This window comes from Glaciecola sp. KUL10, from assembly GCF_003203515.1.
Lineage (GTDB): Bacteria > Pseudomonadota > Gammaproteobacteria > Enterobacterales > Alteromonadaceae > Glaciecola.
Genome location: NZ_BGNG01000004.1, coordinates 288,357 through 346,027, shown reverse-complemented (window position 1 = coordinate 346,027; position 57,671 = coordinate 288,357). Strand labels below are relative to the sequence as shown.

General features: G+C 41.3%; 49 protein-coding genes (1 of these 49 only partly in view). 28 read left to right on the top strand and 21 right to left on the bottom strand.

From position 1 onward, the window contains the following. Nucleotides 1–88: 88 nt before the first annotated feature. From KUL10_RS09560 to KUL10_RS09550, 3 genes are all read left to right on the top strand, one after another. Nucleotides 89–460 (top strand): transcriptional repressor, encoded by a 372-nt coding sequence (locus KUL10_RS09560; RefSeq protein ID WP_110428729.1) that lies wholly within the window; start codon nt 89–91, stop codon nt 458–460. A gap of 15 nt (nt 461–475) precedes the next feature. After that, nucleotides 476–940, top strand: a complete 465-nt coding sequence (locus KUL10_RS09555; protein WP_110428688.1) for a chemotaxis protein CheX — start codon at nt 476–478, stop codon at nt 938–940. A 70-nt stretch (nt 941–1,010) separates the two neighbouring features. Further along, nucleotides 1,011–2,306, top strand: coding sequence for an OmpA family protein (locus KUL10_RS09550; RefSeq protein WP_110428687.1), 1,296 nt, complete (start codon nt 1,011–1,013; stop codon nt 2,304–2,306). Nucleotides 2,307–2,422: 116 nt separating this feature from the next. Here KUL10_RS09550 and KUL10_RS09545 read toward each other — a convergent pair whose 3' ends face one another. Genes KUL10_RS09545 through KUL10_RS09520 form a run of 6 tightly spaced genes read right to left on the bottom strand, consistent with a single transcriptional unit; the run spans nt 2,423 to nt 7,936 of the window. Beyond that, nucleotides 2,423–3,685: an acyl-CoA reductase gene (locus KUL10_RS09545; protein WP_110428686.1), complete on the bottom strand. Its 1,263-nt coding sequence runs from the start codon at nt 3,683–3,685 to the stop codon at nt 2,423–2,425. Then, nucleotides 3,678–4,814 carry an acyl-protein synthetase gene (locus KUL10_RS09540; RefSeq protein ID WP_233499771.1) on the bottom strand — a complete coding sequence of 379 codons (1,137 nt, stop codon included), beginning with the start codon at nt 4,812–4,814 and terminating at the stop codon, nt 3,678–3,680. The genes KUL10_RS09545 and KUL10_RS09540 overlap by 8 nt, the downstream gene beginning before the upstream one ends. Beyond that, a complete protein-coding gene (locus KUL10_RS09535; protein ID WP_110428685.1) occupies nt 4,815–6,248 on the bottom strand; it encodes an AMP-binding protein in 1,434 nt (477 codons plus the stop codon). Nucleotide 6,249: 1 nt separating this feature from the next. Next, nucleotides 6,250–7,014: an SDR family NAD(P)-dependent oxidoreductase gene (locus KUL10_RS09530; RefSeq protein WP_110428684.1), complete on the bottom strand. Its 765-nt coding sequence runs from the start codon at nt 7,012–7,014 to the stop codon at nt 6,250–6,252. Continuing rightward, nucleotides 7,001–7,240 carry an acyl carrier protein gene (locus KUL10_RS09525; protein WP_110428683.1) on the bottom strand — a complete coding sequence of 80 codons (240 nt, stop codon included), beginning with the start codon at nt 7,238–7,240 and terminating at the stop codon, nt 7,001–7,003. The genes KUL10_RS09530 and KUL10_RS09525 overlap by 14 nt, the downstream gene beginning before the upstream one ends. A 27-nt stretch (nt 7,241–7,267) precedes the next feature. Then, nucleotides 7,268–7,936, bottom strand: a complete 669-nt coding sequence (locus tag KUL10_RS09520) for a GNAT family N-acetyltransferase (protein WP_110428682.1) — start codon at nt 7,934–7,936, stop codon at nt 7,268–7,270. Nucleotides 7,937–8,054: 118 nt separating this feature from the next. On the opposite strand from KUL10_RS09520, the gene KUL10_RS09515 reads away from it, so the two are divergent. Genes KUL10_RS09515 through KUL10_RS09500 form a run of 4 tightly spaced genes read left to right on the top strand, consistent with a single transcriptional unit; the run spans nt 8,055 to nt 10,875 of the window. Next, nucleotides 8,055–8,381, top strand: a complete 327-nt coding sequence (locus tag KUL10_RS09515; RefSeq protein WP_110428681.1) for a nucleoside-diphosphate sugar epimerase/dehydratase — start codon at nt 8,055–8,057, stop codon at nt 8,379–8,381. 17 nt (nt 8,382–8,398) lie between these two features. Then, complete coding sequence (locus tag KUL10_RS09510; protein WP_110428680.1) at nt 8,399–8,986, top strand: LicD family protein; 588 nt, start codon at nt 8,399–8,401, stop codon at nt 8,984–8,986. Continuing rightward, nucleotides 8,979–10,235, top strand: a complete 1,257-nt coding sequence (locus KUL10_RS09505; RefSeq protein ID WP_110428679.1) for an HAD-IB family phosphatase — start codon at nt 8,979–8,981, stop codon at nt 10,233–10,235. The genes KUL10_RS09510 and KUL10_RS09505 overlap by 8 nt, the downstream gene beginning before the upstream one ends. 1 nt (nt 10,236) lies before the next feature. After that, nucleotides 10,237–10,875, top strand: coding sequence for a class I SAM-dependent methyltransferase (locus KUL10_RS09500; protein WP_110428678.1), 639 nt, complete (start codon nt 10,237–10,239; stop codon nt 10,873–10,875). Nucleotides 10,876–10,878: 3 nt separating this feature from the next. Here KUL10_RS09500 and KUL10_RS09495 read toward each other — a convergent pair whose 3' ends face one another. The 6 genes from KUL10_RS09495 to KUL10_RS18935 form a co-directional block, all read right to left on the bottom strand. Beyond that, a complete protein-coding gene (locus tag KUL10_RS09495; RefSeq protein ID WP_110428727.1) occupies nt 10,879–11,541 on the bottom strand; it encodes a YceH family protein in 663 nt (220 codons plus the stop codon). A 61-nt stretch (nt 11,542–11,602) separates the two neighbouring features. Beyond that, entirely contained in the window at nt 11,603–11,986 is a 384-nt protein-coding gene (locus tag KUL10_RS09490; RefSeq protein ID WP_255417689.1) for a response regulator, read from the bottom strand. 49 nt (nt 11,987–12,035) lie between these two features. Further along, nucleotides 12,036–13,649: a histidine kinase dimerization/phospho-acceptor domain-containing protein gene (locus KUL10_RS09485; protein WP_158525358.1), complete on the bottom strand. Its 1,614-nt coding sequence runs from the start codon at nt 13,647–13,649 to the stop codon at nt 12,036–12,038. A 20-nt stretch (nt 13,650–13,669) separates the two neighbouring features. Continuing rightward, nucleotides 13,670–14,374 (bottom strand): TonB-dependent receptor domain-containing protein, encoded by a 705-nt coding sequence (locus KUL10_RS09480; RefSeq protein ID WP_158525357.1) that lies wholly within the window; start codon nt 14,372–14,374, stop codon nt 13,670–13,672. Further along, nucleotides 14,358–15,983: a TonB-dependent receptor plug domain-containing protein gene (locus KUL10_RS09475; protein WP_110428674.1), complete on the bottom strand. Its 1,626-nt coding sequence runs from the start codon at nt 15,981–15,983 to the stop codon at nt 14,358–14,360. The genes KUL10_RS09480 and KUL10_RS09475 overlap by 17 nt, the downstream gene beginning before the upstream one ends. Before the next feature lie 187 nt (nt 15,984–16,170). Continuing rightward, nucleotides 16,171–16,293 (bottom strand): hypothetical protein, encoded by a 123-nt coding sequence (locus tag KUL10_RS18935; RefSeq protein WP_255417688.1) that lies wholly within the window; start codon nt 16,291–16,293, stop codon nt 16,171–16,173. Between KUL10_RS18935 and KUL10_RS09470 the strand changes: the two genes are divergently transcribed. The 7 genes from KUL10_RS09470 to prpF all read left to right on the top strand — a co-directional run bounded on the left by KUL10_RS09470 (nt 16,292) and on the right by prpF (nt 26,927). Then, on the top strand, nt 16,292–17,239 hold the full coding sequence (locus KUL10_RS09470) for a choice-of-anchor A family protein (RefSeq protein ID WP_110428673.1): 948 nt from the start codon (nt 16,292–16,294) through the stop codon (nt 17,237–17,239). The genes KUL10_RS18935 and KUL10_RS09470 overlap by 2 nt on opposite strands. A 37-nt stretch (nt 17,240–17,276) precedes the next feature. After that, the gene (locus KUL10_RS09465) at nt 17,277–20,015 is read left to right on the top strand and encodes a tetratricopeptide repeat protein (protein WP_146216772.1); all 2,739 of its coding nucleotides are present in this window, start codon (nt 17,277–17,279) and stop codon (nt 20,013–20,015) included. A 205-nt stretch (nt 20,016–20,220) separates the two neighbouring features. Then, nucleotides 20,221–20,880 carry a GntR family transcriptional regulator gene (locus KUL10_RS09460; RefSeq protein ID WP_110428671.1) on the top strand — a complete coding sequence of 220 codons (660 nt, stop codon included), beginning with the start codon at nt 20,221–20,223 and terminating at the stop codon, nt 20,878–20,880. An 80-nt stretch (nt 20,881–20,960) separates the two neighbouring features. Further along, nucleotides 20,961–21,839 carry a methylisocitrate lyase gene (gene prpB / locus KUL10_RS09455; protein WP_110428670.1) on the top strand — a complete coding sequence of 293 codons (879 nt, stop codon included), beginning with the start codon at nt 20,961–20,963 and terminating at the stop codon, nt 21,837–21,839. A gap of 91 nt (nt 21,840–21,930) precedes the next feature. Beyond that, nucleotides 21,931–23,052: a 2-methylcitrate synthase gene (gene prpC / locus KUL10_RS09450; RefSeq protein WP_110428669.1), complete on the top strand. Its 1,122-nt coding sequence runs from the start codon at nt 21,931–21,933 to the stop codon at nt 23,050–23,052. Nucleotides 23,053–23,131: 79 nt separating this feature from the next. Further along, entirely contained in the window at nt 23,132–25,741 is a 2,610-nt protein-coding gene (acnD, locus tag KUL10_RS09445) for a Fe/S-dependent 2-methylisocitrate dehydratase AcnD (RefSeq protein ID WP_110428668.1), read from the top strand. A gap of 13 nt (nt 25,742–25,754) precedes the next feature. Next, nucleotides 25,755–26,927, top strand: a complete 1,173-nt coding sequence (prpF, locus tag KUL10_RS09440; protein ID WP_110428667.1) for a 2-methylaconitate cis-trans isomerase PrpF — start codon at nt 25,755–25,757, stop codon at nt 26,925–26,927. Between the two features lie 6 nt (nt 26,928–26,933). Here prpF and KUL10_RS09435 read toward each other — a convergent pair whose 3' ends face one another. Continuing rightward, nucleotides 26,934–27,557 carry an MOSC domain-containing protein gene (locus tag KUL10_RS09435; RefSeq protein ID WP_110428666.1) on the bottom strand — a complete coding sequence of 208 codons (624 nt, stop codon included), beginning with the start codon at nt 27,555–27,557 and terminating at the stop codon, nt 26,934–26,936. Between the two features lie 219 nt (nt 27,558–27,776). On the opposite strand from KUL10_RS09435, the gene KUL10_RS09430 reads away from it, so the two are divergent. From KUL10_RS09430 to KUL10_RS09420, 3 genes are read left to right on the top strand one after another with little or no spacing between them, the layout of a single operon-like run. After that, complete coding sequence (locus KUL10_RS09430; RefSeq protein ID WP_110428665.1) at nt 27,777–28,337, top strand: RNA polymerase sigma factor; 561 nt, start codon at nt 27,777–27,779, stop codon at nt 28,335–28,337. Continuing rightward, nucleotides 28,330–28,812: a hypothetical protein gene (locus KUL10_RS09425; protein WP_110428664.1), complete on the top strand. Its 483-nt coding sequence runs from the start codon at nt 28,330–28,332 to the stop codon at nt 28,810–28,812. Before KUL10_RS09430 ends, KUL10_RS09425 begins: the two co-directional genes overlap by 8 nt. A gap of 12 nt (nt 28,813–28,824) precedes the next feature. After that, nucleotides 28,825–29,820, top strand: a complete 996-nt coding sequence (locus tag KUL10_RS09420; protein ID WP_110428663.1) for a DUF4097 family beta strand repeat-containing protein — start codon at nt 28,825–28,827, stop codon at nt 29,818–29,820. On the opposite strand, the gene KUL10_RS09415 is transcribed toward KUL10_RS09420, so the two are convergent. Then, a complete protein-coding gene (locus tag KUL10_RS09415; protein WP_158525356.1) occupies nt 29,817–32,708 on the bottom strand; it encodes a ligand-binding sensor domain-containing diguanylate cyclase in 2,892 nt (963 codons plus the stop codon). The two genes, KUL10_RS09420 and KUL10_RS09415, sit on opposite strands and share 4 nt — an antisense overlap. A gap of 304 nt (nt 32,709–33,012) precedes the next feature. Here KUL10_RS09415 and dnaB point away from each other — a divergent pair, with 304 nt between their 5' ends. Beyond that, nucleotides 33,013–34,422, top strand: a complete 1,410-nt coding sequence (gene dnaB, locus KUL10_RS09410) for a replicative DNA helicase (RefSeq protein WP_233499768.1) — start codon at nt 33,013–33,015, stop codon at nt 34,420–34,422. A gap of 56 nt (nt 34,423–34,478) precedes the next feature. On the opposite strand, the gene KUL10_RS09405 is transcribed toward dnaB, so the two are convergent. The 5 genes from KUL10_RS09405 to KUL10_RS09385 form a co-directional block, all read right to left on the bottom strand. Beyond that, nucleotides 34,479–36,935: a TonB-dependent receptor gene (locus KUL10_RS09405; protein WP_110428661.1), complete on the bottom strand. Its 2,457-nt coding sequence runs from the start codon at nt 36,933–36,935 to the stop codon at nt 34,479–34,481. A 356-nt stretch (nt 36,936–37,291) separates the two neighbouring features. Beyond that, entirely contained in the window at nt 37,292–38,377 is a 1,086-nt protein-coding gene (locus tag KUL10_RS09400; protein WP_110428660.1) for a DUF2855 family protein, read from the bottom strand. Between the two features lie 27 nt (nt 38,378–38,404). After that, on the bottom strand, nt 38,405–39,805 hold the full coding sequence (locus KUL10_RS09395) for an NAD(P)/FAD-dependent oxidoreductase (RefSeq protein WP_110428659.1): 1,401 nt from the start codon (nt 39,803–39,805) through the stop codon (nt 38,405–38,407). 121 nt (nt 39,806–39,926) lie between these two features. Further along, the gene (gene yghU, locus KUL10_RS09390) at nt 39,927–40,796 is read right to left on the bottom strand and encodes a glutathione-dependent disulfide-bond oxidoreductase (RefSeq protein ID WP_110428658.1); all 870 of its coding nucleotides are present in this window, start codon (nt 40,794–40,796) and stop codon (nt 39,927–39,929) included. Between the two features lie 33 nt (nt 40,797–40,829). Then, nucleotides 40,830–41,477: a DsbA family oxidoreductase gene (locus tag KUL10_RS09385; RefSeq protein WP_110428657.1), complete on the bottom strand. Its 648-nt coding sequence runs from the start codon at nt 41,475–41,477 to the stop codon at nt 40,830–40,832. Between the two features lie 238 nt (nt 41,478–41,715). On the opposite strand from KUL10_RS09385, the gene KUL10_RS09380 reads away from it, so the two are divergent. Then, nucleotides 41,716–42,093 carry a rhodanese-like domain-containing protein gene (locus KUL10_RS09380; protein WP_110428656.1) on the top strand — a complete coding sequence of 126 codons (378 nt, stop codon included), beginning with the start codon at nt 41,716–41,718 and terminating at the stop codon, nt 42,091–42,093. 43 nt (nt 42,094–42,136) lie between these two features. Here KUL10_RS09380 and KUL10_RS09375 read toward each other — a convergent pair whose 3' ends face one another. Continuing rightward, nucleotides 42,137–43,321, bottom strand: a complete 1,185-nt coding sequence (locus tag KUL10_RS09375; RefSeq protein ID WP_110428655.1) for an acetyl-CoA C-acyltransferase — start codon at nt 43,319–43,321, stop codon at nt 42,137–42,139. A 393-nt stretch (nt 43,322–43,714) separates the two neighbouring features. Between KUL10_RS09375 and KUL10_RS09370 the strand changes: the two genes are divergently transcribed. Genes KUL10_RS09370 through KUL10_RS09335 form a run of 8 tightly spaced genes read left to right on the top strand, consistent with a single transcriptional unit; the run spans nt 43,715 to nt 55,750 of the window. After that, nucleotides 43,715–44,755: a hypothetical protein gene (locus KUL10_RS09370; protein WP_110428654.1), complete on the top strand. Its 1,041-nt coding sequence runs from the start codon at nt 43,715–43,717 to the stop codon at nt 44,753–44,755. Between the two features lie 13 nt (nt 44,756–44,768). Continuing rightward, nucleotides 44,769–46,757, top strand: a complete 1,989-nt coding sequence (locus KUL10_RS09365) for a CsgG/HfaB family protein (protein WP_110428653.1) — start codon at nt 44,769–44,771, stop codon at nt 46,755–46,757. A gap of 3 nt (nt 46,758–46,760) precedes the next feature. Beyond that, on the top strand, nt 46,761–50,546 hold the full coding sequence (locus KUL10_RS09360; protein WP_110428652.1) for a hypothetical protein: 3,786 nt from the start codon (nt 46,761–46,763) through the stop codon (nt 50,544–50,546). A gap of 3 nt (nt 50,547–50,549) precedes the next feature. Further along, nucleotides 50,550–50,906 carry a hypothetical protein gene (locus KUL10_RS09355; RefSeq protein WP_110428651.1) on the top strand — a complete coding sequence of 119 codons (357 nt, stop codon included), beginning with the start codon at nt 50,550–50,552 and terminating at the stop codon, nt 50,904–50,906. 4 nt (nt 50,907–50,910) lie between these two features. Continuing rightward, nucleotides 50,911–51,390 (top strand): LPP20 family lipoprotein, encoded by a 480-nt coding sequence (locus tag KUL10_RS09350; protein WP_110428650.1) that lies wholly within the window; start codon nt 50,911–50,913, stop codon nt 51,388–51,390. Continuing rightward, a complete protein-coding gene (locus KUL10_RS09345; RefSeq protein WP_233499767.1) occupies nt 51,371–52,915 on the top strand; it encodes a transglycosylase SLT domain-containing protein in 1,545 nt (514 codons plus the stop codon). Before KUL10_RS09350 ends, KUL10_RS09345 begins: the two co-directional genes overlap by 20 nt. Beyond that, entirely contained in the window at nt 52,899–54,740 is a 1,842-nt protein-coding gene (locus KUL10_RS09340) for a right-handed parallel beta-helix repeat-containing protein (protein WP_110428648.1), read from the top strand. Before KUL10_RS09345 ends, KUL10_RS09340 begins: the two co-directional genes overlap by 17 nt. Beyond that, on the top strand, nt 54,740–55,750 hold the full coding sequence (locus tag KUL10_RS09335; protein WP_110428647.1) for a hypothetical protein: 1,011 nt from the start codon (nt 54,740–54,742) through the stop codon (nt 55,748–55,750). Before KUL10_RS09340 ends, KUL10_RS09335 begins: the two co-directional genes overlap by 1 nt. Nucleotides 55,751–55,819: 69 nt before the next feature. On the opposite strand, the gene KUL10_RS09330 is transcribed toward KUL10_RS09335, so the two are convergent. Further along, complete coding sequence (locus KUL10_RS09330; RefSeq protein ID WP_110428646.1) at nt 55,820–57,061, bottom strand: carbohydrate-binding protein; 1,242 nt, start codon at nt 57,059–57,061, stop codon at nt 55,820–55,822. A gap of 362 nt (nt 57,062–57,423) precedes the next feature. On the opposite strand from KUL10_RS09330, the gene KUL10_RS09325 reads away from it, so the two are divergent. Beyond that, on the top strand, nt 57,424–57,671 hold the beginning of the coding sequence (locus KUL10_RS09325; RefSeq protein ID WP_158525355.1) for a methyl-accepting chemotaxis protein. It continues 1,387 nt past the right edge of the window; the window shows 248 of its 1,635 coding nt (coding positions 1–248); the start codon lies at nt 57,424–57,426; its stop codon lies off the right edge, out of view.

Sequence of the window (57,671 nt, the reverse complement as noted above, 5' to 3'; positions counted from 1 at the left end):
ACCATAGGAAAGATGAGTGTTACTTTCGAAAGAAAATCAAGGTGTATTGTCAAAGGCTTATGCTTATTGTGAAAGCAAAGGCGCAAGAATGACGCCATTGCGCTCACGTGTTTATGAAATCCTATTACATCAAGAAAGCGCGATGGGAGCTTATGAATTGTTAGATAAGCTTCGCGAAACTGAAGATAACGCTAAACCTCCTACGGTTTATCGCGCCCTAGATTTTTTCCTTGACCTTGGTTTAGTTCATAAGGTCGAATCAACGAATGCATTTAAGGCCTGTCATCATTTCGGTTGCAGCCATCCCGTTCAGTTTCTAATTTGTGATACGTGTGGTGATGTGCAAGAAATCCAATCGGACGGCATAAAAGAAACACTAGAGGCTAAAGCGCATCAAAATAAGTTTCAGGTCATCCGTCAGACTATTGAGGCTCATGGCATCTGCCATCGTTGCCAATAAAAGAAAGTACCCAACATGAATGTAGAATTTGTAAACCCCTTTATTGTTTCACTTAAAAATGTGTTATCGACTATGGCGATGATTGATTTGGTCTCACAAAAACCACGTAAAAAAGACGATGAAACAGCAATGGGCGATGTCAGTGGCGTAATTGGCATGGTAGGGCCTCAAGTCAAGGGATCTATGGCGATTACTTTTGACAAAAATTTAGCATTTAACATCATGAAAAACATGTTAGGTGACGAGGCCGAAGCCATTGACGAACAAGTCAGAGATATGGTTGGTGAAATGACAAATATGATTTGTGGGGGTGCAAAGAGCAACCTTGCTGAACAAGGGTACGAATTTGAAATGGCGGTTCCCGTGATTGTTTCTGGCGAAAACCATACGATTCAACACAAAGTCGACGGACCCAAAATCATTTTGACATTTACTAGTGCGCAGGGAAACGCGTATGTGGAAATATGCTTTGATAAATAGAGTCAAATAGAAACTCTAAAATATAATAAATTCAAATATTTAAAATAATATAAATTAAAAGGAAGAAACCATGAAACGCAAATTGCTCGCTTCAGCAATCGCGCTTACTATGCTCACATCAGCAGCAATGGCTCAAACAGAGCCAGAATATGAGTCTTGGGTAGGCGGATTTGTTCAACATTACAGTCCGGATCAGCACAAACCAAACCCATTCCCATTTAACTATTTAGATGATGGTCATACTTTTGGAGCAGAAGCTGGCTTTCGCTTTGACCCTAAATGGGCAGTGCGTTTTGAGTTATCTCGTATTTTCCTCGACATGACTGGTGATTTTCGTCCGGGCAATGGCGACGATGGCACGATGGTCGGCGCGGATGTAATGTACTTCCTTGACGATGATCTTGCATACCTATTTGGTGGTGCACGAAACCAATCAATTATGGAAAGCTATCGCATGGCCTCATATGGCATCGGTAAGCACTGGGAAGTCAGCGACAATATTCGCGTTATTACAGAAGTCGCCAGATATTATGACTTTGGTCAAAGCCACAATGAAACTAGCGCCAAATTGGGTGTTGCTTATGTATTTGGTTCAACTTCAGCACCTGCTGAACAGCCAGATTCAGATAATGATGGTGTTTATGATGCCATTGACCGTTGCCCAACTACACCAGCGGGTATAGAGGTAGACGCGACAGGCTGTAATATTGATCTTGACGGTGATGGCGTATTGAATAGCCAAGACCAGTGCCCACTGACACCTGCTAACGCTAAAGTCAAAGAGAATGGCTGTGCCGTTAAAGATAGTGATGCAGACGGCGTATTTGATGATGTTGATTCATGTCCAAATACACCAGCGGGTACAACAGTTAACGCTAAAGGTTGTGCTGCTAATTTAGACATCGATAATGATGGTTTACTAGACAGTGTAGATAAATGCCTAGGTACGCCAGCAACTGATAAAGTGGATGCTGAAGGTTGTAGCATATTAGTTGAAAAAGAAGTCAGTATCGGACTTAACGTTCTGTTCCCGAATAACAGTAGTGTCGTTAGCAACCCAGATGCTGCAAACATTGTTAAATTTGCAGACTTTATGAAGCGCTATGGCAACACTACCGCGGTTATCGAAGGGCATACATCATCTGTTGGTTCAGCCGATTACAACCAGTTCTTATCAGAAAAGCGTGCACAATCAGTCCGTAAACTGTTGATTGAAGCATACGGTATTGATAGCTCTCGCTTGGAAGCAGTTGGCTTCGGTGAATCTCAACTAAAAGATACCACTAACACAGCAGAAGCACATCGAATTAACCGCAGAATTGAAGTGAAAGTCAGTGCTATGGTTAAGGAAACAGCAACTAAATAAGAAGCTCTTTTCTACGCTTATAATAAAAGCCCTAGTTCAATTTACTAGGGCTTTTTTGTATGTTCTATGTTGCTTTGATTAATTGAAATATCGAGTGATATCAACCCGTTTACTCACTAGCTACTCAAACTTTCAAAAAGGTTATACCCATCCCACTTAAAACTAAAATCTAGCGCTTGCCCTTGATCTTGCACACGAAACGCAGCGTGGCCAAGCTTAACACTTGCGGCATCATTGATATCATCTAGGGTAAAACCAAAAACGGATATAGTTTGAACCTTTGAGGCAATACTTTGTTGTATCTGATCACCCGACAACACCAACCTATCGAGCGCTTGTTCTACACTTTCTGCGAAAGACACATAGTACAAACCATTTCCTTTGTGTTCCGACATCGTGTCTTGAGTAATGGGCTCGACTATTGCAGCGCTAATTTGGTCAATTTGAATAACTGCGTGTTCTCCAATCGATGATTGAATCGAAAGCGACTGTATTGTCACTAAATGCTCATTGACTCGCGTATCGTCCTTCCAGTTTTCGGCATCGTCTTTAGCAAGTTGATTGATCTTGTCGAAAACCTGCTTAACTGAGTTAAGATTGCTTGGACAATGCTCACCAATAAAAAGTAAGATTCGAGGAGAAGAGCAAGCCTGTTGATAATAGGCTTGCGTATCTCTCCAAAGCAAAGAGGCATAGCTATTATTAGTTGATGTAATTGCATCTAGGTTAACGATACTCAAGGAATATTTATCTGCAAATGAAAGATCTCTACAGTTAAACTTGCAGGGTGACTGCTTGATGAGCCGAACACTCTCATCTCCGCCCCAAATCAAACGAGCGTCAGCCAACGCACTTAATTCATTAGTAAAATTAGACGTCTTGTCATAAGTAACAAAGACATTTCGTTGTCTGATGGGTTCGAATGTAGGAAGTTCGAAAAGCGTTGTTAATAACTGCAGTAACATTATCTTACTTTGAGAGTCCTGACTTGACACTCTTATAATGTTGATATTGCCTAATAACAAAGAAGCCACCCAACTGTATATGAACATAGTGTCTACATTTGCGGGCGTGAAGTGAACAACACAGCCAAGCGCGTCGTACTTATTTGGGTCTTCGTTACTAATTAAATGATCACAACCCACTTCTTTCAACTTGGTTTTAAGGTTGCTTGTTCTCAACCAAAAACCAAGTGCAACAAGTTCTGGATACTGTTTGTATTGGTTTTCTTTAAGCAGCGTGTTTGAAAACAATTTGATAAAGTCCAATACTACAGGCTCAAAACTTGCCATCGGTGACTGTTTTGCAAATAGACTAAGCGCTTCGTTCACGTCGGGAAGGTTTGCATTAAATGGTGTCAAGAAGGTGAGTTTATGCATGCGTGTCACTGCAACCGCGTACTTCGGCTTTGGGCAGCCTTCCTAAGACTTCAAAATACTTTCCCTTACGACCACACAAGCAGTCGTCTTCACCGTGAATTCGTCCTAAATCTTCTGTTAAGATTGAATATCCTGGATAACTAGTGGGCAACGTAGAAATCACTTGAATCAAACCCTTTTCACCATGTTTACAAACACTGAGATCATCAGGGTTACGAACGATAATATCGGCCATGTTCGGTGCATGTAAGTGCCCGTATTCACATTCAATAAATACACTACCAACTTGCTCTGCCATTCCATAAAAGTTGTGCACTTTGCTGCCTTTGATGACTTCATCACACGCTTTTTTGAAACTGAGGTTATCGACTTTTTGTGATTCTAGTTTTTTCCAACCACCGCTGTGAATAATCACTGCATCCTTAGATTGGAATTGATAGGCGGCTGATTTCGCCTCGCAAACGAGATACTGCCAAATCATAAAGGTAAAGCCAAAGAGCAAGACAGGCGTGCCCTGATTAACCTCAAAAAACTCACTAATCCGCTGCCAATTTGGCGACATATCATCATTCAATGCGTACACGTGTTTCCGGCCAAAAAACGACAAGCCTTGGATACCTGCTGTTCTGGCACTAAATCCACCTTTGCCTCGAGCCACGGCTTCAGAATCAATAACAAGCATTGGCAAGCGCTGCTTACCGATGACACTTTGCATAATGTTAACCAGAACCTTGGATTGTCTAGCGCTGGTTTGTTTATCTAAAATAATACGCGCGGGTGTTTGCGATGTTGTCCCTGAAGAACTAAGCACCTTAAAAGTATCTTCTTTTTGGATACTACTAAGCTCAAAGAGCTTAAAAAGACGCACTGCAACGTAAATGTGCTCATCTAAGTTAGTGCAATGCCTGTCGGCCTTAAACCCTAGTGAATATGCAATTTTTCTAAACGCATCACTTGACTCAAAATGATGTTTATATAGCGTGTTTAATAAATTATTTAGTTTCTTGGCCTTTTCAGCTTTACCAAGCGAAAACGCTGACGCCGCCATGATGTTTTCAAATTGTGCCTGATATGCCTGCATTGGGTTATCTACTGGTAAATCTGCAGAAGTTAGCGTTTTTTCAAGCATTTAGTGCCCCATTACTTCGTTCAACAAACTTGAATAATCGAGCTTACCGTTTTTAGTTCTCAATAGGTTTTGCATGAAACAAACCTTCAATGAACGGTGATTGAGCTTCAGGTATTTTGCTAGTGCTTTGCGTTGTTGATCGCATTGCGCTATCAATTCTTTTGATGGTGCATTGCTTTCAATAAGAATATAAAGGTGTTTATCATCACCCACACAAGCAAGATTTTGGTCGGTAAAAAATAAAATTGCTTTTTGCTGTACATCATCAAGATTAAAACGTTCGCCAAAAAGCTTAATAATCCGTTTAATCCTGCCACTAATGTAATAATCGCCTTGATCATCACAGATAGCTAAATCTCCTGTTTCGAGAAAGGGCAAGGGCTCTACGTTTATCATATCCTTAACCGTTTGCGCATAGCCCAACATCACATTTTCACCATAAAAAACCAACTCGCCTTCCTGATTTGTATGGCTTATAAGATCCTTTTTTTCATCTATTAACTTAAAGTGTGTATTGGGGATTGCACAACCAATTGAGGTAGGTTTACTTAGCAGTTTTTCGAGGTTGGCGAAACTCATCCTAGCTGTGGCTTCAGTTTGCCCGTACATAACAAAAAATTGCTTATTGTGCTGTTCAGCATAAGACACCAATGAGTCTAAGTGAGAGCGTGCTAACTTTCCTCCCGCTTGGGTAAAGTAACGCAATGAAGGTAGTTCTTTTTGAGTGAATCGCAGTCTTAACAACATTTCATAAGTATAGGGTACACCGCCAAAACTGCTGACTTGATGAACGGATAACATCTCCCAAAATTCGCGTTGCATTACCGAAAAGGTGGTCATCACAATCGCGGCGCCTTTTAACAAATGGGTATTGATAATCGACAGCCCATAAGCATAAGAAAATGGCAGTGTGGTGATTGTTTTGTCACTGGCTTGTATAGGCAAGTAAGCGCAAATATCCTGAGCATTGTGTTGTAGATTTTCATAGGACAACATGACATATTTTGCTGCCCCAGTGCTGCCAGATGTCCCCATCAATAAGGCTATATTAGTGTCTATCTCGACAGGTTTCTCACTGGGATGAACTAATGCTTTCGGCAAGCTATCTAGCGCTTCATCGTTCAAAAGGTAACGGATTTTAAAACGCTCGCACAAACTAACAGATTCATTGTTTTGTTCAGTCAATAATGCTTTTGATTCTATAAAAAATATAGTCTGCTTTAATTGCAACAACGCAAGATAATTCACAAGTGTGAGAAGCGTATTGCTAGCGGTCAACGCGACAACTTGTTTTTCGTGGCCTAAGCGCTTGACTAAATAAGTCTTTTTTTCTTTTACTAAATCATCAAGAGCTTGATAGCTTAGCCACTCGCTGCCATCAAACACGGCATTTTGTTTTCCAAACTTATTTATCTGAGTAAAAAACATTGTCATATTAAAGACTCATCAAACCGTCAACTCTCAAAACTTGCCCGCTGATGTAAGCACTATCTTCTTTCAATAAATTCGTAATTGAATGTGCCACATCATTGACATGTCCAAACCGGCCTAAGCCTATTTTGGTTAGCACATCATTTCGTTTTTGCTCATCGTAGCTAGCGGTTAATGGTGTATCAATGAAACCTGGCGCAACTGCGTTTACTCTAATACCCAATGGTGCGAGTTCTTTGGCAACGGATTTGGTCATTCCTATGACCGCAGCTTTGGTGGTGGAGTACGCTACTTGTCCCTCACTTCCCTCAATACCAACCACGGATGTAATATTCACGATACTGCCGCTTCTGGCTCGGCCCATTAACCGGCTTGCAAACTGGATATGATTTAAGCTAGCGATAACATTTACGCTCATTTGATGCTCAATATCCTCATTAGTTTGCATCAACAAAGGTGCATCTTTCATGACACCGGCACAATTAACCAAGCCGAATAAGGAGTAGTCCGAAGATTGAATTTCTCGAAACGCATTCTTTATGCTTTGATAGTCACAAACATCGTATTCCAACTTAGTGACATTTCGATCAATCAAGCTCGATACTTCATCGCTATTGATTACGTTCGCGATTGAGGATTGTAGCTTTTGTATCGACCGACAAGCGGCAAATACATGCCATCCCTGACGAAGGCAGGACAACAACGTGGCAAATCCAATACCACCGCTTGCCCCTGTAATTAGAACTGCATTTTGTTTAGAAAGTGACATTGTACTTTTGCAATATCTCTTTTGCTTTAGCCACCGAACTCAAATCAATAATTTCATCGGTTTCTAGCATCACATCGAAATCATTTTCGAGCTCACTGATCAGTATCATATGAGCGGTCGAATCCCACTCATCTATTGTGTTATACGCCAGTTCATCAACTACTTTATCTAAATCGACCGACAATGCCGAAGCAAAAGTTTGACGTAATTTTTCAGAATTATTCACTGATTTAATATGCCTTTAATTAAATAATTATCTCGATAAAAAGCCACGTATCATTTTTGTGGCATGCTGATATTCTTGCTTCTGCAACCCCATTATCAGCCATTCTTTTTCGCCTTCAGTACACTGTTCGCTCATCGCTTGGTAACCCAACTTCGTATTGTAAGCAATGGCCGCCTTGTTCTGCAGGAGAACGGTAGCCACAAGCCTCTTAGCACCAAGATAATCAAAGCAATAGTCGTTGAGAACTAAGCTCGGCGCGAATGCTACAATATTGCCTTTGTAGCCTTCATGGCCAATGTATAGCCCCGGTTCAAATTGCATTTGAGTACTGTCGCTCGTTGACTCGATTAAACTGACATTCGCACTGCCAATTAAGGTACTTTTGTAGTCAATTGCAAAATGCTGTTGCGTCGACTTTGTGCCAAGCGCTTTAAACCATGCGACATGCGAATCAAACGATATTAGCCCTTGGTTTTTCATCATAATGCGAATATCGTGCCTGTTTCGCCACTCAAGAAGTTGTTCTAAGTCAGACTCTTCAATTGGCCGTAACTCGATGCCATAACCACTCAGCCTATTTAACCGTTTGGTCATGCCCTTGTTTATATTGATAGCGCCATTTGTCATTGCTGTATATATAAAGTCTGTATCTGTTAACAATGAATTTAAACTAGCGCTAAAGTCATAATTTAACAAGGCTTTTTACTTTTAGGCATTTAAAGAGAAGTGTTTTTTTGCGCGAAATATAAAAAACCACAGCATGGCATATAAATTGAATAAAAAGAGCAACTTATAAAACTAGCGTGAGAACGCCGTGATTAAGACACTTATTTTTGGCACAGGTAACTCAGCCAAACAACTTCTCAAAAACTTGCCAGATAAAAGAGAATACTTAGCTGCGGTTGACAACGATACAGATAAACACGGCCAGTACTTTAATGGCTTACTCGTTATTTCCCCCGGCAATATGGGTGATTATGATTACGATGAAATATTAATCGCCAGTTATTGGGAAGGTACGATCAAGAAGCAACTGATTGAAGAGCTTGGCATACCTTCCAACCAAGTCATTACACCGCAAAAAAATACTATAAAAATAGCGGCGAAACTCTCTACCCTTTTCAACACGACAATACACTAGCACTAGCCCGTAGAGTCATCACAACCCTATGTGGTGCCGCGTATGAGCGAGCCTTACCCCTTCACATTGATTATGGCACCTTGCTAGGCATTATGCGCGATGGTGACCTCATTGCATGGGATGATGATATTGATTTGGCCTGTGAGGCGCGTTTTGCACCGTTGCTTGAAAAACTGTTAGTTGAGCAAGTTCAAAAAATTGACGATGCTATTGATTGGTCAGTAAGAAGAGACAGTGATTGTAATGATTGTGCGTTGCATTTTTATATAAGCTTTAAACCGAAAGTTGCAGGTGCGTATCAACCATTTTCGGTATCTATCGCCATTAAAGGCATCGTCGGAGATAAAGCAATTAAGTTGAGTAGTTTCGGTGCTTGGCATAATCCAGCTTGTCACTTAGATGGCCTTGATAAAATAAATTGGCAAGGAACGAATATATATGTCCCCAATGATCCAGATGGTTATCTGCGTTTTACTTATGGAAATTGGCGCTCCCCGAAAAAAGATCTGTCGGTAGGTGATGGAGAAAATTGGGAATGCGTATCAATAGATACGATCAAGAAAGCTCAACTCAAAAGCGAATTTATATTTAAACAAGATGACTAATTTTAACACTAAAAAACCAGCCGTCTTTATATTTGATTTAGATGGCACGATTACTCAAGAAGAAACCTTACCGGTTATTGCAAAGGCGTGTAATGTTGAAGCACAAATCAATGCTCTTACGGAACAAACGATTGCGGGCAACGTGCCTTTTGTAGAAAGCTTTATTCAGCGAGTGGGGATTTTAGGTCAATTCGACATTGATATAGTGAAAACTGCGCTCTCTAAAGTCAAATTGTTTCCAAAGCTCACAGAGTTTATCAATTCACACCCAGAACAATGTGCTATCGCAACCGGTAATTGCAAAGAGTGGGTTAACGGCATTACTGAAAAATTAGACTGTGCTTGTTTTTCATCTGATGCAATTGTTGAGAACAACAAAATAGTCAAATTGAACAGTATTCTCAAAAAAGAAAAAATCGTCGAACATTATCAATCATTAGGCCGCACAGTTGTATTTATTGGTGATGGAAACAACGATATGGAAGCGATGCGTTTAGCGGACGTATCGATCGCTTGTGGTCTTACGCATTATCCCGCCAATAGCATTTTAGCAATTGCAGATTATTGCGTATTTGAAGAAGCTAGTTTACTTCGCTTGATTAATCAAATTAATTCCCCCCAGCCTGGTACGTCGATCGTATTAAGTTGCGCAGGCATTGGGTCTAGGCTTGGTTTATCAAAAACAAAAGCACTGATTGAAATTGAAGGCACAAAACTCATTCATCTACAGCTAAAAGCGTTTGAAGAGGTCGAAGACTTACGTGTCGTGATAGGTTATCAAGCACGCAGTGTCGTAAAAGCGGTTTTAGAACTACGCACAGACGTAGTATTTGTCTATAACCATGATTACTTTCAAACAAAAACAGGCACCAGTCTGTACCTAGGGGCGCGTCATGCCAACGAATATTGTGTAGCTTGGGATGGTGATCTTGTCGTGCATCCTGATGACATTCAAAGATGCATAGGCTATGACGGAGAGTACGTAGGAGGTAGCCGAATTATTTCAGAGGATGCGGTATTCTTGCGCGTGGATGACCAAAACCAAGTCACTTCTTTTTCGCGTGAATGCGGCGACTTTGAATGGTCCGGACCCGCTAAAATTCAGAAAAAACACATACGCTATTTGACCAGCAATGTATTTAATCAAATTGAAGGTTTATTGCCTTTGCCTTTTTTGAATATTAGAGCACAAGACGTCGACACATACGAAGACTACAAAAACGCAATCAAATTTGTAAAGAGTTGGTAATATGAAAAACCAAGATGTAATGAGCTACTACGATAAAATGGCAGCTAATATCAAAGAACCGACAGAAACGCGCAACAAAGCCAAGGATTTTTCTGCATTTGATATTGCCTTCATGAAAGAACGCGCCTCTAAAGACAAGCACTTACTAGATTTAGGGGCGGGCACAGGGTTGTTAATCAATGCAATTGTAGACGAATTTGGGCACATTACAGCGGTCGAAAGATATGAAAACTTTTCGAAGTTCATTGTTGATGCTCCAAACGTCGATATTATCAATGCTGACGTGCTCAATTTAGACTTACATTTATCTCCTGTTGACGTCTTGTCTCTATTTGGCGTTATGAACTACTTCAATGAAGATGAAGCTAAATCCATCTATGCAAATATCAAACGTTATTTGAAACCAACGGGCCAACTTATCGTCAAAAATCAGTTGGGTGTACATGAAGATGTTACAGTAGCTGGTTTCTCAGAAGAAATTGGCAGTAATTATTATTCCAATTATCGACACCTAGACAATGAAATTAAGCTACTTGAAAGTTGTGGCTTCGCTAATGTAGAGGTGTTTGACATCTACCCAGCAGAATACAACCGCTGGGAAAACACCCACTTTTATGCGCTAACTGCCAACTTAAAATAAGACTTAACTGGGTAACTTACTGATAAGTGTTGAGAGCTGTACTTTAAGCTCTTCTACTTCAAGTTCTAATAGTTCAACTCTTTGCGCTAAGTCTTGGTCATTGCTAGCGATACTTATGTTTGAAGAGCCCTCAGGCGTTTCACCTTTGATAAGCGTCGCCTCTGCATCAGCGAATAAATGGATATACCTAGATTCTCGCTTTCCGGGTTCCCGAGCTAATCTATGCACAAGCTGCTCGCCATTAAAGTGTTGTAAGCTCTGTAAACAAGCCTCAAGCTCATCAACGCTTGTAAACTGTGCCAAGCGTTGCGTTCGAGTGCGCAATTCACCGGGCGTCTGCGGACCCCGAAGAAACAGTACACATAACACGGCGACTTGCTGAGCACTAAATTGCAAACTACTAAATTCAGTATTGCAAAAGCGATGTTTATACTTAGTAACACGAGCAGATTGTTCTTCAAACAACAAGCGCTGTTGATTGAGTGAGTCTAAAGCTTCTTGCACCTCAGATTCACTCAGCGTCATCACTGGCTCTCGATTGCTTTTTTGGTTACAAGCAGCTGTGATGCTATTTAATGTCATTGGGTAATAATCAGGCGTGGTCACTTCTTTTTCGAGAAGCACGCCTAGCACTCTAAGTTCAGTTACATTGAATTGGTTAATCACTTTATCTCCCAAAGTCGCCTGTATATCTATCCAATCAAATATAAGGTGATTAATGATGCAGTCAAGCTGCAGTTTTGTAACTCGACAGTAAGCGATAGATTTCAGTGACAAGTTTGACGCTTTCAACCGGCTTATTAATATGACTGTTCATCCCCACGGCATGTGCTAGCTGTTGCTCATCAAGAGATACATGGGCAGTAAGTGCCACGATTGGAATATCTTTGTGAACACTACCCGCGTCTCCGCATCGGATCATTTTGGTAGCCGCGTATCCGTCGAGACGAGGCATTTGAATATCCATTAAAACAATATCGTAAGGTTTTGATACTTCGAGCATTTTCTCAATACACTCTTGTCCATCATTCGCCACGTCACAACTAAGTCCGTAGAGAGAAAGCTGCATTTTCGCCATTTCTTGATTGATTACATTGTCTTCGACAAGCAGTATTTTGCGTTCTATTATTTCGTTTATATCAAAGCTTAGACTCTGTATTTTAGAGTTTGTGACCGAACTGGCCCGTACGGATCACCCTTGCGTTTATGCTAATTGAGCCATAAGAGGTAAATTTAACGGCATTGTTAATCAAGTTATCAAAAATCTGTTTGATTCGACTTTTGTCGCCCAACAATGGCACATCGACCAATCGTGTCAAATCGACCTTAACCTTAAGACCACTTGCCCCAGCTATGACTTCAGCATACTGAAAGACTTCGTTCATGAGTTCTCGCGGAGAGAAGACACTTGCATCTAAAGTGAATTTTTTTAAATTCAATTTGGAGAAATCAAGAATGTCATTAACGGTACGCAATAGTGATTCTGAAGAGTAAATTCCCATGTTCAACAACTTAGTCTGATTTGACTCAAGCTTTGTATGTTGGAGCATTTCTAATACCCCCATCAAACCATTAATTGGGGTTCTTATTTCGTGACTGACAATGGCGAGAAATTTACTTTTTGCATTGGATGCTTCAATGGCTTGGTTAGCTGTTTTTTCGACCACAGCATGTGCTATTTCAAGCTCTTCGTAAGCGCGGTTGAGCTTGCGATTTTTGTAAAGGAATAAAAGAAATAGCAACAAACCAAAGAGCATGATGAGCCCTGCTAAATGTAGGGGGTATTCATTCAAAATGGATGATGGTGGATTAATAATTATAACATCATCCTTATCTTGCAATATTGTTAAATCAAAACGTTTAACTTGCGCATAGTCATACATCCAAATGGCAGTAGGAAAGTCTTGTTGCAGGCTAGCAAACCCAAGGCTTGCTAGTGCAAACGAAATGGCCGACTCACCTTGTACCGCTGCATCGTAAACTAGTCCCCCAACAATCCCCTCGCCCATAAAAGTAGAGTAAAAACTAAAAATCGGTGATTTAAGGTCAGTCGCAAACTTTCTTAAGAAGAGTTTGGGCGGGATGTTTGTACCATCAACATCGTAAAAAACAGGAAAATAGAAGAATAGATCTTGAGGCGTCAACTCGGTCCTTTGCTCAAACACTTCTGGTTTATCAAGACCCCAGAGTTCTATTTGTACATTCGGAAGATGTTCATCACGGTATTTTTTTATCTCATTGTAATGATGTATGAACAAATTTTCTTTTGAGCGACTTAAAATAATTCTAGAAGGGGCGGGTACCATCGCGAAAACGTTTTCTACCTGAAGTTTTATATTTGCAGCGTTAAAAATTTGATAGGGACTGATGATTTCAGTGCTTTGAGGATCGTAAACCTTTATGGGGTCAAAAACCGCCAACTTAGCCCCCTCAAATAAACCACTTGTACGGAGGTACTCTACAAACTCACTTGAGTGAATGTTATCGCCAACGATCACATCAATTTGAATGTTCTTGTACTTTACGATTAGGCTATCTGCTACCGTCTTAAAGTCTATCGCGTCCTCAGAATACTCAGAATAGACTGATTCAACAAACACGTTTACTTGTTGTTCTGCGTTTTTCGTCCCCTTGGCCACCCCTTGAATAAAGTCTTGAGACCAAGGCAATGTTGGATTAAAGCCATGAACAAGTAATATATTGATATTGTTCTTTTCTTTGAGATCAGCCTTTTGTTGCGCAAAGAGTGAACCTGCACACGTTAAAAGAAGCACACAAAGTAAAAGCCTACACATCACATATCTACTCTCAAGCCTAGATACCACTGAGCATTTCCTACATTAGGGCGACATTGAACAGCGTATGAAAGGCTCGCGTTATCGGTCAATGAATGACAGTGTTTTTCACCGCTAATGTTCTCAACACCAGCTTCAATACTATAACTTAAACGGTTGCTTTGTTTAAATTGATGTTTCATCGAAATATTCCAAAGCGCTTGAGCTTCGATAACATTGTATTCAGTGTTTGCATTATTGTCATAGACTTGGCTTTTATATCGATGACTAAGATTAACACTAGACTCTCCTAATTTGTTTTCCAAAAAATATGAAAGCAAAAACGCATGGGACCAACGAGGTGTGTGCGATAATGTCTTTCCTTTTTCGGTAAACCTTAAATTGCCTGCGTCAACTATTTCACTTTGCAGCGAGCCTGTGCTGAGATTTAATTGCCAATTGTCTGATATTCGCCATTTAAGGTCCCCGTCAAACCCATAGACATTCGCTTTAGGTATGTTCAAAAAAGCAGGATTGCCTTCATTATTTAAGTCAAAGGTTTGTTTGTCTTCCCACTTGTAATAAAAACTTGCAAGATCAAAAGATAGATCATTTGTTTGATATTTCCATCCAAATTCCAATACATCTAAGGTCTCGGGTGCAACCGGATCATCTGCCGCACCAACAAACGCAGCCAATGCCCTTGTATCAAAAGCCCCAGCCAAAAACCCCCGGCGGACATGGGCCACTCACATTCTGAGTGAGTGCCTGTAGAAGTGTCCTCGTGATATACATTCCACTATCTAAAGGCTCTCCAGATGGCGTTGCGTTATCCGTTTTTGCCAATACATTGGCGGTGCTAAGGCCAGATTGCTTGTTTTTACTGTAACGAATGTCTGCAGATATTGACCACTGTTGATTTAAAGAATATTCGTATGCCGCAAATCCAGAATAGGTTTGATTATCTTGGTCAATCGATACAGCGGGGACGATACCAAATCGCGCACCGCCCGAATCAGTTCGGGTTATAACAGTGCCAAAATAGTCCTGACTATTACTGATGGTTACCCCAACCATCCATACAGAATTTGAGTCTTTTAAAGAATTAAGCCTAAATTCATACATCCAATGTGATTTATCATTGGTTTGCGAAGGCATAAAAGCAAGCCCAAATGGATTATTGCTTAAGCTTTCAATATAGTCCGATTTAACGCTGTCGATGACTGCCAATGTATTTAATTCGAAACGCTCAAAGAATTGAGTGTAATTTATTTTTAATGACTCAAATCTGACATTACTGACATCATCTGCAGGGTCGTATGTTGTGTACCAATCGCTTGCCCCACCAGCCACGGCCTGATTACCACTAAATGGTCTCACGGTGACACAATTGCTTTTTTGGTTGAAACTACTACTGTTGGAAGGTAACAAAGCCTGACAGTCCAATGGGGCGGTGATATCGACTATGCGCCCGTCTTCAACATTTTCGCCATCTGTTTGCCAATATCCGATTCCTAAGTAAGGTACTCGACTGCCGTTGTCGCTGCCGTACTGATACGTAACAAGTAGGGAGTTTTGCGAAGACATATCCCACTGAAGATGCGTTCTAAAACCTCGCTGGTCAACACTTCCCATCATTGTGTTTGTAAATGCATTAAACCATAGTGGATCGCGTTTGGTATTACTCATAGCCATGCGCAGTGCCACATCTTCTACTAAGGGCAAGTTGAGCGCAGCGCTAAGTTCTCGCCTATTGTACCGTCCAAATCGCACATTGGTACTAGCCTCAAACTCGTTCATCAATGGTTTGATCGTTTCAAAATTAATTGCCCCTCCCGTACTATTGATAGCAAAGAGCGCAGTTTGAGGGCCTCGATATACAGCAACACCTTGCAAGTCGAACATAGATAGTTTGCTCGCATATGCTCCTTGAATACTGACGTCGTCCACTGCTTGAGCCACGCCTTGGTTGGCGTTGATATGCCAGTTTTCAGAACCTACTGAACGAATAGAGATATTTGCACTCATTGGCGAGCGCGTTCGAGCGTCCACATTGGCCATGCTCAATACTATATCTTCAGCATTTTGAATGTTCCAAGCTTGGATTGTTTCTGAGGACATCGTGCTGACACTCGACGCATATTCGAACAAATTGTTGTTGGGATGTTTACCAATGATTAAGACGTTTTCAATAGCTTGGCTAGAAGCTTCTGAGGGATCTGTATTTACGTTAGTTGCGACGTTTGCATGTACAAGGTGATTAGAGTAAAAACCCAGCGTAATGACCAAAAAAACGAATTGTACCTTGCCATAAAGCCAATTTTTTATAGTCATATGCGCGCTTTTTCACCGACTGTAATATTTGATTAATACTAAGTATATAAACTGCGTATCTGCGTATCTACATAATATAAAAGGGTTATTTTTCAATATATACCTGTGTGCATATCTAAGTAGTACACACTCACGCGTTTCAAACTAATGAAAGTGCTTTCATTGGTGACAAATTACTCAAAAACTATTAATATAGCGCTTTAAATGTAGACTTTTCTTTGTAGTCGTATGTTGTTTTCACTTTTTTAAAGGCTCCAACTCCCGTGTTCAATTCTTTGCGTTCAACAATATCAGCAGTTTTACTATGCATGTTTTCATGCTTAGCAGTCTCCACAGAATCAACCATTGGCACTCACAACCTAATTATCTTGGGCGACTACGCTGGCAGTGATGGGCATGTTTATGGAAGCGCGATTATAGGTGGTAATGTATCCGGAATCAGTAATGGCTCTGGTGGTTATACAAACAATTTAGAAATTGGCTCTCGGCTGACAAGCGCAAATGGTTATGACGGCGATGTCGATGCAGTCATTGTGCTAGGTGATATAAATGCCAGCCAAATAAGAACACTCAACGGTAGTAGCATCGTATATGGTGGCGCACTCAATGCTAATGTTGACAGCCATATTCCGAGAAGAACAGCCAGTGCATCTGATATTGCCTATGCAAATAGTGTTTTAAATCAGGTATACACTGATTCAGTCGTATTAAAAAACCTACAGACCAATGGCAACTTTTCTAACTCGAACTTTAGCTATACTGGCAGTGAGCAACTTGCTGTATTTAATGTCAGCGCTCAGGATCTTAGCCTTCCAAATCAAGAGCTTCGTCTAAATAAAGGCTTAGCTGATACTGTTGTTATTAATGTATCTGGTAAAAATGTAACTTTCACAGGTAACAATGTAGGCAACAGCGGGTTTGATTTGGCGAGCGCTCCCAATATTGTTTGGAATTTCTATGAAGCCGAAACAGTTGATTTTATGAATTATTCGCCGAAAGGCTCGATTATTGCCCCTTATGCAGTAGTTTCAGGGGGCGATTTCGATGGTGCAGTTGCGGCTAAATCATACACGGGTAATCGTCAGTTCCACTTTTATTTATTTGATGGTTCTGGCGACATCACCCCAAGCTCAAATCCAAACTCCACGCCTGTAGTTTCGGCTCCTTCAAACACCGCATTTATCCTGCTAATTCCTATACTCGTTTTGCTTAATAGGCTTAACAAGAGACAGTCTTGTCACGTAGCTTGTGCTTAGGATATTCGTTTTATTTTGCGCGCTTGCGCATTCTATTGTGAGCGCGTTTGAGAATTCAAACGAGCACTACGAATCAGCCATTCAAGCATTTACAAGTTCTGAAATTGAAGCTGCTTACATACATATAAAGAATGCTGTAGAGCAAACGCCAAATAATCTTGCTGTAAAAATCTTATACGCAAAAATTTTGTCCGATAAAGAACTGCATGAAGACGCCTTGCCAGTATTCGAAAGCGCGCTTGATGGAGGCGCTGACCCGAATAATTTCGTAGAGCAATACATTAATAGTTTGTTAGCACAAGGACGATACCAAGAAATATCAGAATTCTCTGAATTTAATCGCCTGAGTACTGCTAATAGATATCTTTGGAAATTAGCGCAAGGAAGGGCCTGTATACTGACTGCAGACCTAAACTGCGCAAAAAAGGAATATCAAGCACTCACAGAGCAAAACAGTGAGCGCTACGAGGCCTACAATGGACTAGCACTCACAGCATTAATTGAAAATGACGATGGTGCAAGTATGCAATACGCTCATCAAGCCCTTGCTATCGAAATTAATCCTGAGTCATATCGTATCTTGGGACAAGTATATAAAGCTCAACAAGATTATCAAAAGGCAATTACAAACCTTCAAAAAGCCTTCAATTTGGACCCCAGTAATCAATCCATTATAAGAAATTTTGTGGATTTATTAATCGTACAAGGAGATCTCGATGAGGCTTGGCGATCGGTTAATAGTATTTTGGAGAAGACGCCAAATGATTTATTTGCCTCATATACCCAAGCATTAATTGCCAATCGCCAAGGGAAGCAACAAGAGAGTGAAGCAATTATTACCAGTGTAAAAGAGCAGCTAGAGAGCTTTCCAAAAAAGGCGTTTAACGAACAACCTTGGCTTCAATATCTTCGTGGAATGGTCAGCCTGTTGGAGAACAACCATGCGCAAGCGCAAGAGACGCTTCAACGGTATTTATTTATGGTTGAACAAGACCCTACAGCTGCTTTATATCTTGCCCGTTCTTATCTAATCACAAACAAAGCTAGACAAGCTTTAAGCGTTCTAGAGCCATATGAGCCGCAACTCATGGATAACATCCAAGCCATCGTATTATTAGGCCAACTGTATGCTTCACAGAATAAAGTTCACAAAGCCATCATACTTAGAAATGAGTTGATAAATCGCTATCCAAATTCACTAGAGATCGCTCTTTTTGATATTCAATTGAAAATTTCGCGCGGAAACATTGAAGAGGCCTATCAGCAATTATCTGGACTTAGTGAAGCACAACAATCAACATTACAAGTCGGCACTATCAAAGCGTTCCTATCCTACCAATTAGGACGGCTTGAAGAGGCAAAATCGATAGCACAAGGGGTGTTAACGCTTGCACAAAACAATGTTGAAATGCTAAACATTGTTGCTGCGTATTATATTCAACAAGGTAATTTATCAATCGCGAGTAGCTATCTAGACAAAGCGCTAAACGTTCACCCAGAACATGGCCAAACCCTTACAAATATGGCCAATATTGCAATGCAACAAAATCAACTGTCTGCCGCCGAACAGTTGCTAACGAAAGCATTGCGCAACAGCCCCGAATCGCTTGCAACACAACTATTAAATGCAAGGCTTCTGCTTAATAAAAATGAGATTAAACAAGCAGAACATAGCCTACTCTCTCTACTAGAAAACAATAAATTTAATGTCGATATTCATACGATGTTGGCTGAATCATACCTAAGACAACAGGCACTCGAACAATCATTGGAACATGTTAATATTCTCAAAGGGCTGATGCCAAATAATAAGTCATTAGTATTACAATCGCATTGGCTCCAATACAGGCTGGGTAAATTAGATTCGCTAAGGCCGATCCTCTTAGACTTGGATAGTCAGCAATTCAGTGACAAAGATAGCCTGTATTTATTACACCGATTATTCGCAACAGATAATCAGATAGACAAGGCAGGCGAGGCACTATGGCGTGCCGCTTCATTGTTTCAAAATGATTTAAACGTCCAACTAGACTTATTTAAATGGCTAATTTCACAGCAGAGATTTGAAAAAGCTGAATCCCTTTCTAACAAACTTGAGACACGAATTGGGGTGTGGCCTGCACTTCGCTTCACTCAGGCCGAATTAGCACAAGCGAAAGGTGAATTCCAAAAAGCAGTGGCCTTATACGAACAAACACTTGCCCTGGATGATTCGTCCGAATTAGCACTGGCAAAATTATTTACCTTATTGGGTAACGGGATCTCTAGACAAGCTTTCCAAGCCCTCATTGAGCCATTAGTCGAGCGCTATCCACAGCGATATTTTTCTCGCAATCTATTGGCTCAATTTCATTATTACTATGGCGATAGAAAACAAGCATTAAGGCACTATGAAATTTTATTAGATTCGGGCGAAAGTCCTAATCCAACAGCCATCCTTAATCGCATGGCGCAAATTACCTACACCGAGGCGCCGGAACAAAGTGAGGTATATTTACGCAGGGGATTAAGTATTGACGAATCGTCATTTGCGCTACAAAAAAGTATGGGAATACTGCTTGTCGATACTGATCGTCATGTCGAGGGTTTATCGTGGCTCAGACGCGCTCAAACTCAAAATTCTCAAGATAGTTTTTTACTCTTCTACTTGTCAAAAGCATTGATAAAAAGCAAGCGAAAAGAAGATGCCCGTGCATATCTCAATGAGATTATTGCGAAGCATCAATCTTCACCAAGCTACGCGCTAGCGAAATCATTAATTCAAACTATCGACTAAGCATTTTTACTCTCAATAGTAATTAGCACCCCCGCATTTCTAGCTTTTTGATTTATTACAAGCATGCTCTGACACTCAAAAGAAAGTAAGTAACCCACACCCATTGTCGACAATTTATTGTGCAAATCGTTTTTCAACTTGACTAACGCATATTAATCACTATCATTGTCGACAACTTGCCTACTAAGAATCTTGGAAACTTGGCGTGGACGATCTTCAAAAACCCGTAATAACTGCAGCTGACAAGACATTCATCCGTCTCAGAGATGAAATTGTAGAAGGTAGTATTTCAGCAGGTACGAAACTCAGTGAGCTAGAGTTGTCGACAAAATATGAGGTTTCTCGCGCGGTTATTCGTGAGTCACTCAACCGATTAGAAACCTGTTACCTAGTCGAGCGCAAAGCAAACGTTGGAGCCCGAGTTGTATCTCTAAGTTCAGAAGGTTTATTGGAGCTATATCAAGTTAGAGAGTCGCTAGAGGGCATGGCGGCGAGACTTGCTGCTCGTAATATGAGTAAGTTTGAAATCGCGCAACTCAATTCATTGCTTATTTCTCACTTTAACGAAGTAAAAGATTCTGAAACTTATTATCAAGAGGCAGGAGATGTAGATTTTCACTACCGCATCATTCTTGGCTCTAAAAACCAACACCTTATTAATATGCTAGTAAATGGTTTGTATCACCTTATCCGTATGTACCGCGTTCAGTTAGGAATGGTAGGGCCAAGAGTCAGCACGGCTTTTGAAGAGCACAAACACATTGTACAAGCAATCAACAATAGAGATGAAGAGCTAGCCGAGATGCTAATGCGGCGGCACATTCAATACTCTATGAATAATATTAAACACAAACTTGAAGTCTGAATTTGAGTATTTTTCGGTGCATTAGTCATTGCTAACGAGTCATATTTCAGCAAATTTAGACACAAAAATAGGAGCTTTTGATGAGCCAAGGTAAAAAATTCAGACAAGCATTAAAAAATAATGCCCCTTTACAAATCGTAGGGACCATCAATGCCTACGCTGCAATGATGGCTAAACGAATTGGACATCAAGCAATATATTTATCTGGCGGCGGTGTCGCTAATGCTTCTTATGGTCTACCGGACTTAGGCATGACTTCGTTAAATGATGTGATTGCAGACGTACAGCGCATCACATCCGCCTGTGACTTACCTCTGTTAGTCGACATAGACACCGGCTGGGGCGGTGCATTTAATATCGCAAAAACAGTCAAAGATATGGAACGGGCGGGCGCGGCGGCTGTGCATATGGAAGACCAAGTTGCACAGAAGCGTTGTGGTCATCGCCCAAACAAGGCAATCGTGTCAACAGATGAAATGGTTGATCGCATCAAAGCTGCCGTAGACGCGCGCACAGACCCTGAATTTTTTATCATGGCTCGCACAGATGCGTTTGCGCAAGAAGGTTTAGAAGCAGCGATTGAGAGAGCTAAGGCATATGTCGAAGCAGGTGCAGATGGCATATTTGCAGAAGCAGTAAAAACTGAAGAGCACTATCGCGCATTTTCCGAAGCTTTGGACGTCCCAATCCTTGCCAACATCACTGAATTTGGCCAAACCGAGTTGTGGAATAAAAAAGAGCTTGGTCAGTGGGGAGCACAAATGGTGCTTTATCCGCTCAGTGCATTTAGAGCTATGAACAAAGCTGCAGAAACCGTTTATCAGTCTATTTTAGAAAATGGCGACCAAAAAGCAGTGGTCGATATGATGCAAACGCGCATGGACCTCTATGATTATCTCGGTTATCACGATTATGAGCAAAAGCTAGATGCATTGTTCGCAGAAAATAAAAATTTATAGTCCATTTGCGTCTCAGCACATTATCGAAATGAATTAACGCAATGACATACAGCATTAAACACACACAAATTATTTAAATAAGGTTTTCAACATGGCTAAAGTATTAAGTGGTGCAGGTTTAAGAGGACAGGTTGCAGGCAAAACCGCATTGTCAACCGTAGGTGTATCGGGTTCAGGTCTAACCTATCGTGGTTATGATGTAAAAGACTTGGCCAATAATTGTGATTTCGAAGAAGTAGCCTTTTTAATTTTGAAAGGTCACCTACCCAACCAAGACGAGCTTCAACAATACAAAGCTAAACTTAAGACCATGCGCGGTCTGCCACTGGCATTGAAGGAAGTATTGGAGCGTATCCCTGCAGACGCGCACCCGATGGATGTACTGCGAACCGGCACTTCGATGCTGGGGAACTTAGAAATGGAAAAGGACTTTGCGCAACAACATGAAGTCACCGACCGCATGCTAGCTTGTTTCCCAAGTATTATTTGTTATTGGTATCGCTATTCTCATGACGGTGTACGCATAGACGTTGAGACTGACAATGATTCAATTGGTGCGCATTTTCTACAATTACTTCATGACAAAGCCCCAAGTGAACTGCACGAGCGAGTCATGCATGTATCACTAATCTTGTACGCAGAACATGAATTTAATGCATCAACATTTACCGCTCGCGTATGTGCATCTACGCTTTCCGATATGCACTCTTGTATTACCGGTGCAATTGGATCTTTAAGAGGCCCACTTCATGGCGGCGCGAATGAAGCAGCCATGGAGATGATAGAGAAGTTCACCTCAGCAGACGATGCCGAAGAAGGCATGATGGGTATGTTAGCTCGCAAAGAGAAAATCATGGGCTTTGGTCACGCGATCTATTCAGAATCAGATCCCCGCAATGAAATTATCAAAGCCTGGTCAGAAAAACTAGCTACAGAGGTGGGTGACAAAGTCCTATACCCTGTTTCAGTTAGATGTGAAGAAGTGATGAAACGAGAAAAAGGATTATTCTGTAATGCAGACTTTTTCCATGCTTCTGCCTATAACTTTATGGGCATACCTACTAAATTATTCACTCCCATATTTGTGATGTCGCGGTTAACTGGTTGGGCTGCTCACGTAATGGAACAGCGAGCTGACAATCGGATTATCAGGCCGTCTGCTGATTACACGGGTGAGGATCTCCGTCCAGTCACGCCTATTACTGAACGTTAAGAATAAAAGTAAGCAAGTACCAACTTCGAGCAGAAGACCTATTTTGTTTTTTGCTCGGCTCACACGCGAGACCTTTATCATGAATTATGATTACAGAAAGCCTTTACCTAATAGTCCACTCGACTTTTTTGATACTCACGCAGCCGTTAACGCTATCCAAGATGGGGCATATGAGAAACTACCCTACACCTCAAAAGTACTCGCAGAAAATTTAGTAAGAAAGTGTCCACCGGCACAACTCACTGATAGCCTAAAACAAATTATCGAGAGAAAGCGTGATTTGGACTTTCCTTGGTTCCCTGCACGTGTAGTTTGTCATGACATTCTAGGCCAAACCGCCTTAGTCGATCTCGCGGGCTTGCGCGATGCTATTGCTGAAAAAGGCGGAGATCCTGCTCAAGTCAACCCTGTCGTTCCCACTCAATTAGTGGTTGACCATAGCCTAGCAGTTGAGCACGGCGGTTTTGAAAAAGATGCATTTGAGAAGAATCGAGCCATCGAAGATAGAAGAAACGAAGACCGTTTCCATTTTATCAATTGGACCAAAACGGCTTTCAAAAATGTTGATGTTATTCCACAAGGTAACGGTATCCTGCACCAAATCAACCTAGAACGCATGTCACCTGTGATTCAAGCGCGCGACGGTGTCGCCTTTCCAGACACACTTGTTGGTACTGACAGCCATACGCCAATGGTGGATGCTTTAGGAGTAATTGCAATTGGTGTTGGTGGCCTTGAAGCAGAAAGTGTCATGTTAGGCAGAGCTTCATATATGCGCTTACCCGACATAGTTGGTGTCGAGTTAATTGGCAAACCGCTAGCTGGAATAACTGCCACCGATATCGTATTAGCATTAACAGAGTTTTTAAGGCAGCAAAAAGTTGTATCTACTTATTTAGAATTCTTTGGCGAAGGTTGTCAGCACCTAACGCTGGGAGACCGCGCAACAATTTCTAACATGACACCAGAATACGGTGCAACTGCAGCAATGTTTTATATAGATGAACAAACCATTGATTACTTAAAGCTGACTGGACGCAAAGACAAGCAAGTAGCACTAGTTGAGCAGTTCGCAAAGCACACCGGTCTGTGGGCTGATGATATGGTGAATGCAGAATATGAACGCTTATTAAAGTTTGATCTATCTAGTGTTGGACGCAATATCGCTGGGCCTTCTAATCCGCATGCCAGAGTATCCACAAGTGATTTGAGTAAAAAGGGAATTGCAGATGCTGTCAAGCTAGCTCAAGGTAGAGAAGACAAGTGTTTGATGCCTGATGGTGCAGTAATAATTGCAGCGATAACAAGTTGCACAAACACCAGTAACCCAAGAAATATGATTGCCGCCGGCTTAATTGCTCGCAACGCGAATAAAAAAGGTTTGTTGCGTAAATCATGGGTTAAATCGTCTCTAGCACCCGGTTCTAAGGCAGTTAAATTATACTTAGAAGAAGCGGGACTATTACCAGAACTGGAAAAGTTAGGCTTTGGCGTTGTCGCATTTGCATGCACGTCTTGTAACGGAATGAGCGGCGCACTTGACCCTAAAATTGCGCAAGAAATAAAAGAACGTGACCTTTACGCTACTGCCGTCTTATCCGGAAATAGAAACTTTGATGGACGTATCCATCCTCACGCAAGCCAAGCTTTCTTGGCCTCCCCTCCATTGGTAATTGCATATGCAATTGCCGGTACCATTCGATTCGATATCGAAAAGGATGTACTAGGTACAGACAACGATGGCAATCCTGTCACGCTAAAAGATATTTGGCCTGGTGATGAAGAAATAGATGCAGTCATCGCAAAAAGCGTCAAGCCCGAGCAATTTAGGAAAGTTTACAACCCAATGTTCGAACTAAATACTGATTATGGTGAAGACAATAACCCACTTTATGATTGGCGGGAAATGAGCACTTATATTCGTCGTCCGCCATATTGGGAAGGTGCTCTGGCTGGTGAGCGCAGTATGCAGGGTATGCGCGCCCTTGCAGTACTAGGTGACAATATAACTACTGACCATCTATCGCCATCAAACGCTATACAAATGAACAGTGCAGCGGGTGAGTACTTACACAAAATGGGCTTACCTGAAGCGGACTTCAATTCTTATGCAACACACCGAGGCGATCATTTAACCGCTCAACGGGCAACGTTCGCAAACCCTAAATTATTAAACGAAATGGTTTGTAATGATAATGGTGAAATTATACAGGGCTCACTTGCTCGTATAGAACCTGAAGGATCGGTCGTGCGCATGTGGGAAGCGATTGAAACATATATGAATCGCAAGCAACCACTGATCATTATCGCCGGTGCTGATTATGGACAAGGTTCCTCAAGGGATTGGGCGGCTAAAGGCGTCAGGCTCGCGGGTGTAGAAGTGATTGCAGCTGAAGGGTTTGAACGTATACATCGCACCAATTTGATTGGCATGGGGGTGTTGCCACTTGAATTCGAAACAGGAACAACGCGTAAAACACTTGAAATAAACGGTACCGAAACCTTTGATGTCATTGGTGAACGTGCCCCAGGTGCCACGTTAATGCTAGTGATTACTCGTAAAAATCGTGAGCAGTTAAAGGTACCAATGAAGTGTCGCTTGGACACCGCCGAAGAAGTTTCCATCTACGAAGCAGGTGGCGTTTTACAGCGCTTTGCTCAGGATTTCTTAGACGCTAAAGCTAGTTAAAAGGATTAAGCATATGTCGTTTCAACCGCAATTAAGAATTCCCGCCACGTATATGCGTGGCGGTACCAGTAAGGGTGTATTTTTTAGTTTAAATGATCTCCCTAAATTTGCGCAGACAGCTGGATCCGCGAGAGATAACTTACTGCTTCGAATAATTGGTAGCCCAGATCCCTATCAAAAACATACCGACGGAATGGGGGGCGCGACCTCAAGTACTAGCAAAACCGTCATCTTAAGTGAAAGTGAGAAGGACGGTCATGACGTTGATTATTTGTTTGGCCAAGTAAGCATCGATAAGCCTCATATCGATTGGAGTGGTAATTGCGGAAACCTAACAGCTGCCGTAGGGGCTTTTGCGATATCGAATGGTTTGGTTGACCGCGCTAAGACTCCCCAAAATGGCATTGCGGTTATTCGTATTTGGCAAGTTAACATACAAAAAACGATTGTTGCTCACGTGCCAATGAAAAATGGTGAAGTCCAAGAAACCGGCGATTTTGAGTTGGACGGTGTCACCTTCCCCGCTGCGGAGGTTAAAGTCGAGTTTATTGATCCAGTCGATGGAAATGGTGCCCTGTTTCCAACAGGAGCGCTCACTGAAACTCTCAGCGTACCGGAGGTTGGTGACTTTACAGTAACGATGATAAATGCAGGAATACCCACTATTTTTATCGACTCAAGGGCACTTGGCTACACAGGTTGTGAGCTTCAAGAAGATATTAATAACGATCCTGTAGCGTTAGCTAAATTTGAAAAGATCCGCGCTTTTGGTGCATTAAAGATGGGGCTAATCGAAAATCTTGAGGAAGCACTGACAAGACAACACACGCCAAAAGTAGCTTTTGTTGGCGCAGCAAAAGCCTATATTTCATCTAGCGGTAAAAAAATTGAAAGCAAAGATATCGATGTCAATGTAAGAGCATTATCGATGGGTAAACTTCATCACGCCATGATGGGAACTGCCGCTGTTGCAATTGGCACTGCAGCTGCGATCCCTGACACATTGCTCTACAACCTGGCAGGAGGAATCGAGCGCAAAGAAGTCACTTTTGGGCATCCATCGGGTACGCTAAAAGTCGGAGCAAAAGCTGAATGTATTCAAGATAACTGGCAGGTTAAAGCGGTTACTATGAGCCGAAGCGCACGCGTATTAATGGAAGGAATGGTTCGGGCGCCTGCTGACTAGCAGGCCTTATCTCATTAGTTTTTTCACCCACTCTTGAGCCAAACCAGAGGCGTTAGACGCTTCCTGTTTTTGTTCTCTTAAACCCATTTTTGTCCTAACCAGCCTCATAACTTCTTTAATAGAAGGGTTTTGTTCGTCTCGATCTTCCAAAGTGATGGGGTCACCAATAGTAATCTTTCCTTCCCTCATCACTCGGTAGTACCAACCTGTAATTCCTTGTTTAGCGATAAACAAATCAATATCTTTGTGAAAGTATCTTTGATTAATTTTAACGCAAGGAGCACGAGGTGAACTGACCTGTAATAAAACATCTCCCATCTTATAGATATCACCGATCAACACGTTTTCATCTGTCATGTCAGGCGAAGAAATATTTTCACCAATGCTGCCAATCACAAAACGGTCTGCGATGCTTTCAAAATGGTTTTTGAGCACTTGATAGCTGAATTGAGAGTATTGGTGAATAGCCATTTCAGGTCCACCGTGTAACTTCTTATTACCTTGCTCATCTTCAACAGCCCCATCAAACTCGACATGAATGGTTTGAAAAGGCTGCTTTATAATACTACTCGGTGTTTTTCTTGGACCAAATGGGGTTGGTTTGCCAGCATAGAGTGCTTCGATATACATGGTTTTCGAGGTCTCTTCCTTGTTTATACTTAAGTATAGTCACAATTAATGTACATATTCAATTTCTGAAATCACAATTTTGAAGACAAGGCTCGATATTACTTATCTCCAATCTTAGAACTCAATCATCGAACCATTATTAAATTATTTAAAACTGAATTAAACCTTTATGATGAAGCATTCGACAAAACTAGTAAGCAACAAAATAGAAGCTAGAAAATGACAGCAAACCTTAGCCTTGTCGCAAACGATACCCATATTCTTTCGCAAGAAGAAGTGATCGTTGCTGCTCGCAATGGTGATAAAGAAGCCTTTAAAACACTTTATGAACTGCATCACAAAAAGGTCTATGCGTTGTGTTTGCGTCTATGTGCAGATAAGTCATTGGCAGAAGATGCTTGCCAAGAAGTATTTATTCAGCTTTGGGGGAAACTATCAAACTATAAAGGTGATAGTAAGTTTTCAACTTGGTTACATAGTGTTACATCAAACGTCACGATTTCTTATATCCGAAAGCAAAGAGGTTGGTGGCAAAAGATGTTTAATTTCGATGAAAGTGAGGCGGCGAACCAAAGTATCGAAATGAACACAGATGATAATAAAGTTGAACAATACATCGCCCAATTACCGGAGCGCGCTCGGTGGGTATTTGTACTTCATAGCATAGAAGGCTATCGACACGAAGAAATAAGCGAAATATTAGGTATGGCAGTAGGGTCAAGTAAAGCTCAACTTCATCGAGCAAAGAAGTTACTGCAGGAGTGGATGACTAATGAGTAAACAAACGTTTGAAAAGCACTTAAATGATGAAATCAAGCGCTTACCATCAGAACAAGCGCCCGACAGAGACTTGTGGTTAGGGATAGAAAAAGCCATTTCAAAACCACATTCAACAAAGCTAAGTGCATCCAAGATGACATACGGATTAGCTGCTTCTTTGATGGTAATGAGTTTTGTGGCTTGGTTTAGTTTCCAAAGCGGTAAAACAGTTCAGGGAAGTGAATTAGTAGCCGTATTAAGCGAACAGCATCAAGCTCAAAAGCAAGCGCTGTTGGTTCAATACAAAAATCAAACGAGTGCAACAGAAAACTGGCAACAACAAATTTCAGAATTAGATGAAGCAGCCAACGCAATAAAAAAAGCCTTGGAGGAAGAACCAAATAACCCTGCACTGCTGAAGATGCTTAAGCATGTATATGAACAACAAATGAGCTTGATTGAGCGCGTTCATGCGCCAAGCTGGAATCAAATTTAAAAGAGGTATCTCATGAAAATTATCACACCTGTAAAATACAGTATCACGTTGAAAAGCATACTAGTTTCCCTATTGTTTTTAGTGAGTATGGTGGCGCTAGCAGAAAAACAAGAAATAGATAAAACGCTCGAAGCAGATCCTAATGGTAACGTTGAAGTCGAGCACATAGCAGGGAAAGCACAAATAATAGGTTGGGATAAAAATGAAGTTAGGGTAAGCGGTGAGCTTGGTGAGCGCACAGAAAAATTCATTTTTGAACGCAGAGGCAAAACGGTATTAGTGGTGGTTGATATTAAAAAAGACGGCAAATGGAACAAATGGAATAACTGGGGTGATGAGGCTGATGACAATTTGATGATCTACATTCCCTTAAAAAGCCGCTTAGAATATACCACGACCAACTCAGATGTTAGTCTAGAAAACATACATGGTGGCATTGCTGCAGAGGTGGTTAACGGTGATATGACCGCTGAAAAGATTTCAGGTCGCATTCGTTTAGAGTCAGTAAATGGTGACATCAATGCTCGAGAAGTGGAAGGTGAATTGACGATTGAAACGGTCAATGGAGATGTCAAAGCCAAACATTTAAAAGCGAGCGAACTCAATTTAAGTACCGTTAACGGCGATATCAGAGTGACAAGTGATAGTCCCGAGATTATAGCTGAAACAGTTAATGGTGATATAGAGCTTGAACTCGATAAAATAGACGAGCTTGAACTTCAAACAGTCAATGGTTCGATTGAAGCCAAATTGTCATTAAATGCAAAAGCCGATGTAAGAGCTTCATCAGTTGGCGGTTTGATTGAGTTAAGTTTCAAAGGCCCCGTTTTAGCTCGTTTTGATGTCGAAGCCCATGCGGGTGGATCCATTAAAAATAAAATAACTGACCAAAAAATGAGCCGCGCAAAATACGGTCCACGCAGATGGTTAAAGTTTGAAACGGCTGAAGCTTCTTCTAAGGTAGAGGTCTCAACTGTACATGGAAAAGTAAGGTTAGAAACTCACTAATAAACGACGCGGTTGCGCCCCTCTTCCTTGCCTTTATATAACATCATATCGGCATGACTAACGCATTCCTCAAAGGCATCAAAGTCTTTGATGGATGCGATACCACAAGTAATCGTGCAGTGAATAGTCACATTATTAAGCATTAAAGGTGCATTTTCGACGGCGGCTCTTATTTTTTCAGCAACCAAACTTGCATCATTGATATTGGTATAAGGCAAAAGAATAATAAACTCTTCACCTCCCCAACGCGCAATAGAATCCTGACCTCGCACATTTTTCTTTAAAACGTCGGTTATGTGCAGGAGCGCCTTATCGCCACTCGCATGGCCAAAGCGATCGTTAACTTTCTTAAAGTGATCGACATCTAAGAGTAAAATAGAGTAAGGCTTGCCACTGCGCTTATATTTTGCGTCTTCGCGCTCAAGCCACTCTAAAAAACCACGTCGATTGAAAACATCTAATAGACTGTCCTGCATGGACAGAAGAGTTAATGAATCATTTGCTTTTTTAAGGGCGACAGTTTGTTCTGCGACTTGTTGCTCAAGAATTCTAGAGCGTTTTCTAAATTGATAGGTTCGCCATTTATAAAGCGAAAATATAATAAAGAGAAACAAGAACAAAAACACTAGTTTGGCTGGTGTTGTTTGCCACCAACTTGGTAGCACAGTGATTTTCAAGCCGACTTCACCTTGAGACCACTGCAAAAAGCGATTGCGAACTTTCATCTCAAAAGAGTAATTGCCGGGGTCAAGGTTCATTAGCGTCGCAGAGCGTTTCCCTAATTCTAGGGTTTGCCAAGATGGATCAATTTCTGGTACTCGATAAGCATATTTCAGATCGGGCACATCAGCATACTCTAGCGCAACTATATCAACGTTTATCATTAAATCATCTGGTGAAAGCGTAACAGTATCTGGGATATCGAGTTGACTAAACTGTTTAATATTTGTCGCTGCATTAGCGGCTTTTGTTTTTGATACGATGCTTAATCCATCAATATGCACAGGTGGTAAATAGTCATTTACATCCAACTGGCGTGGATTAAAATAAGTTAAACCATTTAAACCTGCAAAATACAAATTTCCCAAAGAATCATAAGATGCTGCACTGACATAGTAACCGCCTTCATTGGCACCGTCGTTTTTATCAAACACGGTTACTGCTTTTGTCGTTTTATCTAGCCTTAGAAGATTAGAAGTGGTCGGGATCCATAAGCCGTTATCATTGCCTTCGAGAATTGCTCCAATTGATGCACCTTTAATGACGGGATCAGTCGATAATGGACTAAAGGAAACCTCAAAACGGTTAGCACTCAAGGTCATTAACCAAGCCCCCCTTCCGAGCGTACCAAGGTAAAATTCTCGTTCATTTTTTCGAGAAATCCAACCTAGACCATCAAGTGGTAATGAGTTTGGTTCAAATTCATTATGTCTGTATTGAGTAATAGTATCTTGCTCTAAGTTTACCCTAAACAGCCCACCTGTCGTCGCAATCCACGTTTCTTGAGGACTGACTTCCAGAATATTAGTGACCAATGGCATATCCCAATGCTTGAGCACTTCTTTACTCTCAGGCCGATACAAGTAAAGACCAGTTTCTGCACCACCTAACCAAAGGTCACCATTTTGCCGAAGTGAGATAGAATAGATTCTGACACTTTCAAAATCATACATCTCAATAAATTCATTGCCGACCTGGAATTTAGCTAAGCCCTTGCGACTAGACAGCCAAAGGGTCTTATTTACGTTATCGTAATCCACTCCAGAAATAGCATTAAACCCTACCTTCTTTAGCATCGCTTCAGTAAAGTTCCAAGGGCCTTCGATATCTCCTCGATTGTTAAATCTAAACACCCCATTTTGAGTAGTCGCCCAAAACGAGTCTGCGGTTTCGTTCACTAGGTTTTCAACGCCTTTTGCGGCACCGAATCTTTTCCTCGATAACAATGTGGAATTAGTATCAATGACCGAGAATCCGGTATTGCGTGTTCCAACGAATATCTGCCCGTTCTTAGATTCAAAAAAACTAATAACGTTATAACTATCAACCTTCGGCTCAAGCTTCAGAATACCTGTGATATCCCGGACTTGGTCTAAGACCCCTTTGTCAACAATATTGACGCCTTGGGATGAACCAATCCAAATTGTGCCATCAGAGCCTTGCATCATTGCATTAATTTCATCTCCAATTAAGCCATTTGCCGTTGAGTACTGGTGCAGTAGCGAAAAATTTTGCTCTTCATTGAGTTTATATACAAAAGTACCTTGTGAATCAGTGCCCACCCATAAACGGCTTTGGTCATCCATTAAAAGGCGATAAGCTTTTTTAACCTCTGGAATTAATTTGGTTAACTGATAGCGCTCATTCGGAAGACGCCTTACCCCCAATGAAGTCGCGAGCAATAAATCATTGTTGGGGAGGCTGATGATATCATTTACACTCAACTGCTCAGCTATTTGAATATGATTGAAAGTAGATGTGCCCTCTGGTCGCACAAATAAACTCTTTGAAGTCCCCACCCATAAGTTGCGTTTGTCATCAAAATGCATTGAAAGCACATTGAGGTCATGTTCACCATTGAGCCTAGCAAGAGGAATAGGCGTAAACGTATTGTCACTTAAGGATAACTTACTCAGTCCATTTATCGTTGCAACATAAAGTACATTGTTTTGACTATCATAGAGTAAGCGGTTCACAAAATTGGCTGGTAGTCCTTTGGATAAATCAATATTCGCGCCAATGTAAGTAAACTCTGCGCCATTAAATCTATCAATACCTGCTTGAGTCGCTACCCAAATAAACCCCTCGCGATCTTGTTCGATATCTAAAACAGAGACTTGAGAAAGTCCTTCGGCTACGCCAAATTTCTTGCTCTGAAGGTGCTTCATTTCTGCCTTTACTAGCCCGCCATATGACAAGATAGAGTAAAATATGAATAAATATGTGATCTTGAAAAAGTGCTGCATTATTGATTAATGGCTTTAACCTTCCTTGAATGAGTCAGATTCATTTATTTTGCTTACGCTATCACCATACAATGATTAGCTGAAAAATTATACTGGCAATTTTAATGGTTATATAAAATCTGCCGGTTTACATAGAGATAATGGTTGCATTTAAGATTGGTGAAGTTTTCTTATGGTTTTAATAAAGACAGACGTCAAGATTTGACGCATAATTATCGACCCGTTAATGACAAACTTTGATATGACTTTGAGCCAAAACGACAATTACAGCAAAGACGAAGTTGCACAACTGAAAATTCCCCCTCATTCACTCGAAGCTGAGCAATCGGTGTTAGGGAGTATGTTGATCGCACCTGATTCGTGGGACAAAGTGGTCGAAATTGTTGTTGAAGATGATTTCTATAATCGTGCACACCGTGTTATTTACTCTGCCATCCTGAAACTTCTCAACCAAAATCAAGCCGTCGACACGACAACCGTCAAGAACATTTTGGAACAACACGACCAACTTGAGGAAGCTGGCGGTTTTGCGTATCTAATCGAGCTTGCTCAAAATACACCCAGTGCAGCCAACGTGGTGGCGTACGCAAATATTATAAAAGAGCGAGCCGTTGTCAGAGAACTGATCGGTGTGGCCCACGATATTGCAGAAATTGGTTATCACCCTGAAGGACGTGATAGTACAGATATTTTAGATATCGCCGAGAGCAAAGTTTTTGAAATTGCGCAAAAAAGGCAAGGTGAAAACGAAGGACCGAAAGATGTCACAAACGTGCTGACTAAAACCGTCACTCGCCTCGATGAATTAGTAAAACAAGGTAGCGATATTACCGGCGTCTCGACCGGTTTCTCAGACCTAGATCAAAAAACAAGTGGCCTTCAACCCTCTGACCTAATTATTGTCGCTGCTCGACCATCAATGGGTAAAACGACTTTTGCTATGAATCTCTGTGAAAACGCGATGCTCATGCAAGATAAACCCGTGTTGGTATTTAGTTTAGAGATGCCAGCCGAACAGATCATGATGAGGATGCTTGCTTCATTGAGTCGAGTTAACCAGACCAATATACGTACAGCTCAACTCGATGATAATGAATGGTCACGGATGTCAGCCACTATCAAGCATTTGAAAGAAAAAGATAATTTATTTATCGATGATTCTTCAGGTTTGACGCCTATGGAACTCAGGACGCGTGCACGTAAAATTGTGAAAGAAAAAGGTGGAATATCGCTAATAATGGTTGATTACCTTCAACTAATGCGCGTGCCTTCACTAAGTGATAATCGCACACTAGAGATCGCAGAAATCTCTCGATCACTCAAAGCCTTAGCCAAAGAATTAGAAGTGCCAGTTGTCGCACTCTCTCAATTAAACCGTGGCCTAGAGCAACGAGCAGATAAACGACCAATAAACTCTGACTTACGTGAATCGGGTTCAATAGAGCAAGATGCCGATTTGATCATGTTTATCTATCGAGATGAGGTCTACCATGAGAACAGTGAGTTAAAAGGCATCGCAGAAATTATTATTGGTAAACAGCGTAATGGACCTATAGGAACGAGTAGACTTACTTTCCAAGGGCAGTTCTCGCGTTTTGACAATTACGCTGGCCCAGAATACGACGATGAGTATTAAAAAACCACTTCAAAATTGAAGTGGTTTTTGTGTTTTATTGATAACGTTATACCCTGTTAGAACGTGTATGAAACTGACGCCCCAAATGTTCTTGGTTGATTTGGGTAAGCGTTAAACGAACCCGCTTGGATCGGTGGTGGAAATGCCGACAAGAAATATTCGTCATTGGTCAAATTACGGACCCATACTTGTAAATCAACTCCGTTTTCAAAGCTCAAACCCGCACTTGCATTCCAAGTGTTAACTTCGCGTCTCATGCTTTCTGGCACATTTGCTACCAGCCTAACATCACTTTCATGTTGGTAATCAACTCTTGCATAACCAAGCGCACCATTATCGAAACTAAAGTCGTATTTCAGACCGGCTGTATAAGAACGCTCATGAATGCCTGCCGGTTTCTCACCACTTAAATCAACAGGGCCCGTTAAACCAGAGGCGCCCACAAAAGAATCGTAGACAGGGTCAAGTAATAAGCCTGCTAGGGTCAGAGTGAATGAATCGCTAATTTGAATCAATGAGTCGAACTCAATTCCTTTTGACGACTGCTGGCCTGCATTTGCGAGTACAAAGCCAGTCCCTACGAAGGTACTTGACTGAAAGCCTTCAATTGTTTGATCAAACAAAGTGACATTGAACGCCGCATTTTGAAAACGAGTTTTCATTCCCAATTCATATACTGTTGACTCTTCAGCACCGGCAAACCTCGTACCATAGCTTTGGTTTGCTCTCAGCAAACCGGCGGCATTTAATGCAGCTTGATCCTCGGGGAACGGACGAGTGTCTCTAGATAGATTCCATGAAGACGCCTTAAAACCAGTTGCGACGGTAGCAAAAAAGTTAAAGTTATCATTATGAGTATATGCTAAGCGCAAGGAATATGTCACATCGCTATCATCAGTTTTACCATCTTCAACTTCATTGGGAAAAATTAGTTGTGGTGGTAAAAATTGCACACCTTGTAAAGTTGGTACGAAAGGCGCTAAGTCTGGAACAAATGCTAAAGGAACACCGAAGACAGTTGGGTCAGTATTAAAATCAATAGAAGATAAGACATCAGTGTTTCTTTGCTCTATCGACACTTCCTTCTCATCTTTGGTGTAGTTTAAACCAAGAGTGGCTGTTAAACTTTCGCTTAAGTCATAGTCCATATTCACAAATAATGAGATTGCATCGTTCTTCTGTAAAAACTCACTGTTGACCAACACATCCGGCCCAAAAAAAGTACCCGGTGCTTGGGCGTAAAGCTGTTCAACACCTGCAAGCAAGTCAGTCAACCCAAGTACGTTAAAGAACGGACGAGTCCCGTCGCCAAAGAATAAGGTGTCACCCGTATCTACTTCTTCATTAAAGTAAAATCCGCCAACCATCCACTTAAACTTTGCATCGTTATCAGAAGATGTAAGCCGAACCTCTTGAGTAAACGTATCAATATCTGTGTGGCCTTCTTCGGTCAATATATCAAGTGAGGTGTAATCAACATCAGAAAAATAGTTAGATTTGTTGTTCCGCATCGCGGTAATCGAAGTGAGTGTAAACGCTTCATAATCAACATCGATTTGCACTGAGAAGCCGCCGTCTTCCACACTATTATTAGGATCAACATTTAACGCGGATTCGTAAGCATACGGGTCTGATTCATCAAGTACCACACCCCCTAAAGCGCGAACGGCGGCCGTTGTTGGCCCGTTGATAACGTCTGCTACAGTACAACACCTTTCATCAATTTCACTGTAATCAGCAATAAAGCGAATACTTGTATCTTCGGTTGGCTCATACAACATCTGGCCTCGAATATTCCAACGATCTCTATTGTTTAAATCATTCAAGCCAACCACACTCTCGGTGAAGCCGTCTCTTGTGTTAATACCGCCGGACAAACTAAACGCTAACTCGTCGGTGATCCCATTCGAAATATATCCCTTGAGTAAACGTTGGTTATAGTTGCCGACGCCTGCTTCCACTTTTGCTCGCAAATCGAAGGTGGGTGCACCAGTTCGAACATTAATCACGCCTGCTGAAGCATTCTTACCGAAGAGAGTACTTTGTGGTCCACTCAAAATTTCAACTTGTTCAAGTCTTGGTAAATCACCTATCTGGGCAGCAGCTCTAGAGCGATAAACACCGTCAATGAAAACACCTACGGACGGCTCAATACCTGTGTTGTTAGTTCCATTACCGAATCCACGGATAGAAAAGTTCGTATTGGTAGAGCGCTGTAAAGGTGTCACCCGAAGCGTTGGGACTAGGGATTGTAAGTCTTGAATGTCCAGAACTTTAGTTTGTTCTATTGCCTCGGCACTGGTAACTGAGATCGCAATTGGCGTCTCTTGCAGCCCCGTTTGGCGTTTAGAGGCCGTTACCATAATACGCTCTACCATACTTGCGTCTTGTTCGTTGTTTGACGCATCTTCCTGCGCGTTTATGGAGAATGAAGACAAACCAATCGCGGCTATAACAGTCGCGCTGATTGGGTTAAGTTTGGAAATAAAACCAGACGAGAAAAGCTTACTCATAGTACCTACTCATTAAATGCTGTTAAAAAAGAGGATATTCGTTTACCAAAAGTAAAAAACACTCTTTAACTAAAAATCGATGCTGCTATATCCATGCAATCAAAGACAGCAACTACCCAGTCAGTTAAATTAGCAAGATTACTGAGCAAAAGTAAGATTTATGTTACTTTTTTGTTAAAAACAACAAGGTTTTATAGATGCACAAACCTTAAGTTATTGTTTTTATTTAGTTATATAAAAACAAAAGAATCTATTTTTATTAACAATAACACTTCATTAACAAAAGTTATGCTTCCTAAAACTCAGTATTGTATGTAGTAAGCAAAATGATTAAAGGCTTCCTTCGAAGCCCAAATTCATAATTTGACGATAAGGCCCTTCTCTGCGGGTACGTTACCCTTGCATAGATCTTCAAACACAGACTGCACACCACTTATTCCCTCTACATCCGTCATTTTTAACCAATTACGGCTGCACGCATAGGAGTGGGCGAGATACTCAAAACTTCGCTGATTAAAGCCATCCATCCCCCAATCTTGTATTCTTTGTTGAATCACAGTTGGTGCAAAGAACATCTCACTTCTCTCTTGAATGATATCGAGATTTTTTCCGCCTTCAGTCCAGTGCGTAAAGCCAACATTTGAGCAAAACGTCATGTTATCGCCCAAATGCTTATGCAAGCGACCAATGACCGCTTTGTTGCCAGACATGTCAACAATAGTTGTGGGTTTACTGGCGTCTATATGCTCTAAATCGTCGTAGCCAATCACTGCATCGTAAGCATCGAAGCCCTTGACGGTCTCAACATTATTAGACGAGGTTAAGCCTATGGAGTACGGTGCGTTTTGGTCTTTTTGAATACCGTAGGCCATGCCCGTACTTGTTTTGCTTGAGGCACTTATCAGCACTATTTGTTGTGCACCAAACCAAGATTTTGATGCAAAAAAGTCATATAGAGCAAACGCTGTAATATGCAATGGAAACAGCAACATGCGCTCATTTTCTTGCGAAGGGTGATAACCAGGTTCAGCCTCTACCCTCCGATAAAGATTGTAACCTTGTGGCAGTTTTTGTCGATGTGACGAACCATCGACCCATACTAAGTCAGACACATGGGTTGGCTTAAGTTTTAGTTGTGTTGCTGGTGGAAAATAACCAAATATACGTTCTCCCACCTTTACTTCAGGGTTGTTAGAACGAGTTACATCAGCAAAGCCCCAAACAGGTAACACGCCCCAACCTTCATCATTGGTATGAGGTGGGAAGAACTGCCAATACCCCAACATTTCGCCCACAACCGCGTAGGTAATATTATTTGCGGACAAACCAAATTTATCGACGTTTACTATTACTTCGTTTTCTTGTAATTCATCTTGAGATAAATCGAAATCGACTATTCGATGCGTAAGGTAGTTGTCTTTTCTTATTTGAAATTCGCTCATTTTCGCTCCTATGAAAAAGTTATGGTGTTAACCGATCTGCGCTAAGTACTGTTGCAACTTGGCCATTGCAGGTTTTGCGCTTTCTCTCATGCGCATCAAAATGGCCATTTTTTCGTGGTCGTCTTGGCTAACTGATTTAACTAACTGACTAAAGCCATCTAAACGATTGTTCAATAACCATTCTCTGATTTCTGGGTATTGTGACCATATATGTTGATTCATCAAAAACGCTGCGGTAAGTCTGATCCAATCCATATCGGTATTAGGAAGCGGAACCACTTGGCATAACTTGTTTTTGGTCTCATTGTCGGGATAAGTAGCTTCGATGTGTGCAATAAACGCGGCACTGAAAACAGGTTGGTATGAACGTACCGTTTGAGGCGTTATTAACTTGTCTTCAAATATCGGTTTAATCGTTAAATTGGTCAATGCACTTGCCGAGCAATCCACGTGGATATGTTCGCTACTTGTCTGGATTTCACCCTCTTGCAACACGATTTTATCTGCGAAAATATCGGTAACCCTGCCCTTGCGAACCACATTTTTGATACGCCGCAATTCAGCAAGCTCGAGCTGGCTAATCGTTGCTCCATGAAACATGCAGGGCATGACTTCTTGGTCAATTCTTAAAAACACACCTGTTTCTTCAAGTCGCAAAAACATATCTTCGATCGACGTTGAGCGCGCTATCGATTCAACTTGATTGGCTTGTGCGCCTAGCGAGTATTTAAAAAACTCCATGCTAGGTTGGGTGTTTCTCCGGTCCAACAACCACGCATCTCGAGGCATTATCCAAGTGATATCATCTGGGTCGACCTTATGCTCAAGCAACCATAGGCATGCATCAATGCCGGTTTTACCACCTCCGATCACCACAAATCCCGCAGGTTTGTGTTTAACAGAAGGTAGGTTGTTTAAAGGCATAAATTTAACACCTTCATGAACCGTAAAATTAGGTGTGTGTGTAGAAGGAACAGCAGATTTTAAGTAAGTTGTATCAACTAATTTTTTATAATTGGTCACGCTGTATTGCGCGCCCGTGAGCAAATTATGAAATTGACCGTCGCCGGTATAGTCGCACATTGGAAAATAATGTACGCGACCTGAGGGTAAGAAGTACTCGCGCATAACATCATCAAAATACGCTTTGATCTCAGCGCCTGAAGCAAGCTCGTTGAGCCCTTTATTCAAACCAACTTCGTCTTTTAATCCCTTGCTGAGTTCTTTGGAACTAACGCCGTAAAAAGCAGAAGGTTGATGCAGGGTTACAAAGGGGTAAGCGTGATTCCAATGTCCACCTGGTTTATGTTCGCGATCGACGATGATTACGCTCGCATTTGTTTCATTTAAAATAACATCAACAAACGCAAGCGCAACCGCACCTGCCCCAATTACCAAATAATCAGCTTCAAGCTGTGTAGTTGCCATTGCAATCCCCCATTACTGCCGCATTATTAATAACTTAATTAACAAGTTAATAACATTCAGTATGCAAGGATAGTGGTGTTAGCTCAAATTCTTGAAACTAATACAGCACAATAACTAATAATTACTCAGTCGCTATTTTATCTTGAGTCTTATGCTCAAAATCTGAAGCCTCGTGGCGTTCACGCAATTGCTCAGATAATTCGCCCCATGACCTGTTGACCATTTTCGCGCGCTGGACCGCTGGGCGAGCATCGATAGCTTGTGTCCATCGTTGCAAGTGCTTGTATTCCTGAACCTGTAAAAACTCGCCAGCTTCATATAATTTGCCTTGCGCTAACACACCATACCAAGGCCAAATTGCCATATCTGCGATAGTATAATCGCTGCCGCTAATAAACTCATGCTTTTCAAGTTGCTTGTCTAATACGTCTAGTTGGCGTTTCACTTCCATTGCGTATCGATTAATCGGATACTCAAATTTTTCAGGTGCATAGGCATAAAAATGTCCAAAACCACCGCCGAGCATTGGCGCACTTCCCATTTGCCAAAATAACCAGTTCATTGTTTCGACTCGTTGAAGCGGGTCTTTGGATAAGAATGCATCAAATTTGTCGGCGAGATATAAAAGAATAGAACCAGATTCAAACACGCGTGTTGGGTTCGGCGTGCTGTGATCGACTAATGCTGGTATTTTCGAGTTAGGATTAGCCCCGACAAAACCACTTGTAAACTGTTCACCTTCCATAATATTAACTAAATAAGCATCGTAATCGGCTTCACAAATGCCTTTTTCCAACAACTCTTCTAGCAGCATCGTTACCTTGACACCGTTTGGGGTTGCTAGCGAGTAGAGTTGTAAATCATGTCTACCCTTAGGTAAGTCTTTTTCAGAGGTAGCACCTGAAATCGGGCGGTTTATATTGGCGAATTTTCCGCCATTATTAGCATCCCACGTCCATACTTTGGGTGGCACATAACTGTTTTCACTCATGTTTTATCCTATTTCTTGTCGTCGTTAGTTTCTTTACGCTTCTTGCTGGCTTATGTTTAATAGTGCTCGCTCAAACACATCAACTGGTTGGCCACCGCTGATAAGGTGTTTGTTATTAACTATGACAGCAGGTACTGAGCTGATGCCCAAGGCTTGATAATGTTGCTGTTTTTGGCGTACTTCAACAGCATATTGATCCCCATTCAAAATATTGGTAGCAGTTTGTTCATCTAAACCCGTTTCTTTTACTTTCGCCAATAGTTGTTCATGATCACTTGGATTACCTGCTTCCTTAAAATAAAGATCGAAAAAGGCCAATTTCAGTTCAGTTTGTTTGCCTTGTTCCGCGGCCCAATGAAGTAAACGGTGAGCATCAAAAGTGTTGTATATACGGCCTCCACCTCTATTGCCAAACTCATATCCGACCGATAAGCCTCGTTGCCTGATGACCTCTCGATTTTGTTGAATCTGCTGTTCGTTAATACCGTATTTTTGCCCTAAGTGTTCATTAATTTCTTGACCCTCTTGCGGCATATTTGGATTCAGCTCAAAAGGATGCCACTCAATGCTTGCCGTCAGTTCAGTTGCTTTATTCTCCAGCGCTTTTTTTAATGCTTGGTAGCCAATGATGCACCATGGACAGGAAACATCAGAGACAATATCAATGGTTAATTTATGCATCGTTTGCTCTTTAAACCTTTTTTAAATGTATTAATTTCATCAGTAATTAAATATGACCAACTGAGTGACCGTTTTATTTCTGAGTATTGTTAAATTTAGTCCAGCAAAGTCAAATTTGCGCCTGAATTTTTCCAACACTTCCTCTTTTATAGGAACTCCTTAATTGTGCGAAGACTAGAGAAATAAAAAGCGAACTCGTAAGGTCATATTGACGAACCAAAGTTAAAAGGGATCCATAATGAAAAGACTCAATATGTTACTAATAACACTGTTTACCTTGTGCTTGGCGGCATTTAAATTACATGCCGCTGATATAAGCCCAGAAAAATTCCTTAAACTCGATAAATCTCAGCGCACGCTTCTCGACGTTCGAACGATTGAAGAATATGCAGACGGACACATCCCAACGGCGATTAACATGCCTGTTGGTGAATTATCGTCTTTGTATTCTTCGTTACCCGAAAAAGACAAACAAATTGTGGTTTATTGCCGTTCTGGTTTTAGAGCCGCCCGAGCAATTTCATTTTTAAAAGACAAAGGCTTCACTAATGTCTTACATTTAGAAGGTGATTACGGCCAGTGGGAAAAAGATGCACGTGAAATCGTGACACCTTAATTATAGAGATGGGTATTTGTTACCCACCTCTAGCCTTTACTCGTTAACAAACTTCAAATAAGGCCGCGGCACCCATGCCACCGCCGACGCACATAGTAGTTACGACATATTTGACGCCTCGGCGCTTGCCTTCAATCAATGCATGAGCAACCGTTCTCGCGCCTGTCATACCATATGGGTGACCAATTGAAATGGCACCGCCGTTTACGTTGTATATTTCTGGGTCAATGCCTAACTCATCACGACAGTATAAAGCTTGGCAAGCAAACGCCTCGTTTAACTCCCACAAACCGATATCATTGATTGATAAGCCATGTGCTTTTAGTAGCTTAGGCACTGCATAGATAGGACCGATGCCCATTTCTTCTGGCTCATTACCTGCCACCATCATGCCGCGATAGATACCCAAAGCATCTAAGCCTCTTTGCTCAGCTAACTTGCGCTCCATCACAACGCACGCCGAAGCGCCGTCTGAAAGTTGGCTCGCATTTCCTGCGGTGATACACCCACCCTCTAATACTGGTTTTAAACCTTGTAAGCTCTCTAAGGTAGTCGACGGGCGGTTTCCTTCGTCTTTATCCAAAGTCACTTCATGAAAACTAATCTGCTTAGTTTCTTTGTCCATGACGCCCATCGATGTAGTAATCGGGACTATTTCATCGTCAAACTTGCCTTCTGCTTGTGCTTGAGCAGTTCTTTGTTGCGACGATAATGCGTATTCATCTTGTGCATCACGACTGATTTTATATTTTTTCGCAACGTGTTCAGCCGTAAATAGCATCGGCATGTAGGCATGTTCAGCGTGTTTGATGACATTGTCATCTTTACACTTACTCACCCATTCAAAATAGGGTGTTTGCACCTCTGAGATATTGTCTTGCCCACCTGCAACAATAACGTTCATGCCATCAACCATGATTTGCTTTGCTGCGGTAGCAATTGCCATGACACCCGATGAACACTGTCTATCGATTGTTTGTCCAGATGCTGAGTAAGGTAGACCTGCTGCTAGCGCTGCCAAACGGGCGATATTGCCACCCGCACTGCCTGCATTTAATACTGAGCCGATAATGACATCATCCACTTCTCCACCTTCGATATTAGCTCTAGACACCGCATGTTTTATTGCATGCGCAGTCATCGTCGGTGACTTAGTATTATTAAACGCCCCTTTAAATGCGCGGCCTATTGGTGTTCTTGCAGTCGATACAATTACAGCTTCTTTCATCTTAATACCCTTATTTGGAGTGTTTATCGCTACAGTGTGTCAGCGACAAAATTCAGACTTTCATAATGCGGTGTTAATTTTTTGTTAGCAATAGTTCGACTATTGAACTTTCTTATAGTGGCGAATTGTTTGCTTTGATAAATCTCGTCGGAGTGACGTTTTTTAATGAAAATAAAAAAAACGTAAAAAATTGAACTTTTTGATCTACATCCACAAAAATATGACAAAACACTCGAAATCCTCATTATTTTTGATGTATGCTGAGAGAATGTAGCCGAGTTGCGACACTTGGGATAGGTACTAAGGATTTCTGTATTTATCGCAAAGAAACAATCAAACCTTTCTTTGCACCCGGTATCGTTGTCTCATAACTCGAAAGGAAACATATACTTCATGAAATACTGCTTCATTTTATTTTTGCTTATATGCACAGCGCCTCTGTCATTTGCAGCAAAGACAACAGTGCTAGGCTTGGGTGCGATAGTAGACAACGATGTAGCAAATGCAAGACAGTCAGCCATTGAAGACGCAAAACGACTCGCTGTTGAACAGCTATTGGGTAGCTTTATCCAAGCTCGTACAAAAACCGAAAACTTTATGTTAGCGAGTGAGCAAGTGTTCTCAAGCTCCACTGGGCGCATTGATAAATTTGATATCATAGAGGAAGGTAAGTTAGATGATGCCACTTACCAAGTAAAACTGATTGCTTACGTCAATAGCGAAGCAATTACAAAAGATGCGCTAGCACTGATAAACAACAATCAGTGGAGTAAGAAGCCGCGCGTCAAAATTAAATATTCACCGCAAAGTAACACCGCTAGTAAACAAGCTAAAGGTCATTTCCATCAAGCAATATCAGCATCCCTTCGCAAAGAGGGCTTTTTGATTGTAGAGGGTCAGTCAAACTTAGATGCAAGTTTCGAGCTACATGTTACGGTAATTGGTGACCAGCAGGCTTCTGAATTTCAGGGCATGCAAATTCAGACAAATTTGTTGAACGTAGATGGTGTATTGCTAAACAGTTACACCAAAGATGAATTATCTAGCTTTGCATTTTCGAATAAAAAGGCAGGTAGCCCAAGCTCAGCATACAGAAGCTTAGCAAAAGAGCTTGGTAAGCGCGCAGCTCAAAAATTAACGCTAGACACAAAAGTAGTTTGGCTAAGCAAACTAGAAACACCGGTTACACTTAGTTTCAAAAGTGTAAATCCTGCCCAAATCAAAAAAATTGAAAGTAACCTGCAAGAGGCCGTTATTGGCCTTTCCGCATTGAAAACAGAATCACAAATTAACAATAACTACGAGTTCTCTGCTAGCTACGCAGGTTGGCCAGAGCAACTTTATGACCAACTTACTCAACTCTCTATTCGCGATGATATTGCATTTAACGTGGTGGGTTTTAAACAAGCAAATCTGCAGCTTGCCGTTAAATAAGGACACATAAAAAATGAAAAAACTAGTAATTGCTGTAATTGTTTCTGCTGCTCTCAGCGGGTGTAATTCAACCTCTAAGGGCCAACAAGAGTTTGACACAGCTAACCAGTTAGCTGCAGCCAATCAATATCAAGAAGCGATTAATTATCTGACGCAAGCTGTGAGTAAAAACCCTAAGAATACGCAATATATTCAGGCATTAAACGACCTACGCAGTAAATTCCAAAGTGAATCAGTCGCTAAAATTAACCTTCTTCTTAGCGGAGAGTATACTAACCAAGGCTTAACCGAGGCGCTTGAGTTAATTCAACAATTAGTATCTAACAATACGCCCAAGGATGTCACAGATAACCTCTCCGCTCAGGTAACTGAAAAACAAGAAGCGTTGTATGCGGAACTTGAAGGGCTATATCAGCGCGCAGTTTCATCATACGACAATGGCGATTTGGTTAGTAGCTTTAGAAGTTTGCAGTCGATTGAAAGTAGGTTTGCCAACTACGAAGATGTACCCGTCAGACTTAAAGCTATTAGCCGAGAAATCAATCAAAAATATATCAAAGACGCAAACTTAGCGATAAAACAAGATGATTTCGATAGTGCCACCAAACTGCTTAATGATGTCCTTGCAGTAAACCCAAGTAATGGAATAGCAAGAGCGCTATTGGCGAAGGTTAAGAAAAATAATACGCCAAGCTACTTTATAGCTAAAGCAAAAGAAGCTGCTGGAATAAGTAATTGGGAAGCTGCTCTATTTAATTGCGAAAAAGCACTCGCATTAGATACCAGCAACTCTGAATGCCTACTGTTGAAAGATGAATCTAAGAAGGAATTATCAAAAGCCAGTCAAAAAGGGTTTCTAGAAGCTATTAATGAATCGAGAATGATAGTAGCGAAAAATCTACTTCGCATCATTCAAGATAACGGTATGACTGACATTTCTATAATTGATGAATACAAAAACACCTTTGCTCAAAAATCTGATTACCTAGCCAGCCAATACGTTGACAAGGGTAGATACGCAATGGCTTGGAACTTATTGACAAATGTACAAGAGGTTCATTCAACCTACCCAGATTTATTCAATAAAATCCGCAGTGTGGAAGACGCCATTTCAAAACGTGCCAAGCGCTCGATCGCGGTATTTGACTTTAATAGCCCAGCTGATAGTGATGACGCCGGTGTTATTGTTGCGAACAACTTGATTTCTAGACTTTTTAACAATGCTAGTAACGACATTACAATCCTAGAGCGTGAAAATCTAAAATCAATTCTAGAAGAAATGAAGCTTGGACAAATTGGGGTTGTATCAGAAAGCACCGCAAAAGAAATGGGTCGCGTGTACGGTATTGATTACGCAATAATGGGCTCGGTTTTACTTTACAAGGTTGACGAAAACAACACCGAAAGCACAAAAACCATTCGCTACCAAACGGGCGAAAAAATATCTGACAACATTGATTACTTGAACTGGAAAGCAGCCAACCCGAAACCAAGTAAGAAAGACTTACAAGCTGCTCCTCAAGCTAAAATTTTGGTTCCCGAGTACGGCCAGACTGAATATAACGTCACACAAACTAAAAAAGTTGGCTTTATCCAGCTCTCATTTCGGATTGTAGATGTACTAACAGGTGAAAACACCCGTGTTGATACTATAGAGCGTAAACTTCAAGTTGAAGACGAAGCAAACGCAGGCGTAGCAGAAGCGGGGGTTATTTTTGATCCAATGGAAATACCAACGGACACCGAGATATTACAACAGTTAACCGAAGAGGTCGTCGAATCGATGGCAAGTGACGTATTGCGTCCGCTTCAGCAACTTGAGACTTTTTACTTTAACCAAGGTCAAGACAGCGAGAAACGTTCCGAAGTAGAAAGCGCAATCGAATACTATACATATGCGATTTTTAATGAGCGTCTCAAGTCAGTTTCTAGCTCACCGATCACCAATGAAGCGCGCTCTAGAATTAGTAAACTATTAAATAATCATCGTTTTGAAGAGTAATTCATGAACACTGACCTTAATAAAAAAGGTGTGTTTATGAAGATGCGCATGGCTACCATTACGTTAACTTTATGCATTATTTGTATGGTGTTAGCAAAAAGAGTTGATGCGCAGACGATTACTTCTACACCTCAACAATCAACGACAGGCGTATTTCAGTTTGTTGCTACGTCAATTGACGTTGTCGGACTAGAGGACGAAGTTTCTTATATCGTTAGGAACGAATTGAGAAAATCGCCTAATTTAGATGTTATCAATCAACGTGAACTAGAAATCTCTCTAGCTCGCAATGATATTGAGCAGCGCTTTAGTGCGGCAGAGGCGGTAAAAGCCGCATCCGTACTTAACCTGAACTACGTTATTATAGGAAAGGTGAGTCGCCAAAGTCAGCAAATCGTTGCCAATATACAAGTAATATCACCGATAAATGAAGGTGCTATTGGCGAATTAACTTTTAGGTTCAGTAATCAGGCCCAAATTTCGCTGCAATCAGACCAAATTGGTCGCGAACTGGCCCAGGTTATCAGCAAACACCAAGTAGACAGCTCAGACATGGCTGCGGCAATGGCACAAGACTGGGTGAGCAAAATAGACGCTGTCTACGACAGTGGAGAAGTTGCCTTGACTTGGTCCTTAAGTGATCCTTCAACAAGTGTACTTGGATACAACGTCTACCGAGCGACAGACGCAGCAGGGCCTTTTAGTTACCTATCTAGCGAAACCGAGACAACACTTGTTGATAGTGTTGGTAGCTTAACGGGCACCTTCTATTACCAAGTGAGTTTAATAGACGACGAAGGACAAGAATTAAGAAGTAATCAAATTGCCTCCGTCAATGTATTCGCAGAGCAAAAGTCCAGTCTCCAAGCTCCGAGCATTGTTGGAACCAAAGAGCGAGTCAACAGCGCTGAATTTGAATTTTTTCCTGCCGCAGCAAATGTGGGTAAAAATATCATTGCATATGAGTTATTAAGAAAAGCCCCAGGTCAGGCTGCGAAAGTGGTTGGCAAGTTAACCCTGCCGAAGTCTCAAGGTGGAAATTCAAATAGTTCAAATAACAAACCTTCTATTCAAAAAATGAAAATCTCTGATACCAGTGGTGAAGGCTTTTCAGGGACTGTCGAATACGCCATCAGAGCAATAAACCCTGAGGAAAATGGGCAATTAACTGATTATGTGCCTTACACTGCTGCACTCGCCCCTAATCTAAATGCAGCACCGGCTAATGTGCTGCGTCAGATAAGCCTGTCTTGGCAGGCTTCAACTGCTGGATTTGGGTATAAACTATATAGAAAAACACCCAATCAAGCAGATTGGACACTGTTAAAAGAACTGCCGTCTATTGCAACGCTCAACTATACAGACAATCAAATAGATGGCGATGGCAAAGAGTATCTCTACAGCATTAGTGTATATGACGACTTGGGTGAAACTCCTCTTTCTAATCCAATTCAAGTCACCACAAAGGGTGGGCTAGCACCTCCTATTAATGTTCAGGGTGTCTCAGATTTGGCTCGCAAAGCTAGGATCAGTTGGACGCGTAACGACGACCCTGATGTCACTGGGTATTCAGTTTTTCGGTCTGAATATACGCCGGATCAAGAGTTCACGTTAACCCGTATTGGTGAAATAAAGGATCCGTTAGCGACCTCTTTTGAAGACTTAACAGGTTTAAAAGACAACACTCAATATTACTACTCGGTAGCGTCACTTAATCGCTTTGATAGCTCAGGTGAGGTCAGTAAACCTGTGCTTATCAAAACAAAAACACCACCACCTGCACTTGAGCAAGTTTCTGCAGATATTCAAAACAATGAAATGTTAATCTCTTGGTTGATACCTAGTAGCGCAAACTTGCAAGACCTCGAAAAAATAGTGATCGAACGCAAGTGGCAAGGCGCGGGAGGAAATGAGTTTGAGGTTGTCGCTGAAGTTTCCCCCTCTCAAAACCAGTATACAGACAACAACTTAGTTGCTGGTGCAAGTGCCGAATATAGATTGAGTTTAGTTGATAGAACGTCGCTCAGCGGTAAAGCGTCTTCTACTCCCCCGATACAAATGAATGTGCCTTTGGAGCTTGCAGTTACACGACAGGGAATGCTTCGTAAAATCGCACTAAATTGGAAAAACGCCCAAGCACCGGCTCAAATCAAAATATTTCAAGCGAAAACAGGAGAAGCGTTTTCTCTAGCAACAGAACTGGCGGCTCATCGTGAAACAAGTTTCACCATTGAGCAAGGGTTAATCGACGACCAAGAGTATCAGGTCAAATTAGAAACTTGGTTCGGCAACCAAAAGCTTGCTGAGTCAAATATTGTTGTTGCAAAAACAAAAGATATACCCGCACCAACTAGCCTCATGGCTCAAAGTAATCAAGCAAGAAAAGTAACATTGACATGGGACAAAGTAAGTGACGATAGCATTGCTCGGTATGTTATCTTCAGAAAACCTGCACAGGACACAAATTCAGAATTGACGGCTATCGCAACAACAGAAAACGTCAATCAAACACAATACATCGATCAAGTTTCTGGTGATCAAACCGGCATTCAGCATGGAAATAAATATATCTATGCAGTTGCCAGCCAAAATGTATTTGAAGCGACAGGTTTCATTGGAACAACTGTAGAAGCTTCTAGTAAACCATTACCCGTATCACCAACAAACGTTACCAGCAATGCAACTCAAAGTGCGATTGAGTTACAGTGGCAATTGGGAAATGAGAGTGACTTACGCAAACTTGTTATTGAACGCAAATGGCCATTTAGCGATGAATGGAAAGTAATCAGTGAGCAAAACGCAAGCTCTACTTTTTACAACGATAAAGACCTGTACCCGTTTATTAAACCCGATTATCGGCTAAAGGTGGTTGATGCAGATGGACTAGAGAGTGCGTATCAAGAATATAAGCAAGCAAATAATATTTTAGTAGCGAGTTTAAAGGTAGAAGAAGAAAAGCTTCTCCGCAAAAATGTGATTGCTTGGAACAATACGCCAAATGATGTCACGCCTACTGTTCAGCGTAGAAAAGCAAATACGGGTAACTGGCAAAGTATTGCAACTTTAAGTGCTGGCCAGCAAGAACACAGTGATACACAAAACTTATTGGATCAATCCGCTTACGATTATCGAATCGCCTTATCGAGAACTTCCTCTTCTGGCAACTTTGAGTTGGGCATAACCAATATAGTCACAGCCACAACAAAAGATTTACCAAAAGCCCCGCAATTAAGTGTACAAAGTGGCTTAGTTAAGACAGTCAATATTGCTTGGATAATAGATGATGATCCTGATGTAGGCGGTTATAACCTTTACAAATTAGAAGCAGATGGAAAAAAAGAAAAGTTAGATACCCTTAAACGACAAGAAAACAGTTATACTGATGACGGTAGCTTTTTTAGTAAGTTAGAAGATGGCGCTACCTACAGTTATCAAATAGCGAGTTTTAATACCTATAAGGTAGAAGGACCGTTAAGTGAAGTTGCAGTAGCCACCACTAAGGCTTTGCCTTCTGCGCCATTATCTCTAACAACTGAATTAGTCGGAGGTACGCCCAATATTGCGTGGGTATTTAGTACTCAGGATGATGTAGTTAATTATGAAATACATCGCGGGAGTACATGCTCTCGCGTCAATAGTTTGGTAACGGTTTCCGGAAGCACCCAGCAATATTCGGATACTAGTGCGAAAGCCGGTAGAAGTTATTGCTATAGAATCAGAGCCATTGACCAGACCGAACTAGAAAGCGAGTTATCAATTGGCGCCACTATAGAAATACCAGAGGCGTAATTAATGAAGGGTATAAAAGCAGCATTTTTATTTGCTGTGTTCAGTGTATTTTGCTTACCGCTTAGTGCACAAGAAAATCAGTCGTCGCAACCACTGCAAAGTGATGCGTTGCAAAAAATAAAGAGTAACTATGAGAACTGTGTATTTGAGAAAGGTAAATTAATTTTAAGACACAGTAATTTCAGAGATGCTATCGATTTCGCTCCGCTAGCGTGTCGTAAGCAACTTTTGCAGTCAAAGAAGTACTTGTTAGATAGCGCCTTTAAGGTCGATGTTATAGATGAGCTAGTGAGCTCAATCGAAGAAGGTGTAAGAATTGACTTAGTAAACAAACTAATCGATGAAATGAACCAAGGATAGAACCATGCTCAGCAAACATCTTAGTAAGCAGACAAACAAGCCTTTATTGTGGATGTTTGCTGGCATTTTAACCTTTTTCAGCGCCACTGCGTTTTCAAATAATCAATCCGAAGAAGGATTGATCGTCGCAACAGGATTTGGCGCGACTGACCTGTCAAAATTTCCAATCAAGTCTCAAGCCAAGATCATGGCCAAAAGAGCCGCTCAAGTCGATGCACAGCGAAATCTATCCGAACAAATTAAGGGGCTTCGCTTAACCGGCGGTACCACGATGGAAGACTTCGAAGTAAGTAAAGATATCGTGGCCACTCGAGTAAAAGCATTACTAAAGGGCGCATTTGAATTAGAAAGCGATAGCAGTGCAGATGATCAGAGTGTGATTTATGAAGTCAAGATGGCTGTTTGCCTGAATAATTCAAATCCGTTGTGTAAAGGTAAGGACACAATAGAGAAGGCATCAGAAAGTGAGTCTACGAGTAAGTAAAATGCCTAAATACTCAGCCTTAAAACGGAGTATTTGGGGCGTGTTTTCTACCGTATTGTTATTGTATTCAAACGCGCAAGCACAAACTCCCGAAAACATAGAAGATGAGTTTGACGAGATAGATGCTCAATTAGAGCAAGCATTTGTGCAAACGGATGGCGAATTAGAAGCCGTTTTTGAAGCAGTCAATCAAGCCATTCAAGCCGCCTTTACTGGGCAAACAAAAAACATTGAAGTGAAATGGCCTAGTAACGTAGTCGTCCCCTCTGGGACACAGTGGGTTGTATATAGCCAAGACTATGAACAGCGTGTGGTGTACGACTTTGAAGAAGGTTTTTACAAACTTGAGGTACCCAAGTCAGCAGATACACTCAAAAACATAGTAAAATTGCACGAACTTTACGCTAAGTTGAAAGCGGATAAAGCAAATGCCATTCAAGAAATGGATGTATTCAAGAAAGCAATTGAATCCGAATTAGAAAGCCTTCCAGAACTTGTTACAACGGATAATTTTGATGAGCCTACGACCACATCAGCAGTAGAGGGCGACGCATTAAAAACCTCTACTGAAGTGATTCAAGAAAGCGATATCGCAAACTACGAGCTGATCAATAGTGTGACTGAGATCCCCACTGATATCGCACTTGAAACACTTCAGCGAGAAATGGAACTACTAAATGCGGCCGTTGATAATCAAAAAGCAATTTCTGAACCCTCACAACTAATAGAACCTAAAAAAGAATCAAGCCTTGAAAATTCAAAGACAGATGAACGTAAAGTTGAGATCGCCGAAGCTCAATCAGACACTCCTGCAACTGAATCCATAACCGTGCCAGAAGCCCCTGTAAAAGAAAAAGTAAGCCTCCCAAGTGAGACCCTAGCTGTTTTAACAAAACCATTACCGACACCAGAACCAAAAAAAACGTTTGAACTTCAAGAGACAGATACAACCATTAGCCTAAAATTTCCATTCGTAAATGGCTATCAAAAGACGTTGGTAGAGCAACGCATGGACACGATAAATGAAATGTCTAAACGCTTTGATGTTGAAACCTCATTAGTCATGGCTATTATTGAGGCAGAATCAAGCTTTAATCCAATGGCTACTTCACATATTCCAGCGTTTGGTTTGATGCAGTTAGTCCCTAAAACGGCCGGAATTGATGCATATAAATTTGTATATGGCGAAGGAAAAGTGGTCACCCCTGATTACTTATATAATATTGAAAACAATCTAAAATTAGGTACTGCATACTTAAGCCTTCTACAAACACGCTATCTTCGTGGTATAGAAAAACCATCAAATCTACTCTACTCAACCATTGCAAGCTATAACACTGGTGTCGGTAATCTTGCGCGGTCAGTATCAGGTCAAAAAGGTATTCGAAAAGCAATACCAGCTATTAACCAAATATCTGATGAAGAGTACTTCGACTATTTACAACAAAACCTGCCTGCGCTAGAAACTAAGCGTTATCTGCAAAAGGTCATTAAAAATAAGCAAAAATATGAATATTTGGATTAAAAAATTTAATCAACTCAGTGCTTACTTTGTTTTTCTGCTTATATTGAGCGCTTGTAACTCTCTAGAAAAATCAAAAGATATCGTCAACGAAGCTTTTGAAAGCAACAAACAACTGCCTCAACGTATTGCAGTTCTGCCGTTTGTCTCTGAAGAAGAAACGAAAGACAATATAAAAACGATGCTGCGAGAATCAGTTTACAGCCACTTATCTAGCACTAACTACTTGTTTGTTAGACCCCAAAAAGTAACTCAAAGCCTTGCGGTACTGGATTATAGTACATTAAATCAATATCAGAGTAACGTTTCCCGGATCAGTAATGCCGTTGATGCTGACGCCTTATTGTTGGGAGAGATCCTTAGCGCAGACGTAATTTATGCTGGCGTGGCCGCACAAGTGTACTATGAAGTTCAAGTAAGCCTAGTCGCTAAGACTGGCGAACTACTGTGGCAAGATACTTTCAGCGAACGAAGCTTAGAGGGAGGTGTTTCTGCAGACCCATTCAGTATGCTTTATAGCCTTGCTGTTACTGCAATGCACGTTGGAGAGGAGAACCTCTTTGCAGTAGCAGATAAAATCGGGCGTCAAGTTGCCAAAGCAATCCCCCAACCAGCAGGTGCATTTGAGACGGATAGCATCTTTATTGGTAGTGTTATCCATAATGCAAGTAATACGATTCTTAGCTATGGAGATGAGCTAAAAATAGGCATAGAAGCCCCATCAGGACTAAATGTCAGTGCGACCATCGAAACGATTGATGAAGTCTTTTCACTACAAGAAGTAACGGATGGAAAATACATGCTAGCACTCCCTGTCTCAAATCAATGGAACGGCAAAGACCTCATGCTTACAGGTTTTGCAATCGATTCAACAGGCAATCGAGCACGTAAGATTAGCACCGTCGGCTTGCTCACAATAGACAACCTTGCACCTGAACCGATCAATGGTGTTGAAGCGAATCTCACTCAATCTTCTGCCACTTTTTCTTGGCAAGCTAACGAACCTTTTTTAACGTATACGATCTTTAGCAAAATGAATGGCAAGCGGGAGCAATTAATAAGCACCACAGATACACAATTTACGATTGCTAGACCTCATGTGCCATTTGAACGGTATCAATTCGAAATTGTCGCAACTGACAGTGCTGGTAACGCTAGTGAAGCAAACTCAATTAGTGCAGTGTACCTTCCTAATAATGCGATGCGAGAGGCAAGCCCCTTAACCCTGGCAAAAATACCTGCCCTGATTGATTCAGACCTCGCCCTCTATAAAAGCTACAACCCATATATCTTGGATTTAAATAGCACTGTAGTAGCAGGAGCTAGTTTGTTTATAGAGCCTGGAGTAACTATCCAATTTACCCAAGGGGCAACACTTGAAATTAATGGAAGTCTATACACTTTTGGTGGCGAACCGATTTCATTTGAAGCATTAAACAAACGACTTAACGACCAAACATTTATCAAGCTAAACACGAGTGCACACGTCGAAATAAATAGCTTTATTGTAGACTCTGCTGGTATCGCAATTGAAGTGCTGGAAGGTCGGCCTATGCTAAGTAACTGTCAAATAATTAATAGTAAATACAGCGCATTATCAATCAAAGGTGTTGCTAATGTTTCAATGGAAAATTGTATTATTAACGGCAGTAATACTAGTGCCATTGTAGTTACGCAAAACGCACGGTTAAAAATTCGCAACTCGCAATTTCTTAACAACATGCCTTTTCATATCCAAAACTCATCAACCTATACTGTTGACGCTCGCCTAAACCAATGGCGACCAGCTGCAGATATGATTTCAATTCTAGGAAAGGTAGATTATTAATGAATAACATTCTAAAAAGCATTGCGCTAATCATCGCACTAATTGGCCATAGTAGCCTTTGTGTGGCACAAGAAAAAGGCGAATACAACGAGTGGCTATCCGTCACTGCTGCTATGAATTGGAGTTCAGGTTTGCTGACGGCAGAGGGGTTTGGTGTAGCCCCCGAAGGCAAAAGAGAACAAGTCGGCGCTTTACTCGCATGCAGAGCTGCGGTAGCAGATGCCCAGCGCAATTTGCTAGAGGCGACTAAAGGCGTAAAAGTAACGGTTGAAACCAGTATCAAAAGACTAGCTGCTGAATACGACACGGTAAAATCAGCCGTTGAAGGCACCGTGAGAGGGGCTGCAATTTTAGAAAGAGAAATGGTTGATAGCATCACATGTAAAGTTGTCATGGGTATTTTTGTGGGCGACGATTTGACTAAAAGTGTCTATCAAAAATCAATCGTCGAAAACAATAGTGCTGCAGTGCTGTGGGATGCGTTTTGGGATAATAGTTTTCTCGCTAGCTTGAATGTCAGTAACTTCAGTCTGATTTCAAGTGCTGTCGCGCAAGAAATGCCCGTTGAAGATATATTTTCCAATGAATTTGAACGACTTGATCAGCGCGTAAGTAAGCTAGAAACGAGTATCTTAACGATTACACCAGAACTCGCTCAAGCACGCGTTGAGGACCAACCAAGCGGTCTTATCATTGATGTACGTGGGCAACGCTTTACACCATCAATGACGCCAGAACTTCGCAAACCAAATGGAGAAGTAATCTACCCTTCTGCACAAGACAAGCAAAGTCTAATCGCCTCAGGTAAGTTACTGTCCTTGTTTTCAAGAAGCCTAGAATTTGCAATGAATCACCCTGTTGTTGGGGATAAGCCACTATTGATTAAAGCAGGTGTTGTAAACGGGCAACCTTCTAATATCAGTTTAAACAAACAAAATGCCGAGAGACTTGGCGCTTTGGCTGGCACTAGCTTTTTTGAATCGCCTAAAATCATCATTGTTTTAGACTAACAAATCCACACTTTATCAATAAAAATCCCCTGAATTTTCAGGGGCTCGTTGTTCGTAAAATAAAATTATTTACTGGGGCCTGACTATCTGGAAGTAATCAAAGTTAAATCCACCGTCAGCAAAATACATCCCAAAACTTAGGTTTCCGGCTGGCAAATTTACATCATGGCTAACCGTAGTGTAATTACCCCAAGACCCCGTTGCAGGTACTTGAACCGTGCCAAATACGTTTGCACCACCTGCTTGCTCTAACTGGATGCTTCCGCCATCGCCAGCGCTTGCTGCTCGATACGTCACCTCGTATTGACCAGCCGATGGGATGTTCACTGCCGCATAACTAGCCCATGAACCATTGCTAATAAAGCCTAAACCAGTTGCTCCTATACGCAGTCCATTAAAGCCCACAGCAGATTCAGCTTGAATATTGATTGCCCCGCCTGGATTTGTATTACCTGATTCAGTGGGAATTTCTGATGCTCTTGGGCCGCGTTCATCGCCAGCATGAAATAAACCCAACCACATAGCACTGTTGCCATTACCAAGATCGACGATCCCTACGGCGTCTTTTGACCAAGATAAGAAGCCCTGACTTTGGCCAAACTCACAATCAGATATAAAGAAATTGTCGTCAATGTCGCGTCTTGCTGAAAAATTAATATCAGTAGTTGGGTTGTTGTTAAACCCACTGCCGTTGTATTCATAGTATCTAAAATAATCGACAAACTGATAAACCGGATTATTCTCCAAGCGATTAAAATCTAAATTACCTAACCAGTCAGGGTTGGCATTGCCTTGTGTCCAAAGGTTAAATGCATAGCGCATTTGATGACGTAAGTGTTGTACCGACGGATGATTTGATAGTGTAATACGGCGATCAAGCTGACCATCGTGATACCAAGCAATGTAGTCTGGTGTCCACTCTAAGGTGTAAACTACCCAACGATTGTAAAGTGATTCATCGCCATGAAGCTCCTCCGAGCGTTTGATATTGCAGTCATTGTCGCTGGTTTGCCAAATCGGGTTTGATTGATATTGCCCCGCACGAGGAATCGTTTCTATATCAATTTCGTTCCACTGTGTACCACACAAATAACCACCATTACGCCACCAAAAAAAGGTACTGGTTATGCCTACAACAGGCTGCGAATACATTCGCACTTCAACCTTTCCGTATAAGTGTTCATCTTTAGATTGCAATTCACCTCCGCGCAACTGATTTTGCGGCGTCTGAGCAAATACTGATGAAGCAAACGCAAACAAAAGCCCGAAAATAGCGAGCACTTTTATTGATTTATAACGAGTTAAAATCATGGTTAATCTCTATTTGTTAATTAAGCTAACCAAATGTTAACGATAACAATAAAATAAACATTTTTTTAACACAATAGGTAAATGATTGAAACCAATGAAATTTATACTTTTGTCTAGCGCCAGTGCCAGCGGACAATTGAGCTATAGTTATGCCAAATCATAACTACAGATCAATATTTATACACTCTGACAGTGAAAAAGACTTACTATATTTTTGGTATCTAATATCACTCTTTAATCCTTTTATTTTGGATTGCACAAGAAAAAGCCTAATACTTTTAAGTGAGCGAGCGATATCAAAAAGTAAGCAACAAATTACTATGCGGATACTCAAAATCGAGTTCAGCAAACTGCGAGATACCATGTTAGCAAATCACCTTTCAAAAATGTGTTGGTCAAAAAAACTTACACTATCCAGTGTACCTCCCTTAATTGTGATTGCCGCCGTGACCTTATATTGTCTATTTTCATTGCTAAAACAAAGCACCGAAACCTCAGAATTATTGGGTGAAGCCTCGACTAGGCAAAGTCTAGTTACCGAAGTAGCAAACGCAATCAACCACAGTCATTTATCATTAACATCATTAGTTGCAAGTGCAGAAAGCCAAGA

Bases quoted from the DNA above. Each gene is read 5' to 3' on its own strand.
- KUL10_RS09380 (WP_110428656.1), top strand. From the start codon at position 41,716: ATGAAAAGACTCAATATGTTACTAATAACACTGTTTACCTTGTGCTTG.
- KUL10_RS18935 (WP_255417688.1), bottom strand. From the start codon at position 16,293: ATGCATAGTAAAACTGCTGATATTGTTGAACGCAAAGAATTGAACACG.
- KUL10_RS09545 (WP_110428686.1), bottom strand. From the start codon at position 3,685: ATGCATAAACTCACCTTCTTGACACCATTTAATGCAAACCTTCCCGAC.
- KUL10_RS09435 (WP_110428666.1), bottom strand. From the start codon at position 27,557: ATGTATATCGAAGCACTCTATGCTGGCAAACCAACCCCATTTGGTCCA.
- KUL10_RS09560 (WP_110428729.1), top strand. From the start codon at position 89: ATGACGCCATTGCGCTCACGTGTTTATGAAATCCTATTACATCAAGAA.
- dnaB (WP_233499768.1), top strand. From the start codon at position 33,013: ATGACAAACTTTGATATGACTTTGAGCCAAAACGACAATTACAGCAAA.
- KUL10_RS09330 (WP_110428646.1), bottom strand. From the start codon at position 57,061: ATGATTTTAACTCGTTATAAATCAATAAAAGTGCTCGCTATTTTCGGG.
- KUL10_RS09400 (WP_110428660.1), bottom strand. From the start codon at position 38,377: ATGAGCGAATTTCAAATAAGAAAAGACAACTACCTTACGCATCGAATA.
- KUL10_RS09350 (WP_110428650.1), top strand. From the start codon at position 50,911: ATGCTCAGCAAACATCTTAGTAAGCAGACAAACAAGCCTTTATTGTGG.
- KUL10_RS09335 (WP_110428647.1), top strand. From the start codon at position 54,740: ATGAATAACATTCTAAAAAGCATTGCGCTAATCATCGCACTAATTGGC.
- KUL10_RS09425 (WP_110428664.1), top strand. From the start codon at position 28,330: ATGAGTAAACAAACGTTTGAAAAGCACTTAAATGATGAAATCAAGCGC.
- KUL10_RS09385 (WP_110428657.1), bottom strand. From the start codon at position 41,477: ATGCATAAATTAACCATTGATATTGTCTCTGATGTTTCCTGTCCATGG.
- prpF (WP_110428667.1), top strand. From the start codon at position 25,755: ATGTCGTTTCAACCGCAATTAAGAATTCCCGCCACGTATATGCGTGGC.
- KUL10_RS09370 (WP_110428654.1), top strand. From the start codon at position 43,715: ATGAAATACTGCTTCATTTTATTTTTGCTTATATGCACAGCGCCTCTG.
- KUL10_RS09375 (WP_110428655.1), bottom strand. From the start codon at position 43,321: ATGAAAGAAGCTGTAATTGTATCGACTGCAAGAACACCAATAGGCCGC.
- yghU (WP_110428658.1), bottom strand. From the start codon at position 40,796: ATGAGTGAAAACAGTTATGTGCCACCCAAAGTATGGACGTGGGATGCT.
- prpC (WP_110428669.1), top strand. From the start codon at position 21,931: ATGGCTAAAGTATTAAGTGGTGCAGGTTTAAGAGGACAGGTTGCAGGC.
- acnD (WP_110428668.1), top strand. From the start codon at position 23,132: ATGAATTATGATTACAGAAAGCCTTTACCTAATAGTCCACTCGACTTT.
- KUL10_RS09360 (WP_110428652.1), top strand. From the start codon at position 46,761: ATGAACACTGACCTTAATAAAAAAGGTGTGTTTATGAAGATGCGCATG.
- KUL10_RS09530 (WP_110428684.1), bottom strand. From the start codon at position 7,014: ATGTCACTTTCTAAACAAAATGCAGTTCTAATTACAGGGGCAAGCGGT.
- KUL10_RS09420 (WP_110428663.1), top strand. From the start codon at position 28,825: ATGAAAATTATCACACCTGTAAAATACAGTATCACGTTGAAAAGCATA.
- KUL10_RS09470 (WP_110428673.1), top strand. From the start codon at position 16,292: ATGTTTTCATGCTTAGCAGTCTCCACAGAATCAACCATTGGCACTCAC.
- KUL10_RS09405 (WP_110428661.1), bottom strand. From the start codon at position 36,935: ATGAGTAAGCTTTTCTCGTCTGGTTTTATTTCCAAACTTAACCCAATC.
- KUL10_RS09340 (WP_110428648.1), top strand. From the start codon at position 52,899: ATGAATATTTGGATTAAAAAATTTAATCAACTCAGTGCTTACTTTGTT.
- KUL10_RS09550 (WP_110428687.1), top strand. From the start codon at position 1,011: ATGAAACGCAAATTGCTCGCTTCAGCAATCGCGCTTACTATGCTCACA.
- KUL10_RS09415 (WP_158525356.1), bottom strand. From the start codon at position 32,708: ATGAAGCACCTTCAGAGCAAGAAATTTGGCGTAGCCGAAGGACTTTCT.
- KUL10_RS09500 (WP_110428678.1), top strand. From the start codon at position 10,237: ATGAAAAACCAAGATGTAATGAGCTACTACGATAAAATGGCAGCTAAT.
- KUL10_RS09505 (WP_110428679.1), top strand. From the start codon at position 8,979: ATGACTAATTTTAACACTAAAAAACCAGCCGTCTTTATATTTGATTTA.
- KUL10_RS09535 (WP_110428685.1), bottom strand. From the start codon at position 6,248: ATGACAATGTTTTTTACTCAGATAAATAAGTTTGGAAAACAAAATGCC.
- KUL10_RS09475 (WP_110428674.1), bottom strand. From the start codon at position 15,983: ATGACTATAAAAAATTGGCTTTATGGCAAGGTACAATTCGTTTTTTTG.
- KUL10_RS09395 (WP_110428659.1), bottom strand. From the start codon at position 39,805: ATGGCAACTACACAGCTTGAAGCTGATTATTTGGTAATTGGGGCAGGT.
- prpB (WP_110428670.1), top strand. From the start codon at position 20,961: ATGAGCCAAGGTAAAAAATTCAGACAAGCATTAAAAAATAATGCCCCT.
- KUL10_RS09555 (WP_110428688.1), top strand. From the start codon at position 476: ATGAATGTAGAATTTGTAAACCCCTTTATTGTTTCACTTAAAAATGTG.
- KUL10_RS09430 (WP_110428665.1), top strand. From the start codon at position 27,777: ATGACAGCAAACCTTAGCCTTGTCGCAAACGATACCCATATTCTTTCG.
- KUL10_RS09365 (WP_110428653.1), top strand. From the start codon at position 44,769: ATGAAAAAACTAGTAATTGCTGTAATTGTTTCTGCTGCTCTCAGCGGG.
- KUL10_RS09355 (WP_110428651.1), top strand. From the start codon at position 50,550: ATGAAGGGTATAAAAGCAGCATTTTTATTTGCTGTGTTCAGTGTATTT.
- KUL10_RS09540 (WP_233499771.1), bottom strand. From the start codon at position 4,814: ATGCTTGAAAAAACGCTAACTTCTGCAGATTTACCAGTAGATAACCCA.